Source organism: Streptomyces afghaniensis (assembly GCF_044327915.1).
GTDB lineage: Bacteria > Actinomycetota > Actinomycetes > Streptomycetales > Streptomycetaceae > Streptomyces > Streptomyces afghaniensis.
The window spans coordinates 689,424-747,094 of record NZ_JBIRGJ010000001.1 but is presented as its reverse complement, the minus strand read 5'-3'; the positions used below and the strand labels follow the sequence as shown (position 1 = coordinate 747,094).

Here is a 57,671-nt window from a genome sequence, read left to right as displayed (position 1 = left end):
CCATGGCGACCCGTTGGGCACCCTGGCCGGTGAAGAGGAAACCCAGCTTTCCGCCCTTGCCGGGCGCAGCGGTACGGGCGCCGTCCTCGGTCAGCGCACGCAGAGCCGCGAGCAACGACTCGGTGTCCGAGCCGACCGCCACGGCCCGGTGCGGCAGGGCCGCCCGTGTCGTTGCCAGGGAGTAGGCCAGGTCCACCGGGGACAGACCCGGGTTCTCCTCGACGTACGACATCAGCTCGCGCGCCCGAGCGGACAGGGCCGGCCGGCTCTTGGCGGCCAGCGGCAGGGGGAGGAACGCGGGTGCGGGTGCCGGGTTCCCGACGACGACCGGCTCCTCCTCCGGGGCCTGTTCGAGGATCAGGTGGGCGTTCGTGCCGCTGACACCGAACGAGGAGACCGCCGCCCGGCGCGGCCTGCCCGTCTGCGGCCAGGCGCGGTGCTCGGTGAGCAGCTCGACCGCTCCCGCGGACCAGTCGACCAGCGGTGTCGGCGCGTCGACGTGCAGCGTCCGCGGCAGTTCGGCGTGCCGCAGCGCCTGGACCATCTTGATCACTCCGCCGACGCCGGCGGCCGCCACCGAGTGTCCGATGTTGGACTTCAACGAGCCCAGGAACAGGGGGCGTTCCGGGCTGTGCGCGGCTCCGTAGGTGGCCAGCAGCGCCTGGGCCTCGATGGGGTCACCGAGCCGGGTGCCGGTGCCGTGCGCCTCGACGACGTCCACGTCGGAGGCGTCCAGCCGTGCCCCCGTGAGCGCGGTCCGGATCACCCGTTCCTGCGACGGGCCGCTGGGGGCGGTGAGTCCGTTGGAGGCGCCGTCGGCGTTGACCGCCGAGGAACGCAGCACGGCCAGCACCCGGTGCCCGTTGCTCACGGCGTCGCTGAGCCGTTCGAGCAGGATCAGCCCGACGCCTTCCGCCCAGCTGGTGCCGTCGGCGGAGGCGGCGAAGGACTTGCACCGGCCGTCGGGCGCCAGGCCGCGCTGCCGGGAGAAGTCGACGAACCCGCCGGGGGTTGCCGCGATCGTCACGCCGCCGGCGAGGGCGAGGCTCGATTCCCCGGTGCGCAGCGACTGCGCCGCGAGGTGCATGGCGACCAGGGAGGACGAACACGCCGTGTCCACGGTCATGGAGGGGCCCTCGAAGCCGAGGGAGTAGGAGATCCGGCCCGACACCACGCTGCCGAGCTTGCTCGTCAGCAGGTAGCCCTCGAACTCCTCGGGGCCGGCCAGCCCCAGATAGGACTGTTCCACCGCGCCGACGAAGACACCGACGTCGGCGCCTTTCAGGGCCGTCGGGTCGATCCTCGCGTGCTCGAAGGTCTCCCAGGCGGTCTCCAGCAGCACCCGCTGCTGGGGGTCCATCGAGAGCGCCTCCCGTGGCGAGATGCCGAAGAACGCAGCATCGAACTCGGTGGCTCCGTCCAGGAATCCGCCTTCGCGGGTGTACGTGGTGCCGGGTACGTCCGGGTCGGGGTCGTAGAGCGCGTCGACATCCCATCCGCGGTCGGCCGGGAACTCGGTGATGGCGTCCCGGCCGTCCGCGACGAGGCGCCACAGATCCTCCGCCGAGCGCACGCCTCCCGGATAGCGGCAGGCCATGCCCACGATCGCGACCGGTTCCGCCCGGCCGGACTCCAGTTCCGCGATGCGCTGCCGGGCCTTCTGCAGGTCGGCGGTGACCCATTTCAGATATTCCGCGAGCTTCTTCTCATCCACCATGGGGAGATTTACCTGTTCCGGAAGTCGGGCGGGAATCAGTACTTGGCGCGGCCGAGCTCGTTGTCGATGAAGTCGAGCAGTTCGGCGGTCGATGCCGATTCGAGCAGGTCGGCCTGGCTCGCCTCGGGTCCGTCCTCCGGCTTGGCACCGGTCTCCAGCCACCGGGACAGCAGAGTCTGCAGCCGGACGGTGATCTCCTCGCGGTCGCCGTCGACGTCGCCGCCGTCCCCTGCCGTGAGCATCTCCTCCAGTTCGTCCAGCGCGGCGATCGCGGCCGGGCGCGGCTGCGCCGCGTCGTCGGACGCGATGTGGCTGAGGAGGAACGCGGCCAGCTTCGACGGCGTCGGGTGATCGAACACCGCCGTCGCCGGCAGCTTGGCATCGGTGACCGTGTTCAGCCTGTTGCGCATCTGTACGGCGGTGAGCGAGTCGAAGCCCAGCTCGCGGAACGGCCGCTCGGGGTCGACGTCGGCCGGATCCGCGAGTCCGAGCACCGCGGCCACCTCACCGCGGACCAGCTCCAGGGCGAACTCCTCGCGCTCGGGCCCGGTCAGTTCGGACAGCCGGTGCGACACCGGCACCTCGGTGGTCTTGGCCGAGGCGCGGCCCGACGAGGGGACCAGCGCCCGCAACAGCGGTGGAACCCGGTCGAGTTCCCGCAGCGCGTCCAGGTCGAACGGCGTGGCCACCACCGCCGGACGGGCCGCCGGTACGGCGGCGTCGAACAGCGCCATCCCTTCCTCGGCGCCGATCGTGCCGAAGCCGTCCCTGGCGAGCCGGGTGCGGTCGATGTCACCGAGTCCCGCGTTGATGCCGCCGTCGACGTCCCACACGCCCCAGGCCAGGGACGTCGCGGGCAGGCCGTGCGCGCGCCGGTGTGCGGCGAGTCCGTCGAGGAACGCGCCGGCGGCGGCGTGATTGGCCTGACCGGGCCCGCCGAACAGCCCGACGGTCGAGGAGAACAGCACGAAGGCCGACAGGTTCGCGTCGCGCGTCAGGTCGTGCAGATGCCAGGCGGCGTCGGCCTTGGGCCGCAGGACGGAGTCCAGTTGCTGCGGCGTCATGGCCGTGAGCAGACTGTTGTCGAGGATCCCCGCCGCGTGCACGATTCCGCGCAGCGGCCGGTCGGCGGGTATGCCGGCGAGCAGCGCGGCGAGGGCTTCCCGGTCCGCGACGTCGCAGGCGGCGATGTTGACCGTCGCGCCGAGTGCGATCAGTTCGGTCCGCAGGTTCTCGGCCCCCGTCGCCTCCGCGCCCGAGCGGCTCGCCAGGAGCAGATGCCTGATGCCGTGCCCGGTGACGAGGTGGCGGGCGGCGACGGCGCCGAGCGCGCCGGTGCCACCGGTGATGAGGACGGTCCCTTCGGGGTCCCACACCGGGCTGTCCGGCCCGGTGGGCACCGCGGAGGAGCGGACCCGGTTCAGCCTGGGGACCCGGGCCTGTCCGGCCCGGATCGCGACCTCGGGCTCGTCGGCGGACAGCAAGGTGGAGAGCAGGGCCGCGGGGATCGGCTCGGCGTCCGGGCCGGCGTCGGTGTCGACCAGCACGATGCGGTCGGGTGCCTCCGACTGCGCGGACCGCAGCAGCCCCCATACCGCCGCGGCGGCCGGGTCGGGTGCCTCGTCGTCCGTCGTGGCGACGGCGCCCCTGGTGACGACGACCAGGCGGATGCCGGCGAAACGGTCGTCGGTCAGCCATTGCCGGACGAGGGTCATCGCCCGCCGGGTCAGCAGGTGCGCGGTGTCGGCGGGCTGCGGGACCCGGCCCGTTGCCGCATCGGTTTCCTGGCCGGCCTCCAGCGGGACGAGGAGGGCCTGGACCGAGGCCCCGGATTCGAGTGCGTCGCCGAAGGCCGTCAGGTCGTCGTAGGAGGGGATCGCGGTCCGTTCGCCGCCGGACCGCCCGAGCCTCGCCCAGGCCGTGGCCCGGGCGGACGGCCCGATGACGTCCGGGATCCAGCCGATGTCGTGGAGCCCGCCGAGCGGACCGGGCCCGTCGGTCTCCGGGCCCTGACCGGCCGCCGGCGGCGCCGAGGGCTCCAGCCAGTACCGTTCGCGTTGGAAGGGGTAGGTCGGCAGGTCGATCCGCCGCGCACCGGTCCCGGAGAAGAAGGCGGGCCAGTCGACCGGCACGCCCCGGGAGTGCAGCACGCCGAGGGCGTTGACCAGCGTCCGCGCTTCCGGCTGGCCCTTGCGCAGGGCGGGAACCGCGACCGCGTTCTCGACGCCGGCGGCCGCCATCGCCGAGAGCACTCCGTCCGGGCCCAGCTCCAGCAGCGTGGACACGCCTTCCGACTCCAGAGTGCGCACCGCGTCGAGGAAGCGCACCGGCCTGCGGATCTGCTCCACCCAGTACTCGGGCGAGGTCCACCCGTCCCCCGGCTCCACCTGGCCGGTCACCGTGGACACGATGCCGAACTTCGGCTGGTGGAAGGTCAGTCCCTCCGCGATGAGACGGAACTCGTCGAGCATGGGGTCCATCCGGTGCGAGTGGGATGCCCGCAGGATCGGCAGCACCTTGATGGAGCGGCCCCGTTCCTTCCAGACCGCGGCGACGGCGTGGACGGCGTCCTCGTCGCCCGAGAGCACCACCGCGCGGGGGCCGTTGATCGTGCCGATCACCGCGCGCCCGTCCTCGTCGAGGGTCTCGCGGACCTCTTCCTCGGTCGCCTCGACGGCGATCATGGCGCCGCCTTCCGGCAGGGACCGCATCAGGCGTCCGCGGGCGGTCACCAGGATCGCCGCGTCGGACAGCGACAGCACACCCGCGAGGTGTGCGGCGATCAGTTCACCCGTCGAGTGGCCCACGAGGTAGTCCGGGTGCACGCCCCACTCCTCGAGGAGGCGGAACAGCGCCACTCCGACCGCGAAGAGGGCCGCGAGGGTGTAGTCGATCTGGTCCAGTTCGTCGCCCGACTCGATCACCGAGCGCAGCGGACGGGGCAGGTGCTCGTCCAGCGCCGCGCAGACCTCGTCGAAAGCCGCCGCGAACACCGGGAACGTCTCGGCCAGTTCGCGTGCCATGCCGATGCGCTGAGCGCCGCCTCCGGTGAACATGAACGCGATCCGGCCCTCGTCCTTGGCGCCGAGGATCGTGCCGGTGCTCTCGTCCGCCAGTGCGGCGAGACCGTCGAGCAGTTCGTCCCGGCCGGCCGCGAGTGCCACGGCACGGTGCCGCAGCGCCGATCGGGTGGCGGCCAGCGAATAGGACAGGTCGAGCAGGTCGAGGTCGGCGCGTTCGGCGAGGAACCCGCCGATGCGCTCGGCCTGGGCGCGCAGGGCCTGGGGGGATCCGGCCGACAGCACGTACGGCAGCACCGGTGCCGGCGACGCGGCGGGAGAGTCCGCCGGCGCGGCAGGCGCCTCCTTCGGATCCGGTTGCGGTGCCTGCTCGACGATGACGTGCGCGTTGGTCCCGCTGAACCCGAACGCGGAGACGGCGGCTCGGCGCGGCCTGTCCAGCACCGGCCAGTCCTGGGGCTCGGTGAGCAGGGTCAGGGCGCCGGTGCTCCAGTCGACGTGCGGTGTCGGATCGTCCGCGTGCAGCGTCTTGGGCATGACGCCGTGGCGGATGGCCTGCACCATCTTGATGACGCCGCCGACACCGGCGGCGGCCTGGGTGTGCCCGATGTTGGACTTGAGGGATCCCAGCCGGAGCGGCCGGTCCGCCGGCCGGCCACGACCGTAGGTGGCGAGCAGGGCGTTGGCTTCGATCGGGTCGCCGAGGGGCGTTCCGGTGCCGTGCGCCTCGACGACGTCGACGTCGGCGGCCGACAGTCCCGCGTCGGCGAGCGCCTGGCGGATCACCCGTTCCTGGGCGGGACCGTTGGGCGCGCTGAGACCGTTGCTGGCGCCGTCCTGGTTCGTCGCCGATCCGGTGATCACGGCCAGCACCTGGTGGCCGTTGCGCCGGGCGTCGGAGAGCCGTTCCACCAGCAGGAGTCCGGCGCCTTCGGCCCAGCCGGTGCCGTCGGCGGAGGCCGCGAAGGACTTGCACCGGCCGTCGGCCGACAGCCCGCGCAGCCGGGAGAACTCGACGAACGCCTGTGGTGTGGACATCACCGTCACGCCACCGGCCAGGGCCAGCTCGCACTCGCCCCGGCGCAGTGCCGCCGCCGCGAGGTGCAGGGCGACCAAGGACGAGGAACAGGCCGTGTCGACGGTGACCGCCGGTCCCTCCAGGCCGAAGACGTAGGCCAGCCTGCCCGATGCGACGCTGCCCGCGCTTCCGCTGTAGAGGTAGCCCTCGAACTCCTCCGGCGGCAGGTACGGGCGTGACCCGTAGTCGTGGTACATGGACCCGACGAACACGCCCGTTCGGCTGCCGCGCACCGACTCCGCGGGGATTCCCGCGCGTTCGAGGCTCTCCCACGCCGTTTCCAGCAGCAGCCGCTGCTGCGGATCGGTGGCCAGGGCCTCCCGCGGCGACATGCCGAAGAACTCCGGGTCGAACCGGTCCGCGTCGTGCAGGAATCCGCCCTGGTCGGTGTAGGACCTGCCGACGGTCTCGGGGTCGGGGTGGTAGAGCCGGTCCAGGGGCCAGCCCCGGTGCTCGGGAAACGAGGTCACCGCGTCCACACCCTCGGTGACCAACTGCCACAGCCGTTCCGGCGAGTTCACACCGCCGGGGTACCGGCACGCCATCCCGATGATCGCGATGGGTTCCCGGTTCTTCTCCTCGATCTCGCGCAGCCGCCTGCGACTGGCCTGGGCGTCGGCCACAGCTCGCTTCAGGTACTGCCGGAGTTGGTTCTCGTCAGTGCTCACGCGCCCTCGACTCCCAGGATCGTCTCAGGAGAGGCACCAGCCGGCTCCTCAGTACCGTGCACGACTTTCTTCCTTTCCCCCGGAGAAATTCTCCTCGACTCACAGCCTCTGCATTGTCGCCCGAGCGATGTCGCGATTCAGTAATTCCGCACTCCGGCCCGTGGAGTGACGCCCGGTGACCGGGGGCTGATGGGCCAGTTAGCGCGTAATGAGAGGCCCGCCGCGAGCGGGCGGTAGAGTCCCGGACAAAGGAGACCCTCGAAGGTTGGGAACCGGATTGAAAATGCACCCGGAGATTGAAGAACGCGAACTCGCGGAACCCTATCTCGGGGGTCTGCTCGCCTCGCTCGGATTGGGCGTCCACTATTCCAGGGCGGAAAAGGACACGCTCTTCTACCGTGACGACACGGGTCGAGAGGTCCCGGTGCTCGACCTCGTCGGCGGCTACGGTTCGACGATCATCGGGCACAACAACCCCGACATCGTCGCCTACGCGAAGGAACTGCTGGACCAGGGAGTGCCGGTCCACGCCCAGTTCTCGAAGCACCCGTACGCCAACGAGCTGGCGCAGAAGGTCAATTCCATCATCCGGCGCGAGCTCAAAACGCCGGAGGCGTACTCCGCGATCTTCGCCAACAGTGGCGCCGAAGCGGTCGAGATCGCGATGAAGCACGCCGAGTTCGACCGGGTCGCGAAGCTGGCCGGACGGGCCGAGGACATCGAGCGGAACATCGAGAAGGCGCGCGCGGCTGTCGCCGGCGGTGCCGAGGTCGTGGGCGGCGAGTCCTGGGACCAGCGGGGCGCGGACGCGGAGGGAAACCGCGGAACCGCTGAGGGGCTCCCCGGTTCCGCACTGGACGACGTGATCGCCGGGATCAGAAGGGTCAACGGCGAGCGCATGACGGCCGCGCCCGTGTTCCTGGCCCCTGAGGGCTCGTTCCACGGAAAGCTCGTCGGCAGTGTGCAGCTCACCCACAACGCGGGTTTCCGGACCCCGTTCGCCTCACTGGCGGCGCAGTGCCGGTTCGTGCCGATGCACGAACCGGACGCGCTGGCCAAGACCATCGAGTCGGAGCGGAGGACGCTGCTCGACCTCGCGGTCGAGGGCGACACCGTGCGTGTCGTCGAGCGCGACCTGCCGGTCATCGCCGCGTTCGTCCTCGAGCCGGTCCAGGGCGAGGCGGGGATCAGGCCGTTCGACCGGGAGACCGCGGAGCGCGTGCAGCAGGTGTGCGCGGCGGCCGACTGCCCGATCATCGTCGACGAGGTGCAGAGCGGCATGGGCCGCACCGGCGCCTTCTTCGCCAGCTCGCACATCGGGCTCCAGGGCGACTACTACACACTGGCCAAGAGCCTGGGCGGCGGGATCGCCAAGGCGGCGATGACGCTGGTGCGCGACTCCCGCTACCGCCAGGAGTTCGAGCTCGTGCACAGTTCCACCTTCGCGAAGGACGCCTTCTCCACGTTGATCGCCGGCCGCACGGTGGATCTGCTGGAAGCGGAGGACGGCAGGGTCTACCGCATGGCCGCGGAGCGCGGAGACCGGCTGATCCGGATGCTGCGGAAGCTGCAGGACGAGTTCGAGACCGTCATCAAGGACGTCCGCGGCAGGGGCCTGATGATCGGCCTCGAACTCCACGACCAGTCGGGTTCCGCCTCGCAGGTCATCGCCGAGCAGTCACGCGCGGGACTGCTCGGCTATGTGCTGGCCGGCTACCTGCTGCGCGTGCACGCCCTGCGGATCCTCCCGACCGCCAGCGCCACGAACACGCTGCGGCTGGAGCCGTCCGTCCACATCACGGACGCCGAGATGACCCGGCTGGAGTCGGGGTTGCGCGCTCTGCTGGTCGCGCTCCGGGACCAGAACGGCGCCGTCCTCCTGCCCACGGATCCGGCCGGGGAGTCCGGCGCGTAAGCATTTCGGAGACCGGGTTGACGGTTCCCGGTGCGCGGGCGCACCGGGAACCGAATTGCGACTGTCTGAATCATGAAGGAAAGAGCTGTTCACATGACGACACGGCAAGACGGTTACGGGGAGAGTCAGGAACAGCCGGTTGCGATCGTCGGAGTTTCCTGCCGACTTCCCGGGGCGACCGGAACAGCAGATTTCTGGGATCTGTTGAGTGACAGCCGCAATTCGATAACCGAAATACCCGGTGACCGTCGGGACGGGATCTCACGTTCGGTTCGGTTGGACGGTGGCACCCGCTTCGGGGCGTTCCTGGACGCGGTCGGAGACTTCGACGCCGCCTTCTTCGGTATCTCCGCCCGGGAAGCCGCGGCGATGGACCCGCAGCAGCGGCTGGTACTGGAGCTGGCCTGGACGGCGTTGGAGGACGCCGGAATCGTCCCCGCCGACCTGGCGGGCACGGCCGCTTCGGTGTTCGTCGGATCGCTGCGCGACGACTACGCCGGCCTGGTGCTGAGCAGCGGCGACGGCGCGATCACGCAGCACACGAACACCGGTACGCACCGGGCGATCATCGCCAACCGTGTCTCCTACGCCCTGGACCTGCGCGGGCCGAGTGTCGTGGTGGACACGGCGCAGTCGTCGTCGCTGGTCGCGGTCCATCTGGCGGCCCAGAGCGTGCGATCGGGCGAATCACCCGTCGCCCTCGCGGCGGGGGTGAACCTCAACCTCCTCGCGGAGGGAGCGCTGGGGGCACAGCGGTTCGGTGGCCTCTCGCCGGACGGGCGCAGCTACGTCTTTGACGCCCGGGCCAACGGGTACGTGCGGGGCGAGGGTGCCGTGGTCATGGTGCTCAAGCCGCTGGCAGCGGCCCTGGCGGACGGGGACGACGTCTACGCGGTGATTCGCGGCAGCGCGGTGAACAACGACGGAGCCACCCCCGGCCTGACCGTGCCCGGCCCCGAGGCACAGGAGCGCGTGATCCGCGCCGCGTTCCGACGGGCGGACATCTCCCCGGAACAGGTGCAGTACGTCGAACTGCACGGCACCGGCACACCGGTGGGCGACCCGATCGAGGCGGCCGCCCTGGGTGCGGTCTTCTCGGCGCGGCGGGTGGACGGCAACGCCGAGGGCGACGACCCGCTGCTGGTGGGATCGGTCAAGACCAACGTCGGGCACCTCGAAGGTGCCGCCGGTATCACCGGGCTCCTCAAGACGGTGCTGGGCATCAGGCACCGCCGGCTGCCCGCGAGCCTGAACTTCGAGACCCCCAACCCGGACATCCCGCTCGACGACCTCGGTCTGCGGGTCAACACGGACCTCTCCGACTGGCCGCGCGCGGACCGGCCGCTGGTCGCCGGAGTCTCGTCGTTCGGTATGGGCGGCACGAACGCGCACGTGGTGGTGAGCGAACCGCCGGCGACCGGGCCTGCGGTTCCCGGGCGCCCGGCCGGCGAGCCGGACACCCGGCTGGTCCCGGTCCCCGTCTCGGGCAGGACACCGGCCGCTCTGCGGGCGCACGCCGCCCTGCTGCGGGACACCGGTATCCCACCGCACGACCTCGGGTACTCACTGGCGACGACCAGGACGGCGTTCCGGCACCGGGCCGTCGTCCTCGCCTCGAACGCCGAGGACCTGCGCACCGGCCTGGACGCGGTCGCGAACGGCGCACCCGCTCCGAACGTGATCTCGCAGCCGCCTGCCGAGCCCCGGCAGGACAGCGTGCCCGAGGCGCTCGTCGACCGGGACGACGACGGGGCGACCACGGAACTGACCGCTCTCGCCGCCGAGTTCGTCCGAGGCGCGGACGTCGACTGGGCGGCGGCGTTCGCGGGCGCCGGGGCCGGGCGCGTCCGGCTGCCCGGCTACCCGTTCCAGCGGGAACGGTTCTGGACCGGCGAGCACCGGACCACGGACCCGGCGGCCGGGCTTCCCGGCGGCTCCCGCCCGGCCGGCACGGACCCGGCTGCCCTGGTCAAGGCGCAGGTGGCGGCAGCGCTCGGCGCGGGCGACCCCGACGGCATCGAGCTGGACACGAACTTCCGGGATCTCGGGTTCTCGTCGCTGATGACGGTGGAACTGATCGAGAACCTGTCCGTCGCCACCGGGCGCACGCTGCCCAGCGGTCTGCTGTTCGACTACCCGACCCCCCAGGAGCTGATCGCCCACTTCACCGAGACCGGGATCGGGCCGGGGGACACCGGGCGGAGCGCGCACGCGCTCGCACCGGCCGGACGTGCGGGCTCCTCCGGCCGGGACGACGACGCGATCGCGATCGTCGGGATGGCCTGCCGGTTCCCGGGCGGGATCGAGTCCCCCGAGGACCTGTGGCGGGTCGTGTCCGAGGAACGGGACGTGATCGGTTCGTTCCCGACCGACCGGGGCTGGCAGCCCGGCGACGGTTATGCGCGGGTCGGCGGTTTCCTGGACACCGCTGCCGAGTTCGACGCGGCGTTCTTCGGCATCTCCCCCAGGGAGGCGCTGGCCATGGACCCGCAGCAGCGGCTCCTGCTGCAGACCGGCTGGGAAGCCCTGGAACGGGCCGGCATCGACCCCAAGTCCCTGCGGGGCAGCCGTACCGGCGTGTTCGTCGGCGGTACCGCCTCCGACTACGGCCCCCGCATGCACGAGGCGGGAGACGACGTCAAGGGCTATGTGCTGACCGGGACCACGACGAGTGTCCTGTCGGGCCGGATCGCCTACCAGTTCGGGTTCGTCGGGCCGACCCTCACCGTGGACACGGCTTGCTCGTCGTCGCTGGTCGCACTGCACCTGGCGGTCCGGGCGCTGCGCGACGGTGACGCGTCGGCGGCGCTCGCCGGCGGCGTGACCGTGATGGCCACGCCGGGTATGTTCGAGGAGTTCTCCCGGCAGCACGGGCTGGCCGCCGACGGGCGGTGCAAGCCGTTCTCGGCCGACGCCGACGGCACCGGCTGGGCCGAAGGCGTGGGCATGCTGGTGCTGGAGCGGTTGTCGGACGCCCGGCGCAGCGGTCACCCGGTGCTCGCCGTGATCCGGGGCAGCGCGATCAACTCCGACGGTTCCTCCAACGGGCTGACCGCGCCCAGTGGTCTGTCCCAGCAGCGGCTGATCAACGCCGCGTTGGCCGACGCCGACCTGAGCGGCGCCGAGGTGGACCTGCTGGAGGCACACGGGACCGGCACCTCGCTCGGCGACCCGATCGAGGCGGACGCGATCCTCGCCGCCTACGGGCAGGACCGGGACGCACCGCTGTACCTGGGGTCGCTGAAGTCGAACCTCGGCCACACCCAGGCCGCCGCCGGAGTCGCCGGCGTGATCAAAGTCGTGCAGGCCATGCGGCACGAGGTCCTGCCGCGCACCCTGCACGCCGAAGTCCCGACCTCCCGGGTGGACTGGGCGTCCGGCCAGGTCGAGTTGCTGACGCGCGCCAGGCAATGGCAGCGGACCGGCCGGCCGCTGCGCGCCGCGGTGTCCGCGTTCGGGATCAGCGGCACGAACGCCCACATCGTCCTCGAGCAGGGGGAGAAGACCCCGACCGCGGTGGTGTTCACCGGTCAGGGGGCGCAGCGCCCCGGGATGGGGCGGGAACTGTACGCGGAGTTCCCGGTGTTCGCACGCACCCTCGACGAGGTGTGCGCCGCGTTCGACCCCTATCTGGACCAGCCGCTGAAGGAGCTGATGTTCCGTGCCGGATCCGGCACGGACGCGGAGCTGAACCAGACCCGCTACACCCAGCCGGCCCTGTTCGCCTTCGAGGTGGCGCTGGCCGCGCTGGCCGCCGAGCACGGACTGGTCGCCGACCTGCTCGCCGGGCACTCCATCGGGGAGCTGGCCGCCGCCTACGTGGCCGGGGTGTTCTCCTTGGCGGACGCGGCGAAACTGGTGGCCACCAGGGGCCGGCTGATGCAGCAGGCCCGCTCCGGCGGGGCGATGATCGCCGTGGAGGCCGCTGAGGCCGAGATCGCCGAGACCCTGGTCGACGGGGTCGTGGTGGCCGCGATCAACGGCCCGGTGTCGGTCGTGCTCGCCGGGGACGCCGAGGCCACCGAAGCCGTGGCGGCCGGCTGGCGGGAACGCGGGCGCAGGGTCACCCGGCTGACCGTCAGCCACGCCTTCCACTCCCCCCACATGGACGACGTGCTCGACGAGTTCCGGGCGGTGGCCGAGTCGATCGACTACCGGCCGCCCCGGATACCGGTGATCTCCACGGTGACCGGGCGGCCGCTGCCCGCCGATGTGACCGGGTACGCCGAGCACTGGGTCACCCAGATCCGCGGCACCGTACGGTTCCACGACGCCGTGTCGGCCCTGCGCGAAGCCGGTGCCGCCGTGTTCGTCGAGGCCGGACCGTCGGCCGCGCTGACCCCGCTGATCAGGTCTGCCGGGATCACCAGGGTCGTTCCGCTCGGCAGGTCCACCGGGCCCGAGACGGACGTCTTCGTCTCGGGTCTGGCCCGGGCCCACGGCGAGGAGCCCACCCACCCCTTCCGCCGGGACCGGTACTGGCTGCCGCCGCGGCGGGCGCACGGCACCTCGGGGCATCCGCTGCTCGACTCGGTGGTGGAGCTGGTCGACCGGGACGAAGTGGTGCTGGCGGGCTCCGTCTCGTCGGCCGAGCACCCCTGGCTCGCCGGGCACGTGGTCAACGGCTCGCCCCTGCTGCCCGGAACGGCGTTCCTGGATCTGGCGCTGTTCGCCGGGGAGCGCGTGGGACTGCCCGAGGTGGCGGACCTGACGCTGGAGAGTCCGCTCGAACTGCCCGGCTCCGGCTCCGCGCAGATCCAGGTCACCGTGCACGGCCGGCAACTGGCGATCCACTCCCGGCGGGACGGGGAGCAGGAGTGGACCCGGCACGCGTCCGGACTGCTCCTGGACTCCGGCCCGGACCTCGATGCGGCCGACCGGCTGGAGTGGCCCCCCGAGGGCGACCCGGTGCCGGTCGAGGACGCCTACGAACTCCTCGCCGACCGCGGGTACGACTACACCGGACAGTTCCGCGGACTGCGGTCGGCGTACCGGGACGGCGACACCGTGTACGCCGAGGTCCGGTTCCCCGACGAACACCTCGGTTCGGGACCGGGGTTCATGCTCCACCCGGCGCTGGTGGACGCGGTGCTGCACCCGATCGTGCTGGGTCTGGTCGACGGCGGGGAGGCGATGCGCCTGCCGTTCTCGTGGAGCGGGGTGCGCACGCACACCGGCGCCGTCGGTGGAACGGAACTGCGCGCCCGTATCACGCCGGCCGGTGGCGACACCTACGAACTGCTGCTCGCCGATGCGACGGGTGCTCCGGTGGCCACCGTCGACGGACTGGCCTTCCGGGCGGCCTCCCGCGACAGCTCCGGCACCTCCCCGATGTACGAGCTGATCTGGCGGCGCGAGGGCACCGCCCGGGCCGGGAGCACGACCGCCGGCGATGACGCCCTCCGGCCCACCGTCGTGGAGGTCGCCCCGGCCGATGGCCCGGCGAGCGCGGCCGCCCGGTCGCTCCGGGAGATCCAGGAATGGGTGGCCGCCGAACACGACCGGGGAGACCGGCTGGTTCTGGTCACCCGGAACGCGGTGGCCGTCGCACCGGGTGAAGCGGTCACCGATCCGGCCGCGGCCGCGGTGTGGGGCCTGGTGCGAACCGCCCAGAACGAGTACCCGGACCAGGTCGTCGTGGTGGACGTCCCGGGCACCGTCGCCGCGGAGGCGGCGGCAGCCGCGATCGACGCCGCGGTGCGGACCGGGGAGTCCCAGATCGCCGTGCGGGACGGCGAAGTCCTGGTCCCCCGGCTGGCGAAGGCCGCCGGTACCGACAAAGCCGGTGCCGGCGAGCCCGGATTCGGGTGGAATCCCGACGGCACTGTCCTGATCACCGGTGGCACGGGCGGACTGGGCGCGTTGTTCGCCAGGCACCTCTACCACCGCCACGGTCTGCGCAACCTGCTGCTGGTCAGCCGCCGCGGCCCGGACGCGCCCGGTGCCGCCGAGCTGACGGCGGAACTGGACGGCGCGCAGGTGGTCGCCGTGGACGTGACGGACCGGGCGGCCCTGGCCGGACTGATCGACGGCATTCCGGCCGACGCGCCGCTGACCGCGGTGATCCACGCGGCCGGAGTCCTCGACGACGCCACGGTCACGGCGTTGACCGAGGAGCGGATCGGCACGGTCATGGCGGTCAAGGCGGACGCCGCGCGGTACCTGCACGAACTGACCGCGGACCTGGACCTCGACGCCTTCGTCCTGTTCTCCTCGATCTCCGGTCTGCTCGGCACGGCGGGTCAGGCCAACTACGCCGCCGCCAACACCTACCTGGAGGCCCTGGCCGCGCAGCGCCGCGCCCTCGGCCTGCCCGGGACGTCACTGGCCTGGGGCCTGTGGCAGGAGGGCATGGGCCAGTCCCTCGGTGAATCCGACATCAACCGCTGGACCCGGTCCGGGGTGGCGCCGCTGACCGCCGAGCAGGGACTCGCCCTGTTCGACGAAGCGATGGCCGGGGACTCGGCGTTGCCGGTCCCCGCGATCCTGCAGCCGTCCGGCCTGTCCGGCACCGACCCCGTGCCGGCCGTGCTGGGCGGCCTGGTCAGGCGGCGCCGGAAGCCGGCCGGGACCGCACCGGCCGGGCAGGCGGGGCAGGTGCTGACCGAGAAGCAGGCCCGGGAACTCGTACGGGCCACCACGGCCGCGGTGCTCGGCCTGCCGAACCCGAACTCGCTCGATCTGAGCAAGGCGTTCCGGGAGCAGGGGTTCGACTCGCTGGCCGGCGTCGACCTCCGCAACCGGCTGATCGCGGCCACCGGGCGTCAGCTCCCGGCCACCCTGGTCTTCGACCACCCCACACCACAGGCGCTGGCCGCCCATCTGGCAGAGGACGCGAACACGGCTCCGGGCGAGGAGCGGGCCGGTGGCGCGAGGCGGCGGGGGAAGGCCAGGAGCCGGACCGACGAGCCGATCGCGATCGTCGGTATGGCCTGTCGCTACCCCGGTGGGGTCCGCTCGGCCGACGACCTGTGGCGGCTGGTGCTGGACGGGCGGGACGCGATCTCCGAGTTCCCGACCAACCGGGGATGGGATCTGGACGGGCTGTACCACCCCGATCCGGACCACCTCGGCACCAGCTACACCAGGCAGGGCGGGTTCCTGCACGACGCGGACCTGTTCGACGCGGCGTTCTTCGACATGTCGCCGCGTGAGGCACTGGCCACCGACCCGCAGCAGCGGTTGCTGCTGGAGACGGCGTGGGAGACGTTCGAGGACGCCGGAATCGACCCGGCGGCCCTGCGCGGGAGCCGGACCGGCGTGTTCACCGGCGTGATGTACGACGACTACGCCTCCCGGCTTCCGGCCACCCCGCGGGAGGTGGAGGGCTTCCTGCTGGCGGGCAACACCTCCAGCGTGGTCTCCGGGCGGCTGGCGTACAGCTACGGGCTGGAGGGACCGGCCATCACCGTGGACACCGCGTGCTCGTCGTCGCTCGTCGCGCTGCACCTGGCCGCGAACGCGCTGCGCTCGGGTGAGGTGGATCTGGCCCTGGCGGGCGGTGTCACCGTGATGGCCGGGCCGAGCACCTTCGTGGAGTTCTCCCGGCAGAAGGGGCTGTCCGCCGACGGCCGGTGCAAGTCGTTCTCGGCCGACGCCGACGGTACGGGCTGGTCGGAGGGCGTCGGCCTGCTGCTGGTGGAACGGCTCGAGGACGCCCGCCGCAACGGGCATCAGGTGCTGGCGGTGCTGAGGGGTTCCGCCGTGAACTCCGACGGTGCCTCCAACGGGCTGACCGCGCCCAACGGCCCTTCCCAGGAACGGGTGATCCGGTCCGCCCTCGCCGACGCCGGCCTGTCGAGCGGTGACATCGACCTGGTCGAGGCGCACGGCACCGGTACCCGGCTCGGTGACCCGATCGAGGCACAGGCCCTGCTGGCCACGTACGGGCAGGACCGCGACGAACCCGTGCGCCTGGGTTCGCTGAAGTCGAATCTCGGGCACGCCCAGGCCGCCGCCGGCGTCGGCGGGGTGATCAAGGTGGTACAGGCGATGCGGCACGGCATCCAGCCGCGCACCCTGCACCTCGGCGAGCCGTCGCCGCACGTGGACTGGTCCGCGGGTTCGGTCGAGCTGCTCGCCGAACGACAGGACTGGCCGGACCTCGGCCGGCCACGCCGGGCCGCGGTGTCCGCGTTCGGGATCAGCGGCACCAACGCCCACGTGATCCTGGAGCAGGGCGAAGGCGTCGCGAGTCCCACCGGCACGGCGACCGGGCCTTCCGGCCCGGGGGATCAGCTCTACGCCGGTCGCCCGATGGTGCCGCTGGTGCTGTCGGCACGGACCGAACAGGCCTTGCGCGTGCGGGCCGCGCAGCTGCGGACCCATCTGGAGGACCACCCCGGCCTCGACCTCGTCGACGTCGCCGGCACCCTGGCCGCCCGGCGCGCCCGGCTGGATCAGCGGGCCGTCGTGCTCGGTGCCGACCGGGAAACCCTGCTGCGCGGGCTCGACGCCCTCGCGGCGGGCACGTCCGGTGCGCCGGGAGTGGTGCGGGGGAACGGAACGGGCCGAGGCGCGACGGCGTTCCTGTTCACCGGGCAGGGGGCGCAACGGACCGGGATGGGACGCGAGTTGTACGAGCGGTCCGCGGTTTACCGCGCCGCGTTCGACGAGGTGTGCGCGCATCTCGATCCGGTACTCGACCGGCCGCTGCGCGTCGTCCTGTTCGCCGAGCCGGAGAGCGCGGATTCCGCCCTGCTCGACCAGACGGCGTACACCCAGGCGGCGTTGTTCGCCGTGGAGGTGGCGCTCCACCGGTTCGCCGAGCACTACGGCGTCACCCCCGACTACCTGCTCGGGCATTCGGTCGGCGAGGTGGTGGCGGCGCATGTCGCCGGGGTGTTCGACCTGCGCGACGCCTGCCGCCTGGTCGCCGCCAGGGGCGCCGCGATGCAGTCCGCCCGCGACGACGGGGCGATGGCGGCGCTGGAGGCCACGGAGGAGGAGGTGCTCGACTCCCTGGTGGCCGGGGCGGCGATCGCCGGGGTGAACGGTCCGCGGGCCGTGGTGGTGTCCGGCGACGACGACGCCGTGGCGGCGGTGATCGAGCACTGGTCGAGCCGGGGCAGGCGGACCCGACGGCTCTCGGTCAGCCACGCCTTCCACTCGCCGCACATGGACGAGGTGCTGGCCGGCTTCCGGGCCGAGCTGGACACCGTCACCTTCCACGAGCCGCGCATCCCGGTCGTGTCGAACGTGACCGGGCAGATCGCCACCACCGAGCAACTGACCTCACCGGACTACTGGGTGGCCCATGTCCGGCAGGCGGTCCGGTTCTTCGACGGCGTGCGAACCCTGCGGCAGAACGGTGTCACCGAATTCGTCGAACTGGGCCCGCACGCGGTACTGACCGCGATGGTCTCCCAGGCGGTCGCGGACGAGGAGGCCGAGGGCGGCATCGGCGTCACCGTGCCGATGCTGCGGTCCGGACGCAGTGACGCGGAGACCGCGTTCGCCGCGCTCGCCGCCCTGCACGTCCGGGGTGTGCCGCTCGACTGGTCGGCGGTGCTCCCGGCGACCGAGCTGGTCCCGCTGCCGCGGTATCCGTTCCAGCACCGCCGGTACTGGCTGGAGACACCCTCCGCCGCGTACCCCCTGCTGGGCACAGTGGTGGACCTCGTCGACGGCGGGACCCTGCTGACCGGCGAGATCGGAGCCACCGGATGGATCGGCGACCACCGGATCCGCGGTGAGGTCGTCGTGCCCGGCACCGCGTTGCTGGACATGGCGTTGCGCGCCGGGGCGTGGGTGGGCTGCCCGACGGTTGCCGAACTGACCCTCGCCACGCCACTGGTCCTGCCCGAGGACGGGACCGTCTCCGTACAGATCCAGGTCGACGCCCCCGACGCGAGTGGCGGACGGTCGGTGCTCATCCACTCCAGGCCCGCTCCGTCCGGGGCCGATGAGTGGACCGAGTGGACGCGGCACGCCCACGGGGTTCTCGTTCCCGGGCCGCAGTCGCCCCCGGCCGAGCCCGAACGGGCCGGAGCCGAGGTCGAACTGGCCGGGGTGTACCAGCGGCTGGCCGAGCACGGCTACGACTACGGCCCGGCGTTCCAGAACCTCCGGGCGGTGCGCCGGGACGGTGAGGACCGGTTCGTCGAGGTGGAACTTCCCCAGCGGTACCGGGCCGAGGCGAGCCGTTTCGGCGTGCACCCCGCACTGCTCGACGCGGTCCTGCACGTGCTGCTCCCCGGGGTGGCCGACTCCGGCGCCGAAGCGGTTCTGCCGTTCTCCTGGACCGGGGTGACGCGTCATACGACCGGTGCGACGGCGTTGCGGGCCCGGGTCTCGGTGCGTGGCAACACGGCGAGTCTGGTGGTCCACGACGAGCACGGCCACGCGGTGCTGACGGTGGACGAACTGGCACTGCTGCCCATCGGCGGGAGTCACGCGCCGGCGGGGATGCACACGGTGGTGTGGCGGGATTCCGCCGGCCCCGACGGCTCTGCCGAACCGGCCGTAGCGCACCGCGTACCGGCGGGGCCGCTCGCGAAGGAGGATCCCGGGCGGGACGTCCCGGCAGCGGCGAAGGCCGCGGTGCATTCCGTCCTCGGTGCGCTCCGCGAGATCCTCTCCGGGGAGGACGAGCGCAGGCACGCCTTCGTGATCACCCCGGATCTGTCGCACGCCGCGGTTCGCGGACTGGTCCGGAGTGCCCAGTCGGAGAATCCGGGCAGGTTCGTGCTGATCGAGGCCGGGGAGTCGGCCACCGAGGAGCAGCTCGACACCGCTCTTCGCACGTCCGAGCCGGAAATGGCGATCCGCGACCACAGGATCCTGGTGCCCCGGCTGGCCCGGCCGGCCGGTGGTCCGGCGAGTGTCCCGGACACCCGCGTGGACTGGAGCGCGGGCCCGGTGCTGATCACCGGGGCCACCGGAACCCTCGGTACCGTTCTGGCCAGGCACCTGGTCGTGAAGCACGGGGCGCGGAACCTCGTGCTGGTCAGCCGGCGCGGTGAAGCCGCGCCCGGCGCGAGCCGACTCCAGGCCGAGCTGGCCGGCCTCGGTGCCGCCGTGAGCCTGGTGGCCGCCGATGTGACCGACCGGCAAGCCCTCGAGCGGGTGTTCGCCGAGCACGAGCCGGCCGCGGTGGTGCACACGGCGGGAGTCGTCGCCGACGCCACCCTGACCGGGCTGACCGCCGAACAGATCGACACGGTGCTGCGCCCGAAGGTGGATGCGGCATGGCACCTGCACGACCTGGCCGGTGACAGGCCTCTGGTCCTGTACTCCTCGGTCGCCGGGCTGATCGGTACGGCGGGCCAGGCCAACTACGCGGCGGCCAACACGTTCCTGGACGCCCTCGCCGAGCACCGCCGTGGGCGTGGCCTGCCCACGCTCTCCCTCGCCTGGGGCCTGTGGGCGCAGTCCAGCGGCGTCTCCGAGCAGTTGACCGACGCCGACCTCCACCGCCTGGCCCGCACGGGTCTGCGGCCACTGGACACCGACGAGGCGCTCGGCCTGTTCGACGCCGCCCTCGAAACGGTCACCGGCACCGGTTCCCCGGTTCTGGCCCTGACTCGGTTCGACCGCTCCGCGCTGCGAGGCCGGACGGACCTCCCGGGGCTGCTGCGCGACCTGGCCGGACCGGCCGCGGCCACGACACCGACGGCTGCGCGGGGCGGCGAGCGGCGCGGAGCGGACACCACGTCGCCTGCCCCGGAGCTCGACCCCGCCGGACTCCGGGACATCGTTCGCGGCCAGATCGCCGCGGTCCTGGGCTACGGCGACCCGGCCGAGGTCGAGGAGAACCGCTCGTTCAGCGAACTCGGTTTCGACTCGCTCACCGCGGTCGAACTCCGCAACCAACTGAGCACCGCCATCGGCCGACGGCTGTCCGCGACCGTGGTGTTCGACCACCCCACCCCCGCCGCGCTGACCGAACACCTGCTGAGCCTGGTCGCGGCCGAGGAGCCGTCGCTCAGCCCGGACAGCACACGGGCGGGCAGGGCCGAGGAGGCCCACGACGAGCCGATCGCGATCGTCGGGATGGCCTGCCGGTACCCGGGCGGCGTCACCTCCCCCCAGGACCTCTGGCAGTTGGTCGCCGACGGCCGGGACGCCACCTCGGAGTTCCCGGTGAACCGGGGCTGGCCGAGCGATCTCCATCACCCCGATCCGGACCACCCCGGCACCTCCACCACCAACCGGGGCGGATTCCTGCACGACGCCGACCTGTTCGACGCGGAGTTCTTCGGCATGTCGCCGCGAGAGGCGCTGGCCGTGGACCCGCAGCAGCGACAACTGCTGGAAACCACCTGGGAGGCGGTCGAACAGGCCGGTCTGGACCCGCAGGACCTGCGCGGCAGCCGGACCGGTGTGTTCGTCGGCGTCATGTACAGCGACTACGGCTCCCGGCCGGACCTGCCACCGGACGGCGTCCAGGGATACCTGTACAGCGGCAGCGCGGGCAGCATCGCCTCCGGCAGGCTCGCCTACACCTTCGGGTTCGAGGGGCCGACCCTCACCGTGGACACCGCGTGTTCGTCCTCGCTGGTCGCGGTGCACCTGGCCGCGAGCGCGCTGCGGCGCGGGGAGTGCGAACTCGCCGTGGCGGGCGGCGCGACGGTGATGTCCACACCGACGGCGTTCGTCGAGTTCTCCCGCCTGCGCGGGCTGGCCGAGGACGGCCGGTGCAAGTCGTTCTCGGACGATGCCGACGGCACCGGATGGTCCGAGGGCGCCGGCATGCTGCTGCTGGAGAAGCTGTCGGACGCCCGGCGCAACGGGCACCGGGTGCTCGCCGTCCTGCGCGGCTCGGCGGTGAACTCCGATGGTGCCTCGAACGGGTTGACCGCGCCGAACGGCCCCGCCCAGGAGCGGGTCATCCGGGCCGCGCTCGACGCCGCCGAGGTGGACCCGGCGGATGTCGACCTGGTGGAGGCGCACGGCACCGGAACGAAGCTCGGTGACCCGATCGAGGCACAGGCCGTGATCGCCACCTACGGACGTGACCGGGAGAACCCGGTGCTGATGGGTTCGCTGAAGTCGAACATCGGGCACGCCCAGGCGGCCGCGGGAGTCGGCGGCATCATCAAGGTCGTCCAGTCCATGCGGCACGGGATCGCCCCGGCGACCCTGCACGTGGGTACACCGTCCCGGCACGTCGACTGGTCCGAGGGCCGGATCGAGCTGCTGACCGAGGCCCGTCCGTGGCCACGCGGGGAGCGTCCCCGCCGGGCCGGGGTGTCCTCCTTCGGGTTCGGCGGCACCAACGCCCACGTGATCATCGAGGAGGCCGAGGCCGAAGCGTCCCCGAGCCCGGCGGCTCCGGCCGCACCCGCGCTGCCGTGGGTACTGTCCGCCCGCAGCCGGCAGGCCCTCGTGGAACAGGCGGAGCGGGTCGCCTCCCTGTCCACCGTGGACGAGTCGTTCACCCTGGCCACCCGTTCCGCGATGCCGTACCGGATCGCGGCGACGAGCCCGCAGTCCCTCAGGGACGCGGTGCCGGTGCGGGTGGCAGGAGGCCGGCTGGCCTTCGCGTTCACCGGCCAGGGAGCGCAGCGCATCGGTATGGGCCTGGAACTGGCCGACGCCTACCCGGTGTTCGCGGCGGCGTTCGACGAGGTCTGCGGGCACTACGACGCTTCGCTGCGCGCGGTGGTGCAGGAGGCGATCGCGTCCGGGGCGGGCCTGGACGAGACCGGTACGGCACAGCCCGCGCTGTTCGCCGTCGAGGTCGCGTTGTTCCGCCTGGTGGAGTCCTGGGGGATCCGGCCGGACCTGGTACTCGGGCATTCCATCGGCGAGCTGGCCGCCGCGCACGTGGCCGGGGTGCTGTCGCTGCCGGACGCGGCCCGGCTGGTCGCCGCCCGTGGCAGCCTCATGCAGGCCCTGCCGAGCGGCGGGGCGATGGTCGCCGTCGAAGCGGGCATCGACGAACTGGAGGGGCTGGACCTGCCCGCCGGGGTGGCGATCGCCGCGGTCAACGGTCCCGGCTCGATCGTGTTGTCCGGTGCGGAGGCGGCGCTGCTGTCCTTCGTCGAGGAGGAGTTCACCGGCCGGGGGCGGCGCACCAAGCGGCTCTCGGTCAGCCACGCCTTCCACTCCCCGCTGATGGAGCCGATGCTGGAGGACTTCCGGGCGGTCGCCCGGGAACTCACCTACAGCGCCCCGGAGATCCCCGCGATCTCCACGGTCACCGGACGGCACGCCGAGGAGTGGACGGACCCCGAGTACTGGGTGAACCAGGTCCGGGCGACCGTCCGGTTCCACGAAGCGGTGTGGACCGCACGGGACGAGGGTGTGCGCACCGTGCTGGAGGTGGGGCCCGACGCGGTGCTCACCGGAATGATCGCGGCGGGCTTCCCCGCCGACGAGGCCGGCAACCCGGCCGCCGTACCGCTGCGGCGGGCGGGCAGGTCCGAGCCGGACACCGTCGCGGCGGCTCTCGGCACCCTGTTCACCAGGGGTGTGGAGGCCGACTGGCGCGCGGTGTTCCCCGGCGCCGAGCCCGTCGACGTGCCCACGTACGCGTTCCAGCGCAAGCGGTTCTGGCTCACCCCGGCCGGACGGGCCGACGTGACCGGCGCCGGTCTGCGCTCCGCGGAGCACCCGTTGCTGGGCGCGGCGGTCGACGTGGCCACGGCCGACCCCGCAGGGGGCACCACCGTGTCGACCGGCCGGCTGTCCCTGTCCACCCACCCGTGGCTGGCCGACCACCGGGTGGACGGTGTCGTGATCGTGCCCGGTACCGCGTTGGTCGAACTCGCCGCGTCGGCGGGCCCGATAGCGCAGTTCACCATCACCGAACCGGTGGTCGTACCGGACACCGGCGCGCTCAGCCTCCAGATGGTGGTGGACGGCACCGAGGTCACGCTCTTCTCCCGGAGCGAGGAGGCCGGCTCGGACGACCTGCCCTGGACCAGGCACGCCGCCGGGACCCTCGACACCGGGCAGCACCGGGCCGTCGCGCACGCCGAGCCCTGGCCGGACGACCTGACGGAGATCGACCTCACCGGTGTGTACGACCGGGTCGCGGAACACGGCTACCGGTACGGTCCCGCCTTCCAGGGGCTGCGGCTGCTGTGGCAGCGCGACGAGGAACTGTTCGCCGAGGTCGGGGCAGCTGAGGAACTGGCCGGATCCGCAGCGGAGTTCGCCATGCACCCGGCGTTGCTGGACGCGGTCCTGCATCCGCTGCTGCCCGACGTCGCCGGTGCCCGTCCTGCCGCACTGCCGTTCGCCTGGGCCGGGGTGCGTTTCCACGCCGCGCCCTCCATGACGGACCGGTCGGCCGTGCGGGCCCGGATCACTCCTACGGGCCCGGACGCGGTGCGCCTGCTGGTGACCGACACCGACGGCCACGTCCTGGTCGAGGTGGACGAGCTGGTACTGCGTCCGTTCACCGGGCTGCTGACCGGCGCCCCGGCCGGCGAGAACCTGCTCCACACCCCGGTCTGGCGCGAGTTGGACCTGTCCGGGGCAGCTGCCGACGCACCGGCGGACGGAGCCGAGTACGAGGTGGTGCAGGTCGATTCCGGTGCGGGTGACCTGCCGCGACGCGCCCGGCACGCCGTGCACCACACCCTCGGTGTGCTGCGTGACCGGCTGGCGGACGACACCACCGGAAACCTCGCCGTCGTGGTCGGCTCGGACCTCGCCCACGCGGGTGTCCGGGGCCTGGTCCTCAGTGCCGCGACGGAACACCCCGGCCGGTTCGTGCTGGTGGACCACCCGGACTGGGACGGTGCCGCCGATGTCCGGGACACCGTCAAGCAGCTCCTGTCCAGGGCCGCCAGCGGTGACGAGCCGCAGCTACGGGTGCGCGAAGAGCAGGTTCTCGTCCCGAGGCTGATCAGGTACAGGCGAGCGGCCGAGCCCCGGCCTGAAGATCCGCAGAGCCCGGCGGGCACCGCGATCCCCTGGGGCGAGGGCACCGTCATGATCACTGGTGCGAGTGGTGCCCTGGGCACGGCACTGGCCGGTCACCTGGTGGAGCGGCACGGCGTGCGATCGCTGTTGCTGGTCAGCCGGAGCGGGGCTGTTCCGGAGCTCGATGCCTCGGCGGGCGACGTCGAGATCATCGCGGCAGCCTGCGACGTCACCGACCGCGACGCACTGGCCGCACTCGTCGGCCGCCACCGGCCTGTCGCCTTCGTCCATGCCGCCGGGACGCTGGCGGACGGCACGGTGGACGGTCTCACTCCCGAGCAGGTCGACACCGTACTGCGGCCCAAGATCGATGCCGCCTGGCACTTGCACGAACTGGCCGGGGACAACCCCTTGGTGCTGTACTCCTCGATCGCCGGGCTGCTCGGCAACGCGGGCCAGGCCAACTACGCGGCCGGGAACACCTTCCTGGACGGCCTGGCCGAGTACCGCCGCTCACTCGGCCTCCCCACGGTCTCGCTGGCCTGGGGACTGTGGGAGACCGGGATGGGCGACGGGCTGTCCGAAGCGGACCTGAGGCGGATCCGGACACTGGGGCTGCGTCCCATCACGGTGGCGGACGCGCTGGCGGCCTTCGACGTCGCCACCGCGGACATCACCGGCTCGCAGGCCACCGACGCCGGGAACCCGGTGTTCGCCGTGACCGGAATCGACCGGGCGGCTCTCGGTGCCGCCGCGAACCAGCCCGCTGTGCTGCGGGATCTCGCGCCCCGTCGCCGGCAGGCCGCGGCATCCGGCGCCCACCGGCCCATGCCCGCCGAGCCCCGGGCCGGCCTCCAGTGGGATCAGCCGGGTGCCGTGCTCGACCTGGTCCGCCGCGAGGTCGCCACGGCGCTGGGACACGACAACGCGTCCGCGATCGCGTCCGACGTGCCGTTCACGGAATTGGGCTTCGACTCGCTGACGGCGGTCGAACTGCGTAACCGGCTCGCAGCGGTGACCGGTGAACGGCTGCCGACGACGCTGGTGTTCGACTATCCGACCCCGGCCACCTTGGCCGAAAACCTGCGCAGCATTCTGGCGGCCAGGCAAACCGCGCCTCTCCTCGACCAACTGGAGACGTTGATTCGCGACGGACGACTCGCCTCCGAGGAAGTGGAAAGGCTTCGGCAACTGCTCGGCGGCACGGCGACCGGCCCGATCTCGGACGAGCAGCTCGAAAAGGATCTGGACGATGTGGCCGACGAGGAGTTGTTCGCTTTGGTCGACGAACTCGACTGAGATTCGACTGATATTCCCCGCGACAAGAAGCAGCGCATTCAGTGATAGGATCCTGCGCCATGAACAGAAATTCCGTCACCCAACTCGTCGGAAAGTACATCGCCATCTGGAATGAATCGGACGATGGCGCCCGAAAGGCTTTAGTGGACGAGGTATTCGCCCCGAACGCCACGTACACCGATCCCAACATCACCGCCGAAGGCGCAGCGGCGATCGGCGAGTACATCGCCGCCGCGCAGAAGAACTTCACCGGAATGCTCTTCACTCATGGCGCGGTGCTGACCCATCACGATGCCGTCCACTTCGCCTGGGAGGTCGGCCCCACGGGCGGGGCGCCGGTGGTGAGCGGGTTCGACGTCGCGACGCTCGAGGGCGACCGGATCAGCCGGCTGTACGGTTTCTTCAACGGCTACTGACACCTTCGCGAGGCGGGACCGCGGGCCCTCGCTCCCCCGCCACGGGGTCGCTCACCGAGTGGTCGCCGGGAAAGGAGTTCGTCCCGACGACCAGCGGCAGCGCCCGGAGCAGGCGCGCCCGCCTCACCGAGACGGAGTCGGGGTGGCCGAAGATGCGGTGAAATATCTGCCAGGTCGATTCGGAGATGCAGTCGCCTATGGTCACGATCAGGTTGTCGAAAAGCCGGGCGACGGCCTCGACCGACAATGCCTCGAGCAGGATTCGAGTACTGTTCGGCTGAGCCAGACCCCAGTGCGGGAACCTGCGGTGGAAATTCTCGTTCGCGCACGCCACCACCAGCAGCATGCCGGACTCACCGTGCGACCCGAGTTTCTCGATGAATCCGAGTGTCGCCTCGTCGGCGAGATGCAGGTCGTCGACGGCGATGACAATCGGGTGTTTTCGGGCGAGCTCGTGCACGAAGGCCTCTGCCTCGTGGACGGCACTTCCCGACCCCGAAGGGTTCCGCTCAGGGAACTCGGGCAGACCCGCGGGGTCGACCTCGCGGTGCAGCGAGCGCAGTTGCCGGACGACCGCGAGCGGGTCGATGCTCACTGACCTGCTCACCCGGTACTTCACGATCAGAGGTGCCGGCGTGTTCTTCTGCGAGACCAGCCGGCAGAACTCCATCAGGAGTCGGCTCTTCCCCGTCCCGTGGTCGCCGAGGATGGTCACCAGATGCGGGATGCTGCGCTGCTCGACGCGCTCGAACATGCGCTGCAGTATTTCCATCTCGTGGTCCCGGTCCATGAACGGCTCGGTGTCGACCGGATAGTCCACGGAGCGCGCCTCAGCGACCCAGTACGGGAGCTGCTCAGCGGCCATCGCCAGGTAGGAGACCTGGTCGGCGGTCAGCGACCGCGTCCGATCGGACACCCAGATCATGCCGACCGGAACCCGGGGGAATATTTCCCAGCACTGGTCCATGAGTGTGCCGTTGACCGACACCCGGCTCTGCTGCGGGGACGAGTCGGAGTGCCGCTGGAGGTCGCCCGTCGCCACCATGGCCCTGATGGTGAGCCCGTGCTTGTTCTCGTCCGACACGTCGAGGCTGTCGCGCAGGAGAAGGGCGAGTTGCGTAGCGCACGCGGCGCCCTCCCTCGGGTCGTCGAGGTCGAAGAGGGCGATCGTCGCGGAGCCCACGGACGCCAGTACTTCTCCGCCGCAGCACTCCACCCCGGCCCGGACCAGCGTGTGGATCCCGTCGAGAAGTTCATCGACACCGACCGGGTGCGCCGCGCTCGCCCCGGCCCCGACATGCGCGCGGACGATCATGACGGTGGCCTCACGCCGGTGCGACGGCGTCCGGGGCGGCGCCGCGGTGTGCGGCCTGCTCTGCGCGTCCAGCAGGTCCCGCGCCACTTCGGCCTCATCGGGACGTGCGTGCGGAGCGGGCCGGGAAACCGGGTCGGCCGTACGTCCTGCCCGGTCGGGGTCATCACCCGTGGCCGCGGGCTGGAAGAACTCGGTGAGCGTCGGATCGTGCGACAGGATCCGTTGCTGAAGGTCCCGCAACCACGGCCCGGGCTCCAGACCGAACTGGTCCACGAGTTCGGAATGCGTCCGGTTGTAGACGTCCAGCGCTTCGGTCTGGCGACCGGAGCGGTACAAGGCCAGCATGAGCAGTCCGCGGGCCCGCTCACGCAGGGGTTCGGTCTCCACCATCTTCTCGATGCCACCGATCAGCTCCCGATGGTGACCGCATTCCAGCATGGCTTCGAAATACAGCTCCTGGGCATCGATGCGCGAGTTCTCGACGATGTTCGATTCGGGCCAGACGATTCCCACTTCCGCCAGGTCGGCGAGAACGTCCCCACGCCACAGGTCCAGCGCGTCCCGCAGGATCGCGGCCGCCTCCGCCGGAAGGCCGTTGACCATCTTCTTGCGACCGAGTTCCAATTGGCGGTAGAACACATGGACATCGACCATGTCCTCGTCGATGCTCAACATATATCCGGGAGGCTGTGTGATAAGAGCGGGGAAAGGACCCCCCGCGCGCAGCGTTTCCAGAATCGACCTCAGCGACCAGACTGAATTGTGCAGGATTTTCCTGGCGGTGACGGGTGGCTTGTCATCCGGCCACAGCGAGTCCACTAACCGGCTGGCCGCGACCACCTGATTCGGCTCGAGCAGCAGGCGACCCAGCAGCGCGCGCTGTTTCACTCCGCCGAGAACGGCCCGTTCACCGCCTCGAACAACCTCGAGCGGACCGAGAACGCGAAACTGCACCATGATTTCTCCCCCAGTTTCCCTGGTCACAAAATCGCCCGCGCCAAGGAGCGCATACATTAGCTTCGGATCGCGAAACTGAAATGTTCATCGGCTCGTCATCATGCCGAGTCGACTCCACAGGCCGACTGCGGCGGCGACCGCACTGGACGACGTTGTCCATACGGGAGATGTCGTACATCAGGAGGCGAGCACCGGCAACAAACAATCTCTTAACGAGACGCCAACACCGCGCTCAACGTGAGGGCGCTACAGGAAACAGCGCGCATGAAATCGCACACCGAATGCGGGAAAGGCCCGGTGTGGTGCGTACAGCATTGGCCCCATTTAATCTACCCCCGTACCCTTGCAACACTTTCAACCACCGGCTACTATCCAGCGGTTCGACGCTGCGACAAAAGAATCGCCTGACGCCGGCGTTAATGTCAACCCCCTATTGACTCACAGGTCTCGACCGGGGATCATAGCAGGCTGCATTCGCCGCACACCACCGCTTATTCGGCCAGAATTGCACCGAAGACATCGCGGGATCGGCCGCCCGCAAGCCCTTTCATCTGACTTTTATAACGGTCATCCGCGTCCGAAATGGGCGTATGCGATCGCGCCCGGCATCCCCCGATTCCCGCGACCGTCAACCGGACCGAGAGGCCGGGGGCACACCCCGGCGCGAACCCCGGCCGGTCACCGGACGCCGAGCCCACGCGAGGCACTTGCATGATTATGCGTGGTGATACATACTCTTTCTATGTCCAAGGTCCTCACCTCCCTGCCCGCCGGCGAGCGCGTCGGCATCGCCTTCTCGGGCGGTCTCGACACCTCCGTCGCGGTCGCGTGGATGCGCGACAAGGGCGCCGTCCCGTGCACCTACACCGCCGACATCGGCCAGTACGACGAGCCCGACATCGCGTCGGTGCCCGGCCGTGCGAAGACCTACGGTGCCGAGATCGCGCGCCTGGTCGACTGCCGTGCCGCGCTGGTGGAGGAGGGCCTGGCCGCGCTGACCTGCGGCGCGTTCCACATCCGCTCCGGCGGGCGGGCGTACTTCAACACCACGCCGCTCGGCCGCGCCGTCACGGGCACGCTGCTCGTCCGGGCGATGCTCGAGGACGACGTCCAGATCTGGGGCGACGGCTCGACCTTCAAGGGCAACGACATCGAGCGGTTCTACCGCTACGGCCTGCTCGCCAACCCGCACCTGAGGATCTACAAGCCCTGGCTGGACGCGGCCTTCGTCACCGAGCTCGGCGGCCGCAAGGAGATGTCGGAGTGGCTGCTCGCCCACGGGCTGCCCTACCGCGACAGCACCGAGAAGGCGTACTCCACCGACGCCAACATCTGGGGCGCCACGCACGAGGCCAAGACCCTGGAGCACCTGGACACCGGCGTCGAGACCGTCGAGCCGATCATGGGCGTCCGGTTCTGGGACCCCGAGGTGGAGATCGCCACCGAGGACGTGACGATCGGCTTCGACCAGGGCCGCCCCGTGACGATCAACGGCAAGGAGTTCTCCTCCCCCGTCGACCTGGTCATGGAGGCCAACGCCATCGGCGGCCGGCACGGCCTGGGCATGTCGGACCAGATCGAGAACCGGATCATCGAGGCCAAGAGCCGCGGCATCTACGAGGCCCCGGGCATGGCCCTGCTGCACGCCGCGTACGAGCGTCTGGTCAACGCGATCCACAACGAGGACACCCTCGCCCAATACCACACCGAGGGCCGGCGGCTCGGGCGGCTGATGTACGAGGGCCGCTGGCTGGACCCGCAGGCGCTGATGATCCGCGAGTCGCTCCAGCGCTGGGTCGGCGCCGCCGTCACCGGCGAGGTGACGCTGCGGCTGCGGCGCGGTGAGGACTACTCGATCCTCGACACGACCGGCCCGGCGTTCAGCTACCACCCGGACAAGCTGTCCATGGAGCGCACGGAGGACTCCGCGTTCGGCCCGGTGGACCGGATCGGCCAGCTCACCATGCGCAACCTGGACATCGCCGACTCCCGCGCCAAGCTGGAGCAGTACGCCGGCATCGGTCTGATCGGCACCGGCAGCCCCACCATCGGCGCCTCGCAGGCGGCCGCGACCGGTCTGATCGGCACCATGCCGGAGCTGCCGCAGGGCGGCGCCGAGGCCATCGCCTCCCGGGGCGAGGTCTCCGACGAGGACGCGTGGCTGGACCGCGCGGCGATGGAGTCCGGCACGGACTGACCAGCGCCCTGGTCTGACGAAAAGGCCGGCTCGGCACCCTCGGTGCCGAGCCGGCCTTTTCGTCGTACGGCCGTCGTCAGCTCAGACGGACCGCCCTTCAGCGCGTGGTGCCGGCCATCTCCCGGACAGGCGCGTCGAGGGCGTCCAGGCTGCGCAGGATGTCCTCCACGCGCTGCTTGGCGTCGCCGAAGAGCATCTGGCTGTTCTCCCGGAAGAACAGCGGATTCTGCACACCGGCGTACCCGGCGGCCATCGACCGCTTGAAGACGACCACGTTGGCCGCCTCCCACACGTGCAGCACCGGCATCCCGGCGATGGGGCTGGCCGGGTTGTCGGTGGCGGCCGGGTTGACGGTGTCGTTGGCGCCGATGACCAGGACGACCGAGGTGGCGGCGAAGTCGTCGTTGATCTCGTCCATTTCCAGGACGATGTCGTACGGCACGTTCGCCTCCGCGAGCAGCACGTTCATGTGCCCGGGCAGCCGGCCGGCGACGGGGTGGATGCCGAAGCGCACCTCGACGCCCCGTTCGCGCAGCTTGCGCGCCAGCTCCGCGACCGGGTACTGGGCCTGGGCGACCGCCATGCCGTAGCCCGGTGTGATGATCACCGAGGAGGCGTCGCGCAGGAGTTCCGCGGTCTCCTCCGCGCTGATCTCCCGGTGCTCCCCGTGCTCCCCGTCGTCGGCCACTGCCGCCGGGGTGCCGAAGCCGCCCGCGATCACCGAGATGAAGGACCGGTTCATCGCCTTGCACATGATGTACGACAGGTAGGCACCGGAGGAGCCGACCAGCGCGCCCGTGACGATCAGCAGGTTGTTGGCGAGCAGGAAGCCCGACGCGGCGGCGGCCCAGCCGGAGTAGCTGTTGAGCATGGAGACGACCACCGGCATGTCACCGCCGCCGATGGAGGCGACCAGGTGCGCGCCCAGGGCGAGGGCGATGACGGTGACCGCGATGAGCAGGCCCATGTTCGGGCGGACCACGAACGCGACGGTGAGCGCGACGAAGGCGACCAGGGCACCGATGTTCAGGACGTGCTTGCCGGGCAGCGTGAGCGGGCGCGAGTTGATGCGCGCCGAGAGCTTCAGGTAGGCGACGACGGAACCCGTGAAGGTGACGGCGCCGATGAACACCCCGATGAACACCTCGGCGTGGTGGATGCCGAGCAGCGAACCGGTGAGCTCGGCGTCGACGTCGAGGTAGCCGTTCCAGCCGACGAACGCGGCGGCGAGCCCGACGAGGCTGTGCATGATCGCGATCAGCTCGGGCATGCCGGTCATCTCGACCACCCGGGCCCGCCACAGTCCGATGCCCGCGCCGATGGCGGTGGCGAGCGCGATCAGGACGAGACCCGTCGCGGTGATGCTCTTCGACGCGAGGCCGACGGTGGCGGCCAGGGCGACGACCATGCCGGCGATGCCCCAGACGACTCCCGAGCGGGAGGTCCGGTGCTGCGAGAGCCCGGCGAGGCTGAGGATGAACAGCAACGCGGCGACGACGTAGGCGGCTTCTGAGGCCGTGACTGTGGTCATCCGTGATCAGCCCTTCGAGAACATGCCGAGCATCCGGCGGGTGACGGCGAATCCGCCGAAGATGTTGATGCTCGCCAGCAGGATCGCGGCGAACGACAGCACGGTGACGGCGGTGTTCCCGTGCCCGATCTGGAGCAGTGCACCGACCACGACGATCCCGGAGATGGCGTTGGTGACCGACATCAGCGGGGTGTGCAGCGCGTGGTGCACGTTGCCGATGACGTAGAAGCCGATGACGATCGCCAGCACGAACACCGTGAAGTGGCCGATGAGTTCGCTCGGCGAGAAGGCCGTCACCAGGAACAGCGCGAGCGCCCCGGCCCCGACGAGGGCGTACGAGGACCACGCGGGGCGGGCGGGCTTCGCCGGTGCCGTGGCGGGCGCGGCCGGTTCCGTACCGCCGGCCGGGGCGGGTGCGGGTGCGGCGGACACCTGGACCGGGGGCGGCGGCCAGGTCTTCTCGCCGTCGCGGACCACGGTCATCGACCGCTGCACCACGTCGTCGAAGTCCAGCACGAGCCGGCCGTCCTTGCCCGGGGTGAGCAGCTTCATCAGGTTGACGACGTTGGTGCCGTACAGCTGCGAGGCCTGGGCGGGGAGCCTGCCGGGCAGGTCGGTGTAGCCGATGATCGTCACGTCGTTGTCGGTGACGACGGCCTTTCCGGCGACCGTGCCCTCGACGTTGCCGCCCTGGGCCGCCGCCATGTCGACGATCACGCTGCCGGGCTTCATCCGCGCGACGTCCTCGGCGGTGACCAGCCTCGGCGCCGGGCGGCCCGGGATGAGCGCGGTGGTGATGATGATGTCGACGTCGGCGGCCTGCTCGGCGTACAGCTGCGCGGCGAGCCGGTCGTAGTCCTCGGAGGTGGCCCGCGCGTAGCCGTCGGTGCTCACCTCCTGCTCGACGCCCACCGTCAGGAACTCCCCGCCCAGCGAGCGCACCTGCTCGGCGACCTCGGGCCGGGGGTCGGTGGCGCGGACCACGGCGCCGAGGCTGCGGGCGGCGCCGATCGCGGCGAGTCCGGCCACGCCGGCACCGGCGACCAGCACCTTGGCGGGCGGCACCTTGCCGGCGGCGGTCACCTGGCCGGTGAAGAACCGGCCGAAGGCGTGCGCGGCCTCGACCACGGCCCGGTATCCGGCGATGTTCGCCATCGAGCTGAGCACGTCCAGCGACTGGGCGCGCGAGATACGCGGCACGGCGTCCATGGCGAGGACGGTGATGGGCCGCCGCGCCAGCTCGTCGACCAGTTCCGGGTGCAGCGCGGGGCCGATCAGCGCGATCAGCGTCGCCCCGTCCCGCAGCCGGCCGATCTCCTCGCTGGAGGGGCCGTTCACCTTGAGCACGATCTCCGCCTGCCACGGGTCGCCGAGCCGGGCTCCCGCCTCCTCGTAGGCCGCGTCGGAGAAGCGGGACGAGGCCCCCGCCCCCGGTTCGACCACCACCTCGTAGCCGAGTGCTGCGAGTCTTCCCACGGTGGCCGGCGTCGCCGCCACCCTGGTCTCGCCCGCAGTGGACTCGGCGGGTATGCCGATCCTCTGGGGTTCCGGTTCCGCTGGGACCATCGTCTGCCTCTCCGTCTGTTGGGGTGCCTGTCCTCCTTGGTGCCCGCATCCTGCACGCTCGACGCCGTGTCCGTGGCGGACCGTGGTCACATGGCCGACGAGGTCGTCCTCACACTGCCGAGGGGTTGCCGTGGGACGCTTTCGGGGGTATCGCTGCGACTGCCGGGACGCAAGAGTCCTCTGATGCGTCAGGGCCGAGCCGGGCGCAGACTGAGAGCGTGAGCAGCACGCGCCCGGGGCGCGGCGGACCCGCGTCCCCCTCCCGAACGGTGCCGCAGCAGACTGTGGCGCTGGCAGCGATGATGTTCGCCGTCGCCATGACCTTCATCGACCAGACCATCGTGTCCATCGCGGCACCGGACATCGTCCGCGAACTGGGTCTGTCGTCGTCCGGCATGCAGTGGGTGGTGAACGCCTACCTGCTGTCCCTCGCGGCGTTCTTCGCCCTGGGCGGGCGCCTCGCGGACCTCTACGGGCCGCGCCGGATCGTCGTGATCGGCACACTGGTGTTCGTCGTGTCGTCGGTGCTGTGCGGCTGCGTCCCGGCGGGCGGCGCCGCGCAGGCCTGGCTGATCGTGTTCCGCGCCACCCAGGGGCTCGGCGCGGCACTGCTCTTCCCCGCGGCGCTCGCCGTGGTGGTGGCGGTGTTCCCGGTCGAGCGACGCGGACGTGCCCTCGCCCTGTTCTTCGGTGTCTCCGGCGCCCTGACGGCCCTCGGCCCGCTGCTGGGCGGCTGGCTCACCGCCTGGACCTGGCGGGCGGTCTTCTGGGTCAACGTGCCCGTGGCGATCGTGGCGCTGGTCCTCACGGCCCTGGCGCATATCTCCGACCGGCGGCGGTCCGGGACCCTGGACGTGCCCGGCGCCGCCCTGATCGCGGTCGGCATGGGCCTGAGCGTCCTCGGCTTTCAGCAGGCCTGGTCCTGGGGCTGGGACAGCTGGGCCACCTGGGTGTGCATCGCGGGCGGGCTCGCGGTGCTCCACGGTTTCGTCCGGTTCGAGCACCGGGTGCGGCATCCGCTGATCGACCTGCGGGTCTTCCGGGACAAGGCGTTCACCGTGGACGCGGCGGTGCTGTTCTTCGCGATGCTCGCCTTCGTCCCGGTGTTCTTCTTCAGCTCGGTCTACGCCCAGGTGTCCCTGAGCGCCTCGCCGAACCAGGCGGCCCTGTTCCTGCTGTACTTCTTCGCGGGCTTCGCGATCGCCTCGCAGTGGGGCGGCCGGATCCTCGACAAGCAGGGCGCCCGCCCGGCCCTGAAGCTGGGCACCGCGGTGGGCTGCGCCGGGTTCGCCCTGTGGGCGAGCAAGCTCACCGACCTGTCCATGCACGACCAGTGGCCTTACGCGGCCCTGGCCGGGGCGGGTATCGGCTTCGTTCTCGCGCCCGCCTCGACGGACGCCGTCAACCGAGCCATCGGCGCCTCGTACGGCGAGGTCACCGGCATCACCCAGACCGTGCGCAACTACGCGGCGAGCGTGGGCCTGGCCGTCTACGGCACCGTCCTGACGCACGTCACGACCGACAAGGTCGTGCAGACCCTGCGAGCCCGCGGCATGCCCGCCGGCGACGCGGACGCCGTGGCCCGGGACATCACCGAGTCGGTCACCGGCAACGGCGACTCCCGGCCGCCCACCGGCACCGGCCCCGCAGCCGAGGCGGCACGGGACACGATGAGCGCCGTCCGCATGGACTTCGCCGAGGCCAACCAGTGGGTGTTCTACGGCATGGCCATCGCCCTGGGCATCGGGTTCCTGTGCGCCCTGCGCCACCCGGGCGGCCGGGCGGCCACGACCGCGACGGCGAAGGAGCCGGTCGCACAGGCGCACTGACGAACCGCCCGGCGACCGTACGGCGAAGTCGTCAGGCCCGTTGGGCGAACTCGTCAGGTGAACAGCTCGGTCGTGCGCTGCTGGATCTCCTCCGGGGTCAGCTCCTCGATCGTCTGGGAGATCATCCAGAGATGGCCGAACGGGTCGGCGAGACGGCCGCCGCGCTGCCCGTAGTGCTGGTCGGCGACGGGGTACACCACGCTCGCCCCGCCCCGCAGCATGGCCTCGGCCACGGCGTCGGCATCGGACACGTCCGGGGCCATGATCACCGGGCTGCCGCCGAGCGAGTCCGGCGCCGGATCGCTCTCGTCGGCGTCCTTGACCGCGATCACCGCCTCGCCGAGCCGCAGCATGGCGTGCACGATCTTCCCGTCGGGGCCGGTGTACCGCTCGGTCTCCTCGGCGCCGAGCGTGGTCCGGTAGAAGTCGATCGCCCGGGGCCCGTCGGAGACCACGAGCCGGGCGTAGAGCCGGGTGAGGGTCGGATTGCCGGTTGCGTTCGTCATGCCTTCACGATCGCCGGTCGGGGCGGCCGTGGATTGTAGAAAAAGGCCGGCCGGGCAGGACCCGTCACCCGCCGAGCGGAACGTGGTTGCGTTCCCCGGGCGAGCGCGGCCTGTACGCGGTCGGGGTGATGCCCGCGAGCGCGCGGAACTCGTGGATCAGGTGCGCCTGGTCGTGGTAGCCGCACTCCGCGGCCAGGAGCGCCCAGTCCGGTCGGCCGGACCCGGCGTTCACCCGGCCGAGCAGCCGCTGGAAGCGCCGTACCCGCGCATAGCGTTTCGGCGGGAGTCCCAGCTGTTCGGCGCAGCTGCGGGCCAACCGCCTGGAGGTCCAGCCGAGCCGGTCGGCGACCTCGCCCACGGGCGTTCCGCGGTCGAGCAGCGCCGCGGCGAGGCGGACCGCCGGGTCGGGCTCCAGGGGACGTCCCGCCCGCCGCAGCAGGACCGCCTCCACCTCCCGCAGAGCCGCCTGCGGGCCACCGGCGGCCATGGCCTCCAGCATTCGCTCGCGCAGCACCGCGCCGTCCGTGCCCCACAGCTCGTCGAGCCCGGCGAGCCGGCCCTGGACCGCACTGACCGGGGCGGTGAGGAACGGATACGCCCCCGCGGGACGGAACGCCACCCACACGACGGCACGCTGCTGCGCCGGGTCGATCACCGCCGGCTCCGTGTACGGCCCCTGCAACGCCGCACCCCGGGTCCGCCGGTCCGACGAGGACAGGGTGTCCCCGTCGAGGTTCACCAGCAGCTGCGCCCCGCCCGTCGGCAGGGCCAGCTCGGCGGAGTGCGCGAACCGTCCCTCGACGTAGCCGAGCGCACCGATCAGCGGCGCGAGCGCCGGCGCCGACGGCCGGACCGTGAGCGAGACGGGAATCTCCTCCGCCGTGCGAGCCATGCACCCAGCCTAGGATCTCCGCTACAGCGCCAGCCACACCGCCTGATCGGGCCCCAGCCGGCCGTCGTCGAGCGGGCCGCTCGCCAGGAGGAGCTCGGAGTGTGCGGGCAGTTCGTACGGCTCGCCGGAGAGGTTGACCACGCACAGGAAGCCGGGCTCGCGGCTGAAGGACAGCACTCCCTCGGGAGCTTCCAGCCACGTCATCGTGCCGTCGCCGAGGGCGGGGTGCTCGCGGCGGATGCGCAGGGCGGTGCGGTAGAGCTCCAGCATGGAGGCCGGGTCGCCGGTCTGGGCCTCGGCGCTCCATACGGCCCAGTCGGCGGGCTGTGGCAGCCAGGGTCCGGCGGTCGCACCGGCCGGGCTGAAGCCGTAAGGGGCCACCTGGCCCGACCAGGGGATCGGGACGCGGCAGCCGTCACGGCCGCGGTCGGTGTGGCCCGAGCGCTCCCAGATCGGGTCCTGGAGGGCGGACTCGGGCAGGTCCTCGACTTCGGGGAGGCCGAGTTCCTCGCCCTGGTAGACGTAGGCGCCGCCGGGCAGGGCGAGCATCAGCAGGGCGGCGGCCCGGGCGCGCCGGGTGCCCAGGGCCAGGTCGAGGGGACCGCCGGGCTCGAACCGGGCGTTGACGATCCAGCTCCGCGAGGCGGTACGGCCGTAGCGGCTGGGGTGGCGCATGACGTCGTGGTTGGAGAGCACCCAGGTGGCGGGTGCGCCCACCGCGCCGAGCATGGCGAGGGAGTCGTCGATGACGGCGCGCAGGTCCTTGGCGTCCCAACCGCACATCAGGAAGTCGAAGTTGAAGGCGGTGTGCAGGCCGTCCCGGCGGACGTAGGCGGCGAGACGTTCGGGGGTGTCGGCCCAGGCCTCGGCGACGAAGGAGCGGTCGCCGGGGAACTCGTCGGCGACCTTGCGCCAGGCCCGGTATATCTCGTGCACCTCGTCCCGGTCCCAGTGCGGATGGTCGAGATGCCGGCGGATCTCCTCCCGGCGGGTGAGCGGGCCCGTCACCGCGGGTTCCGCGCGGGGTGGCAGGTCGGGCAGCTCCGGGTGCTTGATCAGGCCGTGGGCGACGTCGATGCGGAAGCCGTCGACGCCCCGGCTGAACCAGAACCGCAGGATCGACTCGAACTCCGCCTTCACCTCGGGGTGCTGCCAGTTCAGGTCGGGCTGCTGGGGAGCGAACAGGTGCAGGTACCAGTCACCGTCGGGCAGCCGGGTCCAGGCCGGACCGCCGAAGCAGGACACCCAGTCGTTGGGCGGCTCGGTGCCGTCGGGGCCGCGCCCGGGCCGGAAGACGTAGCGCTCGCGTTCCGCACTGCCGGGACCTGCCGCCAACGCCGCCTGGAACCAGACGTGCTGGTCGGAGGTGTGGTTGGGCACGATGTCGGGGATGACGCGGATCCCGTGCTCGTGGGCTTCGGTGATGAGCTGTTCGGCGTCGGCGAGGGTGCCGAAGCGGGGGTCGATCGCCCGGAAGTCGGCGACGTCGTAACCGTGGTCGGCCATCGGCGACTTGTACCACGGGTTGATCCAGATGGCGTCCACGCCGAGGGACTTCAGATACGGCAGCCGGGAGCGGATGCCGGCGATGTCGCCGACGCCGTCGCCGTCGCCGTCGGCGAAGCTGCGGATGTAGACCTGGTAGATGACGGCACTGCGCCACCAGGGTGCGGTGGGGGACACGTGGCTCCTTGTGGAAGACGGGTGGGTTACTTCGCCGCGCCGGCCGTGAGCCCGGCGACGATACGGCGCTGGAACAGCAGCACCATCACGACCAGCGGAATGGTCACCACGACGCCCGCGGCCATCTGGCTGCCGAACGGCGTCTGGTACGTGGTCGCCCCCGAGAACTTGGAGATGGCGACGGTCGCGGTCTGCATGCTCGGCTTGTTGGTCATCGACAGGGCGATGAGGAACTCGTTCCAGGCGGCGATGAAGGTGATGATCGCGGTGGTGAAGATGCCCGGTGCCGCGAGGGGGACGATGACCTTGCGGAAGGCCTGGCCGCGGGTGCAGCCGTCGACCATGGCGGCGTGTTCCAGTTCGTCGGGCATCTGCCGGAAGAACGTGGTCAGGTTCCACACCGCCAGCGGCAGCGTGAAGGACATGCTCGGCACGATCATGGACTGGTAGGTGTTGATCCAGCCGATGTCGGTGAACAGCTTCAGCAGCGGCACGACGATCGACACCACCGGGAACATCGAGGTGGCGATGATCAGCGTGAGGATCAGCCGCTTGAAACGGAACTCCAGCCGGGCCATCGCGTACGCGGTGAAGGTGGCCAGCAGGAGCGACATCACGGTCGTGATGCCGGCGACGATCAGGCTGTTGAGCAGGGCCCTGGTGAAGCCCTGGCCCGGGCTGAACACCGACCGGTAGTTCTCGAACGACACCCGCGAGGGGAACAGCGAGGTGCTGAAGATGTCGCCGGTGCTGCGGAGGCTGGAGACCAGCATCCAGTAGAACGGGGCCAGGCAGTAGGCCACCACCACGGCGATGCCCAGATAGGGCAGCCACTGCCGCCACTTGGCCGTGAGGGTCATGCCGTCACCTCCCGGACACGGCGGCGCGGCGTCCTGACCGCGCGGCTCCTGTGCTTCTTCGTCCCGCCCGCGCCCCCGATGAGGTCGGCGCCGAGCAGCCGGACGAAGGCGAGCGCGATGAGGAACACGTAGAGGAAGAGGAGGACCGCGTACGCGGAGGCAGGGCCGAAGCGCACGTTGGACGCCTCGTTCTGCGCGAGCATCGACAGCGTCTCGACGGAGCCCTTCTGGGCGCCGATGAGGATGTAGGGCAGGTCGAACATCCGCAGCGCGTCCAGGCAGCGGAAGAGCACCGCCACCATCAGCGCGGGCTTCACCAGCGGCAGCGTGATGCGCCGGAACTGCTGGAGGGCGCTCGCCCCGTCGAGCCGGGCCGCCTCGTAGACCTCCCTCGGGATCACCTGGAGGCCGGCCAGGACCAGCAGCCCGATGAAGGGGGCGGTCTTCCACACGTCGGCGATGACGACCGCGATCTTGGCGGAGAAGCCGTCGGCGGTCCACAGGACCTGGTGGCCGAGGAGGACGTTGGCGATCCCGTCGGCGTTGAAGATCCACTTCCAGAGCAGTCCGGAGATGGCCGTGGGGATGGCCCAGGGCACGAGGATGCTGGCCCGTACCAGGGCCCGGCCCTTGAAGGCCCGGTGCATGATGAGTGCCATGGCGACACCGATCACGGTCTCCAGCGACACCGTGACGACGGTGAAGAAGGTGGTGTTCCAGAAGGCGTTCCAGAAGCGGTCGCCGGCCTGGGTGAAGATGTCGGTGTAGTTCTTCAGCCCGACGAACGGCTCGGTGTCGCTGATGAACCCGGTCTTCGGGTCCAGGCCCTTCGGCCCGTACAGGGACTCGTCGAGTGCCATGAGCGTCGGGTAGAGCACGACGACCGTCAGCACCAGCAGCGTCGGGGAGACCAGGAGCGCGGCCAGGCGGCCGGTGCCCGCGGTGGCCCGGGAGCGTGGACGCCGCCGGGGGCGTTCGGGGGCCGGGGGCCGCCCGGGGCGGCGGGGGGCCGCCGTCCCGGGCTCGTGCGGGGCGGTGTCGGACGGGATCGCGGTGTCGGACATGACCCGCGGCCTCACTGTGCCGTCAGCTTCTGAAGGTCCCCCTGGAGGTCCTTCAGCGCCTGTGCGCTGCTCTTCTTACCGGTGAGCGCGGCGTAGACCTCGTTCTGGATCGCGGCGGTCACGTCGCCGTACTGCACGACGCGCGGGCGCGGCACGGCCTTCGTGATCGACTGCTTGAGGTCGGGCAGGTACGGATACTGCTTGTCCAGGGACGCGTTGTCGTAGAGGTCGGCGTAGGGCGGGGCGAGGGAGGCGTTCTTGAGGAAGTAGGTCGCGCTCTCCTCGCTGGTGAAGAACTTCATGAAGTCCAGTGCCGTGGCCTTGTTCTTGGCGAAGGACGACAGGGCCAGGTTGGCGCCGCCGAGGCTGGAGGCGCCGGGGCCGTTCAGGCCGGGCAGGGGCGCGACGGCGAACTTGCCCTTGACGGCGCTCTTCTGGGCCAGGGAGTACACGTACGGCCAGTTGTTCAGGAAGATCAGCTTGCCTGCCTGGAAGGCCTGGCGGCCGTCCTCCTCCTGGTAGGTGATGGCCTCCTTGGGGATGGTCTTGTCCTTGAAGGAGTCGACGAGGAAGTCGAGGCCCTTCTTGGCCTGCGGGGTGTCGACGTCGGGCTTGCCGTCGGCATCGACGATCTTGCCGCCGGCGGAGTTCACGGCCTCGGCGAAGTTCACCGTGAGGCCCTCGTACTTCTGGAACTGCCCGGCGTAGCAGGACATGTTCTTCGCCTCGGGGAGCTTCTTCACCTTGGCGCAGTCGGCCGTCATCTGGGCCCAGGTGGTGGGGGGCCCGGTGACGCCGGCCTTCTTCAGCAGGTCGGTGCGGTAGAACAGCAGGCCGCCGTTGGAGCTGGCGGGGACGGCGTAGAGCTTGCCCCGGTACTGGCCGGTCTGCACGACCGGCTGGAGCATCTTGCCGAGCGGGAACTGGTTCGCGGGCAGTGGCTCGATCCACTGGTGGGCGGCGAACTCCGACGTCCACACGACGTCGGTGGCGAGCACCGTGTAGGCGTCGGACTTCGTCTCCGCGTTCTGGATCATCTGCTGGCGCTGCGAGTCGGCGTCCGTGGGCAGCTGGATGAAGGTGACCTTCTCCTTGGGGTGCGCCTTGTTCCAGCGGTCGATGATCGTCTGAACGGTGCCGGTGGTGTCCTTGCCTGCGACGTAGCTGATGGGGCCGCGCCCCTTGAAGGTCGCCGGGGCGGCCTGCGCGGACGGTCCGGAGCCACTGCCCCCGGACGAGCCGCAGGCGGTGAGGAGGAGCCCGGCGGCGGCGAGCGCTGCGGAACACTGAATCGCTCTGGCGGTGCTGGTCTTCACTGTCTCTCCTGGTCGTGATGGACCGAAGTCGTGTCTCTTCCCCCGGGATGGCTTTGGTCATGAGATTGCGTTGCCACGGCATTCCGCTGATAAAAACCGCAGTTCACAGCGGATGAGAGGCGTCCCTCCGGGGCGACTTCGAACCTGTCGAGACAACGTTTGCACGCTAGGAGCGCCCGACCGGGAAGTCAATGCGTCGCGACGTGGTAAGAAGGCAAGAATCAGGTGAGACAGCGCTGCCACCAAGTGCCGTGGTGCGCAGGGTTCCTGTGCTAGCGTCCGGCGCATGCCACCAGGTCAGCGGCACCCCACGATGGCTGACGTCGCCGAACGGGCCGGGGTCTCCACCTCCACGGTCTCGCGCACTCTGCGCGGCCTGTCCACCGTCTCGCCGGAGGTCCGCGCCCGCGTCGAACAGGCCGCCCGGGAGCTGAACTTCGCGGTCTCGCGCCATGCCGCCAGCCTGGTGACGGGCAGGACGTGGACCATCGCGGTGCTGGTGCCCACGCTCAGTTCGTGGTTCGTGGGCACGGCCCTGTCGGGTCTCGCTCTCGTCCTGCGGGCGGCCGGCATGGAACTGACGGTCTATGTGATCCCCGGCATGGCCGAGCGCACGGCGTTCTTCGAGCACCTTCCCGCGCGGCGCAACGCGGACGCGCTGCTGGTGTTCTCCTTCGACCTCACCGAGGAGGAGACCGCCCGGCTGGACGGTCTGGGCATGCCGGTCGTGTACGTCAGCCAACACGTCGACGGACGCCCGAGCGTCTACGTCGACGACGTGGCCGGCGCCCTGCGCGGCACCCGGCATCTGCTCAACCTCGGCCACCGCCGGATCGCCTACGTACGGACGGTGGGCACGGGCGGCTTCTCCTTCAGTTCGCAGGAGCGGCTGGTCGGTTACCGGCAGGCGCTGACCGAGGCGGGCCTGCCCCTGGACGACGAGCTGGTGGTCGCCACCCCGGCGGGCGACAAGCGGGGCGCCGCCGAGGCGGTCGGCAGGCTGCTGGGGCTGCGGGAGCCGCCCACCGCGGTCTTCGCCGAGCAGGACGAGGTGGCCGTCGCCGTGATCTGGACGCTGCGCGCGACGCGTGTCGAGGTGCCCGGACAGGTGTCCGTGGCCGGCTTCGACGACCAGCCGGTGGCCCAGTGGTTCGATCTGACGACCGTGGCCCAGTCGCCCTCGGCCATCGGCCGGGAGGCCGGCGCGCTCGCCCTGTCACTCGTCAACGACCCCGACGGGGACCGCGAACGGCACGTCGTGCTGCCCACCCATGTGATCCCTCGGACCACCACTGCCCCGCCCCCCGCGTCCTGGAAGGCGCCTGAAGAACTGCCCCAACTGCCCTCGGGCTGACGGAAATCGCCGTGTGATCACGGACGCGCCCACCCTAGACTCGGCCGAAAACGAGGGGGCGGATGCGCATGACCACCGGCCAGAACACCGTGGGGGACGTCTTCAGCGCGGGAGCGGAGGACTTCCACAGCTGGTCCCGGGCACTGTGGGACCCGGTCGGCGAGGCGACGGCGGACGTGGCCGCCCCGGCCGGCGGCGAGTCGGTGCTGGACGCCTGCTGCGGGGCCGGGGCGTCGGCGCTGCCGGCCGCACGTGCCGTGGGGGCGGCGGGCCGGGTGGACGCCGTGGATCTCGCGGACGGGCTGCTGGCGATCGGGGAGCGCCGGGCGCGTGAGGAGGGCCTGGCGAACATCCGCTTCCACCGCCACGAGGTCACGTCGTGGCCCGTGCCCGGCCCGGGTTACGACGTCGTGCAGTGCGGGCTCGGGGTGTTCTTCTTCCCGGACATGGACCGGGACTCCGCCGCGCTGACGCGGATGCTGCGTCCCGGGGGCCGGTTCGTCGTGACGGTGTGGGAGAAGGGCGCGCTCGGCGGCTGGCAGGCGGCGCTGCGGGGCGCGGTCCTGACGGAGCGCGATCTGCCCCGCCCGCCGCAGCTGGAGCAACTGGCCCGGATCGACACCGCCGGCACCCTCGCCGCCTGGCTGACCGACCTGGGCGGGAGTGAACCCCGGGTCTTCCAGCGGCACTTCGAGGCTCCGCTGTCCCCGGAGACGGGCTGGGAGCTGGCCATCGGCAGCGGGGCGCGCCGGATGCTGGACGGGCTGTCACCGGCCGCCGTCGAGCGGGTGCGTGCCGAGTTCACCGCCCGGCTCACCGCGGACTCGGTCACCGACCTCGACGTACGCGTCCTGACGGGCACGGCCCGCTTCTCCGGCTGACCGGCCGGCCGGGCGGGGCGGCGGGCAGGACGCCGTGACCGACCCGGGTCCGCAGGGGCCGCAGACGCCGCTCAGTTCGAGGGTGTGCTCCAGCTCCGTGTAGCCCGTGGTCTCGGCGAGCCGGGCGGCCCACTCCTCGACGGCCTCCGCGTCCACGGGCCGGCTGCGGCCGCAGCGGCGGCAGATGAGGTAGTGGCGGTGCTCGCCGGCCGGCCGCCCCAGGTAGAGCCGCTCGCCGCCCTCGTCGCGTACGACGTCCACCAACCCGGCGCGGTCCAGTTCGCGCAGGGTGCGGTAGACGGTGGTGAGCCCGACGGTGCTGCCGGAGCCGGCCAGCAGCGCGTGCAGTTCCTGCGCGGAGACGAACTCGCGGCGGCGGGCGAGGACATCGAGCACGGCCCGGCGCTGCCACGTACTGCGCAGCCCCGGCGTGTGGAGGCGCTCCACGGCCGGACTCTCCTCCGCTTCGCCCATCACTGGACTCCTTGCTCGGCCGGCGCGGTCATCGGCCCCCATGCTAGATGAACATGGTTTTCACCGCGATGACCGACTCGAGTCCGCCCACATGTCACGCCTGCGCAAACCGTTGACGGAGGTAAGAGCCCCACTTATCTTCTGATCGAATTCACGAACCGTGTTCGAAATAACGGACACGGTGGCCCCTTTTGGAGAACTCCCTTGAGACGCAGAGCCGTCCGGCTGCTCCTGGCCGCCCTCGTCGCCCTCGCGACCTGCCTGGCGGGCGCGCCCGCACAGGCCGCCGTGCCCGACTCCCCCGCCGCCACCTACACCAACCCGATCGCGGAGAAGCGGGCCGACCCGCACATCTTCAAGCACACCGACGGCTACTACTACTTCACCGCGACCGTCCCCGAGTACGACCGCATCGTGCTGCGCCGGGCGACGACCATCCAGGGGCTGAAGTCGGCCCCCGAGACGACCATCTGGACCAAGCACGCCAGTGGCGTGATGGGGGCCCACATCTGGGCGCCGGAGATCCACTTCATCGACGGCAAGTGGTACGTGTACTTCGCGGCGGGCGCCACGAACGACATCTGGGCGATCCGGATGTACGTCCTGGAAGGCACCGGCGCCAACCCGCTCACCGCCACCTGGACCGAGAAGGGGCAGATCAGGACCCAGTGGGAGAGCTTCTCCCTGGACGCCACCACCTTCGTCGTGAACGGCGTGCGCTACCTGGCCTGGGCGCAGCGCGACCCGTCCGTGAACAACAACACCGACATCTACCTGGCGAAGATGGCCAACCCCTGGACGATCACCGGCACTCCGGTGATGCTCTCGCGGCCCACCTACTCCTGGGAGACCGTCGGCTACAAGGTCAACGAGGGCCCGGCGGTGATCCAGCGCGGCGGCAAGGTCTTCATGACGTACTCCGCCAGCGCCACCGACAGCAACTACTGCCTGGGCATGCTCACCGCCTCCGCGAGCGCGGACCTGCTCAGCCAGGCGTCCTGGAGCAAGAGCCCCACCCCGGTGTTCGCGAGCAGCGCCGCGACCAGCCAGTACGGTCCGGGCCACAACTCCTTCACCGTCTCCGAGGACGGAAAGAGCGACATCCTCGTCTACCACGACCGCAGCTACAAGGACATCAGCGGCGACCCGCTGAACGACCCCAACCGCCGCACCCGCGTGCAGAAGGTCTACTGGAACGCCGACGGCACCCCGAACTTCGGCATCCCCGTGGCCGACGGCGTCACCCCGCAGCGCTTCTCCTCGTACAACTTCCCGGACCGGTTCATACGCCACTACGACTACCGGGCCCGGATCGAGGCGAACGTCACCAAGCTCGCCGACTCCCAGTTCCGGGTCGTGCCCGGGCTGGCCGGCAGCGGCACGGTCTCGCTGGAGTCGGCGAACTTCCCCGGCTACTACCTGCGGCACAAGAACTTCGAGGTGTGGCTGGAGAAGAACGACGGCAGCGCGCAGTTCGCGTCCGACGCCACCTTCCACCGGCGCGCCGGGCTGGCCGACTCCGCGGGCGTCTCGTACGAGTCGTACAACTACCCGGGGCGATACGTCCGCCACTGGGAGTACCTGCTGAACGTGCAGGCGGTGAGCACGGCGACCGACCGGGCGGACGCCACGTTCTACGCCCAGTGACCAAGGGTCGGTTGCCCGTAATGCCCTGATTGCCCTCCCGCTGGGCGGGCACTCAGGGCGTGTGCACACACAAGACGGCATGCGACCGCGCAAGGTTCTGCTGACCGGGTGGTTCAGCTTCCGGGACGGGGAGGCGACCGCCGGGGACGTGCTGGCCCTGCGCCGGGTGGAAGACGTACTGCTGGGCACGGGCATCCCCTACGACGTCGCCTGGAGTCCCGGCTTCCGTCCGGAGGCACTGCACCTGGACCGGCTGTGGCCGGAGGACTACTCCCACCTGGTGTTCGTGTGCGGCCCGCTGCACGGGCCGCAGATCGAGGAGCTGCACCGGCGGTTCGCCCACTGTGTGCGGATCGCCGTCGGCACCTCGGTGATCGACCCCGCCAGCGCGGCCGTGACCGGCTTCCACCGGGTGCTGCCCCGGGACGCGCCGGACAGCGAGCCGGTGGAGGACCTCGCGGCCCGCGCCCCGGACGCGCCCGCCCGGCCGGTCGTCGGGGTGATCCTCACGCACGGGCAGCAGGAGTACGGGGAACTGCGGCGGCACGGGCAGGTCGCCGAGGAGGTGACACGCTGGCTGGCCGGGAAGGACTGCGGCCGGCTGGAGCTGGAGACGCGGCTCGACACCCACGACTGGCACCTCAGTGCCACGCCCGCGCAGCTCCAGTCCGTGCTGGCCCGGCTGGACCTCGTCGTCACCGACCGGCTGCACGGGCTGGTCATCGCGCTGCGGGTCGGCACCCCGGTGCTGGCCGTCGACCCGGTCGAAGGCGGCGCGAAGATGACCGCGCAGGCCCGGGCCTGCGGCTGGCCCGCGCTGGTGCCCGCCGAGCGGCTGGACGCGCGGCAGTTGGACCGCTGGTGGGACTGGTGCCTGACCGGCGGCCGGGTGACCGCGCGGCAGATCCGGGACGGCTTCCGCGAGGGCACCGTGCCGGACAGCGCGGACCGGCTCGTGGAGGCGCTGGCGCGGCCGGTCCCCGGTTAGTTCCCGGGTTTCAGGGGGCACCCGCTTGTACGTCCGCCGCTGTACGTCCCCCGTCACACGTCCCCCGCCAGTACGTCCGCTTGGTACGTCCCCTTGGGAGGAAAGACGGTCCGGCCGCCCGGAAGGAGAAAGCGCGTGTCCATCGGCCGACTTCCCGAGAACGAGCAGCGCATCCTCGACGAGATGGAACGCGCGCTGCGCCGCGACCGCCGCCTCGACCGCCGGCTGCGCACCCTGCGACTGAGCCGCCGCCCCGACCCCGCCCGGCTGCTGGCCCGCCTCGGCTCCTACCGGCCCCGTGTCTGGACCGTGGCAGTGCTGCTCGCGGTGTCGGTCGGGCTGATGGTGGCCGGGATGGTCACCTCCGAGCCGGGGGTGATCTGGGCGTTCGCCGTCATCTGGCCGCCGGCGCTGTTCGCCCTGTTCCGGCTGATGTGCCGGTGGTGCGGGAGCTGAGCGTCCGCCGCTGACCCGCGAGCGAACCCGCGCCCCGTGAGGGTGCGGACGTGAGGGTGCGGATTCAGCCCGTGTAGCGGCGGGCCTTCGAAGCGCGCTGGGCCGGTTCCAGCAGGCGCAGTCGGGACTCGACCTCGTGCGGGAGGACGCGGCGTTCGCGCAGCACCCACGGGAGAGCGGCGGCGGCCTCGGCGAAGGCGCGCAGGGACGCGGTGTCGCGCGGCACCGTGCGCGCCAGGTCCACGGTCCGGCGCAGGGCCGGACCGGCCGGGCGGCGCAGCCAGGTGAACCACAGGGTGTTGCGGATGCCGTGGGACCGGCGCAGGGTGGCGTCCCGGGCGACGGACGGGTGGTGGTGCACCACCAGGTGGTCGGCGTACGTCAGCCACCAGCCGTCAGCCGCCAGGTCCGCGGCGAGCAGTTCCTCCTCGCCTCCCAGCCACAGCCGCGGATGGAAACCGCCCGCCGCCCGGAAGGCGTCGGTGCGCAGCACGGTCGCGGCGGCCAGGAACGAGCCGAGGGCCGGCCCGGGCAGCCAACCGGGCCCGGGGACGGGCGAGTCGCGCAGTTCCTCGACGATCGGGTCGTCGGTGCCGTCCGGCTCGACGACGATCCGGGCCGTGACCGAGCCCAGCGCCGGATACCGGTCGAGCAGGTCGGCGGCCCCCGCCAGCGATCCCGGTGCCCACCAGGAGTCGTCGTCGCAGAAGGCGATGTAGGGCGTACGGACCTGCCGGATCGCCAGGTTGCGGCCCACGGCGCCGAGGTTGCGGCCGGGTCGCAGCAGCCGGACCCACGGGTGACGGCCGGCGACGGCGTCGGCCGTGCCGTCCGTGGAGCCGTTGTCGGTGACGATCACGGGTGGCTTCTCCGGCAGTTCGGCGAGCCGGTCGAGGGTGCGCAGCAGCTCCCGGCGCCGGTTGTGCGTGATGACGACGACGGTGGTACGGGGGTCGGTCATGCGGCGGCTCCCTCCAGCAGGCGCGCGGCCCGCTCGACGTGCGGCGGCAGTGGCCTGCGTGCGCGCAGGGCGGCGGGCAGCCGCGCGAGCGTCCCGCGCAGGGCCTGCCGGGCGTGGTCGTCGTGCCGGGCCTCGACGGCCAGGGCCCGGGTGCGGGCGAGTGCGTAGGGCACGGGGCGGCGCAGCCAGGCGGTGAGGAGTTCGTTGCGGCGCTGGACGACCGGCCGGCCGGTGCGGGCCGAGGGCGCGGGGTGGTGGTGGGCGGTGACGTCCGGGCAGTGGGTGACGCCCCAGCCGCGGGCCGCCATGTCGTAGGCCAGGAGGGTCTCCTCACCGCCGAAGAACAGCAGCCGGTGGAAGCCCCCCGCGTCGAGATAGGCGCTGCGGCGGACGACGGAGGCGCAGGCGAGGAAGCCCAGGACCTGGGTGCCGGGCAGGTCGGCGGCGTGTCCGAGGGGCGAGGCGGCGAGCACCTCGTTGAGCGGGTCGGGGGCCGCGGCGGGGCCGACGAGGGTGCGGGCGGCGATGAGGCCGAGCCGCGGATGCCGCTCGAACAGGCGGGCCGCCCTGCCCAGGGCGCCGGGTGCCCACCAGGAGTCGTCGTCACTGAACGCCACGTAGGGCGTGTCCAGGGCACGCGCGCCGTAGTTGCGCGCCAGGGCGCCGTGGTTGAACGGCAGCGCCAGGACGCCGACCTGGGGGAAGTAGCGGGCGAGCATGGCGCGCGTGTCGTCGGTGGAGGCGTTGTCCGCGACGAGGATCCGGGGTCGTTCGGGGAGGGCGACGAGGTGGCGCAGGGCCTCGGCGAGGGCGCCGGAGCGGTTGCGGGTGGCGATGACGATGCCGACGGGCGTGGCCTCCGGACGCGGGATGGTCATCGGTGCGGTCCCCCCTCACATGTGTCGGATGCCGGGCAGTTCGTCGACGGCGTGCAGGACGTCGTCGGGGGTGATGCGCAGCAGCGCGGGATCGGGGCGTCGGCCGTGCGGGTCGCCCTCCGGGCCGTACCACAGCGCGCGGTGGCGCGGGCCGGGCGGCGGGCCCCAGCGGCTCGGTGCGACGGGGCCGAAGAGGGTGACGGAGCGCGTGGCGTGGGCGACCGCGAGGTGGGCGATGCCGGTGTCGCCGCTGATCACGGCGTGCGCGTCGGCGACGAGGGCGGCCAGCCTGCCGAACGGGAGGCCACCGCCGAACACGTCGGTGTCGGGCAGGCCGGCCTGCTTGGCGAGCCGGGCCACGAGGTCGCTCTCGTCCGCGCCGCCGGTCACGACGACCCTGAGGCCTCGCGCGCGCAGCCCGTCCGCGACGGCCGCGTACCGCTCGACGGGCCAGCAGCGGGCGGGTGATCCCGCACCGGGATGCAGTACGACCGCGCCGGGTGCCGGGGAGGCGGTGTGCGGACGGGGCAGGCGCACGTCGCCCGGGTCGGCGTCGATGCCGTACGACTGGAGCAGCCGGCACCAGCGGTCGCGTTCGTGTTCCTCCGCGTACCAGGGCGGGCCGTCGATCTCGGGGGTGTCCGGGTGGGCGAAGGCGAGCAGCTTCAGCGGGCGCAGCCCCATGAGGAGCCGGTGGCTGGGCGGTCCGTTGCCGTGCAGGTCGACGGCGACGTCCGGGGGCGGACCGCTCCAGTCGAGCGAGCGCGGCACGCCCCGCCCCGGCGCGGAGGCGGGCAGCAGCCGGTCCACGGCCCCCGTCGCCTCGGCGACCGGCGTCAGCTCGGCGGGCGCGGCCAGGACGAGTTCGTGCCGGGGGTGGGCCCGTCGCAGGGCGCGCAGCGCGGGGACCCCGGCGAGGAGGTCGCCGAGGCCCAGGGCGCGCAGGACGAGAAGACGGGGTGACGTCGGTTCGGGTGCCGTGTCCGGTGTCATGCCAGCAGCCTGCCTCGTGACCTGCACACGTGCCCCCGCAGCCCCGCTCATCGAGTGCCGGCCCGTCATCGTGCTCCTTCCGCCGCCCGTTCCATCAGGGCCGTCGAGGAGCGGCCGTCGAGGTAGGGCAGGAGGACCGCCTGGCCGCCCCACTGCTGCAGGAGGGCGGCTTCCGGCAGGTCGGCGGCCGCGTAGTCGCCGCCCTTGACCCAGACGTCGGGGCGCAGACCGGCCAGGAGGCGTTCGGGGGTGTCCTCGTCGAAGACGGCGACCGCGTCGACGCAGGCCAGCGCGCGCAGGACCCGGACCCGGTCGGCGAGCGGGTTGACCGGGCGGCCACCGCCCTTGCGACGCCGTACCGAGTCGTCCGAGTTGACGCAGACCACGAGGCAGTCGCCGAGCCGCCGGGCGGCCTGGAGCAGGCCGACGTGCCCGGCGTGCAGCAGGTCGAAGCAGCCGCCCGCGGCGACGACCGTGCCGTGGGCGGCGCGGATCCGGGCGGCCAGGGCGTACGGGTCGTCTTCGTCGGGCGGCGGTGCCGGTGCGGCGTCCGCGCTCGGTACGGCGGCCGCTCCGCCCGCCGCGACGAAGCCGGTCGCGGCGGCGACGGCGCCCTCGACGGCCTCGGCGACCAGGACGCCGTCGGCGAGCAGCCCGGCGGCGGTGGCGGCGAACCGGTCCCCGGCCCCGCAGCTGTCGCCGTGGTGCGCGGCGGGCGCGGGGACGAGCAGCGGGTGCTCGCCGTAGGACAGCAGGGCGCCGCGGGCACCGAGCGTGACCGCGACGGCGGCGGCCCGCCAGTGCCGTACGAGGGCGGCGGCGCTGTGGGCGGCGGCGTGCAGGTCCCGGCGCGCGGCTCCGTCCTGCGGGGCGAGGCCGTGGGCCTCCTTCTCGGCCGGCGTCACCAGCCGGGTGCCGGGCACGGGGGCGCCGCCGCGCGGGTGCGGGTCCCAGACCAGCGGCGGGCGGGCGGCGAGGACGTCGCGCAGGGCGTCGGCGGTGCCGCGTCCGTAGTCGGAGACCAGGACGGCGGGCGCGGAGCGGACGGCTTCGCGGGCGGCGTCCGTGGCCTCGCGGGTGCGGCCCGCGCCGCGGTCCAGCCGGACCACCGGGCGGTCCTGCGCGAGGACGCGGGTCTTCTCGGACAGCGGACCGGTCAGGGGCAGCGGGACGAGGGTGAGCCAGGGCTCCAGGAGGCGGCGCAGTGCGCGGCTGGCCGGGTCGTCGCCCACTCCCGCCACCAGTGTGACGTCGCGGCCGTCGCGGGCCGCGAGGTAGGCGGCGAGTGCCGCGCCGCCGGGCCGGGTCCGCTCCCCGCAGTCGTCGACGACCGGCACGGGCGCGTCGGGCGCGAGCCGCTCGGCGCGCCCGGTCACGTCCCGGTCCAGCAGCGCGTCGCCGACCACGACGAGGGGTGCCTTGCCGTTCATGTCACCTCCTGCCGCTGCCGTCGCGCCGCGCGCCTCCGCCGTCACGCCACCGGCCGTCGCGGTCCCGCCGGCCGCCGTGCCCGTTCTGCCGGACGCCGCCGCCGTCAAGCCACCGGCCGTCACCGTCACGCAGGCCGCCGTGCCCGTCCTGCCGGCTGTCGCCGTCCCACCTGCCGCCGTGCCCGTCCCGCCGGCCGGCGTCGCGCCTGCGCCAGGTCCCGTTCTCCACCGCCGCGTCGAACGCCTCGCACACCATGTGCACCGCCACCAGGTGGAGTTCCTGCACGGTGGCCCCGGTCGGCGCCTCGACGCACAGGGACTCGTCGCTGCCCGCCATCAGCGGGTTGGGCGCCGGGCCGGTGAGGGCCCACACCCGCACACCGGCCGCGCGGGCGGCGTCCGCGGCGGACAGCAGGTTGGCGCTGGCGCCGCTGGTGGACAGCAGCATCAGGACGTCGCCGGGGCGGCCGTGGGCGCGCACCTGGCGGGCGAACACCTCGTCCACGCCGTAGTCGTTGGCGATGGCGGTGGTGCTGGAGGTGTCGGCGTGCAGGGCGATCGCCGAGAAGGCGGGCCGGTCGTCGCGGTAGCGGCCGACGAGTTCGGCGGTCAGGTGCTGGGCCTGGGCCGCGCTGCCGCCGTTGCCCGCGGCCAGCAGCCGGCCGCCGCCGGTGAGCACGGCCGCCAGGTGCTCGCCCCACCGCTGGGTGATGTGCGCCGAGGCGCGGAACGAGGCCAGGGCGTCCTGGAGTTCGTCGCAGTGCCCGGTGACGGGCGGGTGCACGCTCATCACGCCACCTCCTTCTGCTGTGCGTGTCCGGCGAGGACCTGGCGGTGGACCCGCTCCACGCCGTCGGCGACGCGCCGCCAGGTGTAGCGGTCGAGGACGCGTTCGCGGCCGGCGCTGCCGTAGCGGCGGCGCAGTGCGTCGTCGGCGAGGAGTTCGCGTACGGCGGCCGCGATCGACTCGGGGTCCCGGTGCGGGACGAGCCGGCCCGTGGTGCCCTCGGCGACGCTGTCGCGGTGGCCGCCGACGTCGGTGGCGACGACGGGCACAGCGCAGGCCATCGCCTCCAGCGGCACGATGCCGAACGGCTCGTAGAGCGGGGTGCACAGGACCAGGTCCGCGCTGCCGATCAGGGCCGGCATGCCGGCCGGGTCCACCGCGCCGAGCAGCCGCACCCGGTCGGCCACGCCGGTGCTCCGCGCGAGCCGCCGCAGCCGCCGCGCCTCGGGGTCGTCGGCGAGCCGGTCGGCGGCGGGTCCGCCCGCGATGAGGAGTTCGGCGTCCGGGATCCGGGCGAGGGCCCGTACGGCCTGGTCGTAGCCCTTGCGCGGGACGAGCCGGCCGCAGGCGAGCAGCCGGTGCCGTGCGCGGCGTGCCGGGACGCCGTCGGGCCGTACCCCGGGCCGGAACTGCTCGGCGTCCACCCCGCAGGGCACCACGGACACCTGGCGGCGCGGCACTCCCAGCTCGGCCAGTTCGTGCACCTCGTCGGTGCAGGTGGCCAGGACCTGGGCGCAGCCGCGGCCGATCTGCCGCTCGATGCCGACGCGTTCGGGCGGGCTGGTGTCGAGCCGGCCCTGGTGGCGGCGCTTGACGGTGCCGAGGGCGTGGAAGGTCTGCACGACGGGCACGCCGTGCGGCTGGGCGCCGATCCGGGAGGCCATGCCGGACATCCAGAAGTGGGCGTGCACCACGTCGGGCCGCTCGTGGGCCCAGGCGCGGGCCAGCCAGGCGCCGAAGCCGGGCATGTACGGGAACAGTTCGTCCTTGGGGACGGGCGCGGCCGGTCCGGCGGGCACGTGCTCGACGACGGCCCCGCCGGGCAGCGGCACCCGGTCGGGCAGGCCGGCCGCGTCGCGCCGGGTGTAGACCGTCACGTCGTGGCCGCGCCGGGCCAGTTCCTCGCTCAGGCGGGCCACGTACACGTTCTGGCCGCCTGCGTCGACGCCGCCGAGCGCGGCGAGGGGACTCGCGTGCTCGGACACCATGGCGATCCTCATCGGGCCACCTCCTTCAGTAGCCGCTCCCAGTCGTCCAGGAAGCGGGACAGCCCGTAGCGGGCGAGCGCCGCCGCCCGTGCTCCCTCGCCGACCATGCGCGCGTGCAGCGGGTCGACGACGAAGTCCCGTACGGCGCGGGTCAGTTCGTCGATCCGGTTGGAGACCACTCCGGCGCCGGGCGGTACGGCTTCGGTGACCTCGGTGGTGGCCAGCGCGACGACGGGCATGCCGAGGTGCATCGCCTCCAGCAGGGACAGGCCCAGGGAGGTCCAGCGGACGGGGTGGACGTAGACGCGTCGCCGCGCCATGGCCGAGTGCAGTTCGCTCTGGGTGAGTTCATGGGAGCGGCAGCGGTCGGCCGGGAGGCCGAGATGGCCGGCGAGGCCTTCGGTGCCCATGCCGAAGACGTCCAGCGGAGCCGCCCCGGCGAAGGCCGGCAGCAGGTCGGTGCCGGTGGTACGGCCGCGCCGCAGCGGCTCGTTGACGGCGACTGCGGCGCGTTCCAGCTCCCCGGTCCACAGCGGTCCGGGGTCGACGATGCCGTGCTCGATGACGGTGCTGGGCGTCGGACCCGCGTCCCACATCAGCCGGTTGAAGTGCGTGACGTGGACGAGGGTGACACCGGGGATGCTCGCTGCCGGGTGGCGGGTGTCGGGCACGTCGCCGTGCGGGGCGTTGTGCTCCAGGTACACCAGCGGCGGGCGGCGGCCCAGCCACCAGTCGACCAGGTCGAGTTCGTGCGGGCGTTGCAGCACGACGACGTCGATGTCCTCGTCCCGCAGCCGCTCCGGCGGCACTTCCACGACCGAGTCGGGCCAGTCCCAGGTGCGGGCCCGGCCCAGTCCGTCGGGGCCCCGGTCGGGGGTGACGGGGACGACGTAGGTGTGCGGGCCCTGCACGAACGCGGTGGTCCACGACCCGTGCACGTGCCAGAGCAGGATCCTCATGCCGCCTCCCCCATCAGCTTCTCCACGGCGGTCACCACGTCGTGCGCGGTGACCGTGTCCAGGCAGGGATGACCGGGCACGGGGCACTCCCGCGCCCTGCTGTCCGCGCACGGGGCGTCCTGGTCGCCGAGCAGCACGTACGGGACGCCGTAGGGCCGCCAGCGCTCGGCGGGGACGACCGGGGAGAACAGGGACACGACCGGGGTGCCGACGGCGGCGGCGAGGTGGGCGGGGCCGGTGTTGCCGGTGACGACGACGGTGGCGCCCGCGAGAACGCCGGCGAGTTCCGCGGCCCCGGTGCGGCCGCCGAGGTCGAGGGCGTGCGAGCCTGCGACGTACGCGGTCAGGTCGCTCTCCCCCGCGCCGCCGGTCACCACCACGCGGTGCCCGGCGGCGGCCAGTTCGCGCACCGCCTCGGCGCAGCGGCCGGGGCTCCAGGCGCGGGCGGGGACGCTGGCGCCGGGGTGCAGGACGACGTACGGCTCCGGGCCGGTGAGTCCGGCGGTGGCGGGCGGCGGGAGCACTCGGGGCCGGCCGTCGTCGGCCGGCGGGAACCCGGCGGCCTCGGCGAGGTCGAGCGCGGCCTCCACCTCGTGGGCGTGCGGTGCGCGGTGGTGGCGTACGTCGAGGAGGGAGCCGGGGTAGTCCTCGCTGTCGGCTGCGATGAAGTCCACACCGGCCAGGCGCAGCAGCAGAGCGGTGGGCAGCGGGGACTGGTGGAAGGACGTCAGGACCAGGGCCGTGTCGGCGTCGATGGTGTCGAGGAGCAGCTCGACCTCCCCGCGGCCGACGGGCGGGGGCGTGAAGCCCACCCAGGGCGCGTCCCACACCAGGATGTCGTCGACGCCCGGCAGCAGCCGGGCGGCGGGCGCGCCGCGCGGTCCGCACAGCAGGGTGACGGTGTCGGCGCGGGCGGCGACCGCGCGGACGGCGGGTCCGGCGAGCAGGACGTCGCCGAAGCTGTCGAGACGGGTGACGAGTGCCTTCACGCGTCCCTCCCCTGCCTCGGGTCGGCCGTGTAGGCCTCCTGGATAGGGCGTTCGTCGGCGAGGACGCGGCCCTTGGGCGGTCCGTCCAGTACGGCCCGGACGGCGGTCAGCAGGTCGGGGGCGACGTGGTCCGCGTCCGCGATCTCCTCGGGCCTGGTCTGCGCGGTGGGGACGAGGATGCCGTGGGCGCCGGCGCGGCGGGCGGCCTCCACGTCCGCCCCGATGTCGCCGATGACGACCAGGTCGGCGGGGTCGGTGCAGATCCGCCCGGCCGCCCACAGCACCATGCCGGGCTCGGGCTTGCGGCAGTGGCAGCCGTCGTCGGGGCCGTGCGGGCAGACGGCGAACACGTCGAAGGGGCCGAGGAGTTCGTCGACCCGGTGGTTGACGCGGCGGACGTCGGCGTCGGTGAGCAGGCCGCGTGCGACGCCGGACTGGTTGGTGACGACGCCGGTGCGGATGCCGCGTGCGCGCAAGCGGGCGAGGGCCTCGCGGGCGCCGTCGACGGGGCGTACGCGGTCGGGGTCTGCGTTGTAGGGGACGTCCTCGACGAGGGTGCCGTCGCGGTCGAACAGCACGGCCTTGACCTGGCTCACCGTGTCACCTCCTGCCAGGAGGGGGCATGGCGGTGGCGCAGGGCGCCGGTCAGCCGGTGCCAGGTCGCGGCCGGCGGGATGAGCACGCTGGTCGCCAGCATGGTCATCACTTCCTCGCGGGTGCGCGGGCCGGGCGCGATGCGGGCCCGGGCGAACTCCGCCGTGCCGGCTGCCCAGCCGAGCGCGCAGGCCGCCGCGGCCCGGCCGTGTCCGGTGGCGGCGAGGGCGCACGCGGCGACGCCCGCGGTGGTGATCGCCGCGTGCTTGCGGATCCGGCCGCGGGGCGCGACCGCCTTGTCCCACCAGTCGGGTCCGTGCAGCTGCCGCATGAGGGCGTCGTCGGCGTTGCCGCGCTGCTGGCGCACGGACACCCAGCGGGAGGCGGGGCGCACGGGGTGGCGGGTGGTGCGGCGGCCCTGCCGGATGCGCCAGCCCGCGTCGAGGAGGCGCAGCGCGAGGTCGGCGTCCTCGCGGAAGGCGCGCCGGAAGCGTTCGTCGAAGCCGCCGGCCTGCTTGAGGGCGTCGGTGCGGTAGGCCATGTCGGCGGTGATCCAGTGGGCGCGGGCGAGTCCGGCGGTGCCGCGTTCCCAGTCGGTGGGGCGGCGTTCGCCGGGCAGCGGGACGGTGATGTCGCCCTGGACGCCGGCGATGTCGGGCGTCGCCTCGGCGAGGTCCTCGGCCAGTTGGTCGGCCCAGTGGGGGCCGACCTGGACGTCGTCGTCGAGGAACACGGTCCACGGCGCGGTCACGGCCCGCAGTCCGGTGTTGCGGGCGGCGGCGGGCCCGCGTCCGCCGCCGGTGCGCACGGTGGTGCGTTCCCGCAGGTCGCCGAGGACGCTCAACGGGTGCTCCAGCTTTCCGGGTTCGGGGTCGGGCCGGTCGTCGACGAGGACGATCTGCTCGGGGCGCGGCCCGGTCGCGGCGGCGAGCGCGGCGAGACAGTCGGCGAGGGTGTCCCGTACGAGGGTGGGGATGACGACGGCGTACGAGGTCATGCCGCTGCCCTCCCCGCGTCGAACACCCGCCCCCGGCGGACCGCGTACGGGCCGATGGCCAGCAGGTCGACGGGTGCGGAGCCGAAGCACTCCAGGGCGTCGCGCGGGTCGTCGACCATGGGCCGTCCGGCGGTGTTGAGGCTGGTGTTGACGACCACGGGCAGTCCGGTGCGCCGCTCGAAGGCCCGCAGCATCCGCGCCACCAGGGGTTCGCGGCGTTCCTCGACGGTCTGGATGCGGGCGGTGCCGTCGACGTGCACGACGGCCGGGATGCGGTCGCGCCACGCCTGGGCGACGTCGTGCACGAAGAGCATGTACGGGCTGGGCAGCGGGCCGCCGGAGAACAGGTCGGCGGCGCGGTCGGCGAGCACCATCGGGGCGACGGGCCGGAACTCCTCGCGGCCCTTGACGTGGTTGAGGCGCTCCA

At 72.2% G+C, this 57,671-nt stretch carries 31 protein-coding genes and 2 pseudogenes (2 of these 33 cut by a window edge); 10 read left to right on the top strand and 23 right to left on the bottom strand.

The annotated features are described in order from the left end of the window. Nucleotides 1-1,714, bottom strand: partial view of a thioester reductase domain-containing protein gene (locus ACH4G3_RS03035; protein WP_397623368.1) — the beginning only. The gene continues 3,938 nt to the left of window position 1, outside the view; only the first 1,714 of its 5,652 coding nucleotides appear in the window; its start codon is at nucleotides 1,712-1,714; its stop codon lies beyond the left edge, outside the window. Nucleotides 1,715-1,752: 38 nt separating this feature from the next. Beyond that, nucleotides 1,753-6,441 (bottom strand): annotated as a pseudogene (locus ACH4G3_RS03030) (type I polyketide synthase); the annotation flags it as partial. A 325-nt stretch (nucleotides 6,442-6,766) separates the two neighbouring features. Here ACH4G3_RS03030 and ACH4G3_RS03025 point away from each other — a divergent pair. The 3 genes from ACH4G3_RS03025 (at nucleotide 6,767) to ACH4G3_RS03015 (ending at nucleotide 25,932) form a co-directional block, all read left to right on the top strand. After that, nucleotides 6,767-8,398, top strand: a complete 1,632-nt coding sequence (locus ACH4G3_RS03025) for an aspartate aminotransferase family protein (protein ID WP_397622789.1) — start codon at nucleotides 6,767-6,769, stop codon at nucleotides 8,396-8,398. A gap of 93 nt (nucleotides 8,399-8,491) precedes the next feature. Beyond that, on the top strand, nucleotides 8,492-25,516 hold the full coding sequence (locus tag ACH4G3_RS03020; RefSeq protein ID WP_397622788.1) for an SDR family NAD(P)-dependent oxidoreductase: 17,025 nt from the start codon (nucleotides 8,492-8,494) through the stop codon (nucleotides 25,514-25,516). A gap of 59 nt (nucleotides 25,517-25,575) precedes the next feature. After that, nucleotides 25,576-25,932, top strand: a complete 357-nt coding sequence (locus ACH4G3_RS03015; protein ID WP_397622787.1) for a nuclear transport factor 2 family protein — start codon at nucleotides 25,576-25,578, stop codon at nucleotides 25,930-25,932. On the opposite strand, the gene ACH4G3_RS03010 is transcribed toward ACH4G3_RS03015, so the two are convergent. After that, nucleotides 25,919-28,204, bottom strand: coding sequence for an ATP-binding protein (locus ACH4G3_RS03010; protein ID WP_397622786.1), 2,286 nt, complete (start codon nucleotides 28,202-28,204; stop codon nucleotides 25,919-25,921). The genes ACH4G3_RS03015 and ACH4G3_RS03010 overlap by 14 nt on opposite strands. Nucleotides 28,205-28,946: 742 nt before the next feature. Between ACH4G3_RS03010 and argG the strand changes: the two genes are divergently transcribed. Further along, nucleotides 28,947-30,401, top strand: coding sequence for an argininosuccinate synthase (gene argG / locus ACH4G3_RS03005; RefSeq protein WP_354749785.1), 1,455 nt, complete (start codon nucleotides 28,947-28,949; stop codon nucleotides 30,399-30,401). Between the two features lie 97 nt (nucleotides 30,402-30,498). Here the strand turns inward: argG and pntB are convergent, their stop codons facing one another. Continuing rightward, a complete protein-coding gene (gene pntB / locus ACH4G3_RS03000) occupies nucleotides 30,499-31,932 on the bottom strand; it encodes a Re/Si-specific NAD(P)(+) transhydrogenase subunit beta (RefSeq protein ID WP_397622785.1) in 1,434 nt (477 codons plus the stop codon). 6 nt (nucleotides 31,933-31,938) lie between these two features. After that, on the bottom strand, nucleotides 31,939-33,498 hold the full coding sequence (locus ACH4G3_RS02995; RefSeq protein WP_397622784.1) for a Re/Si-specific NAD(P)(+) transhydrogenase subunit alpha: 1,560 nt from the start codon (nucleotides 33,496-33,498) through the stop codon (nucleotides 31,939-31,941). A gap of 299 nt (nucleotides 33,499-33,797) precedes the next feature. Here ACH4G3_RS02995 and ACH4G3_RS02990 point away from each other — a divergent pair, with 299 nt between their 5' ends. Beyond that, complete coding sequence (locus ACH4G3_RS02990; RefSeq protein ID WP_397623367.1) at nucleotides 33,798-35,327, top strand: MFS transporter; 1,530 nt, start codon at nucleotides 33,798-33,800, stop codon at nucleotides 35,325-35,327. Between the two features lie 53 nt (nucleotides 35,328-35,380). Here ACH4G3_RS02990 and ACH4G3_RS02985 read toward each other — a convergent pair whose 3' ends face one another. The 6 genes from ACH4G3_RS02985 to ACH4G3_RS02960 all read right to left on the bottom strand — a co-directional run bounded on the left by ACH4G3_RS02985 (nucleotide 35,381) and on the right by ACH4G3_RS02960 (nucleotide 41,648). Then, nucleotides 35,381-35,833: a VOC family protein gene (locus ACH4G3_RS02985; protein WP_397622783.1), complete on the bottom strand. Its 453-nt coding sequence runs from the start codon at nucleotides 35,831-35,833 to the stop codon at nucleotides 35,381-35,383. 64 nt (nucleotides 35,834-35,897) lie between these two features. Then, nucleotides 35,898-36,725 carry a helix-turn-helix domain-containing protein gene (locus ACH4G3_RS02980; protein WP_397622782.1) on the bottom strand — a complete coding sequence of 276 codons (828 nt, stop codon included), beginning with the start codon at nucleotides 36,723-36,725 and terminating at the stop codon, nucleotides 35,898-35,900. Nucleotides 36,726-36,746: 21 nt separating this feature from the next. Then, complete coding sequence (locus tag ACH4G3_RS02975; RefSeq protein WP_397622781.1) at nucleotides 36,747-38,408, bottom strand: glycoside hydrolase family 13 protein; 1,662 nt, start codon at nucleotides 38,406-38,408, stop codon at nucleotides 36,747-36,749. Nucleotides 38,409-38,434: 26 nt separating this feature from the next. Then, the gene (locus ACH4G3_RS02970; protein WP_397622780.1) at nucleotides 38,435-39,268 is read right to left on the bottom strand and encodes a carbohydrate ABC transporter permease; all 834 of its coding nucleotides are present in this window, start codon (nucleotides 39,266-39,268) and stop codon (nucleotides 38,435-38,437) included. Next, entirely contained in the window at nucleotides 39,265-40,332 is a 1,068-nt protein-coding gene (locus tag ACH4G3_RS02965) for a carbohydrate ABC transporter permease (RefSeq protein WP_397622779.1), read from the bottom strand. The genes ACH4G3_RS02970 and ACH4G3_RS02965 overlap by 4 nt, the downstream gene beginning before the upstream one ends. 11 nt (nucleotides 40,333-40,343) lie before the next feature. Continuing rightward, complete coding sequence (locus ACH4G3_RS02960) at nucleotides 40,344-41,648, bottom strand: ABC transporter substrate-binding protein (protein ID WP_397622778.1); 1,305 nt, start codon at nucleotides 41,646-41,648, stop codon at nucleotides 40,344-40,346. A 313-nt stretch (nucleotides 41,649-41,961) separates the two neighbouring features. Between ACH4G3_RS02960 and ACH4G3_RS02955 the strand changes: the two genes are divergently transcribed. Together ACH4G3_RS02955 and ACH4G3_RS02950 are read left to right on the top strand one after the other, a co-directional pair. After that, the gene (locus tag ACH4G3_RS02955; RefSeq protein ID WP_397623366.1) at nucleotides 41,962-43,002 is read left to right on the top strand and encodes a LacI family DNA-binding transcriptional regulator; all 1,041 of its coding nucleotides are present in this window, start codon (nucleotides 41,962-41,964) and stop codon (nucleotides 43,000-43,002) included. Between the two features lie 68 nt (nucleotides 43,003-43,070). Further along, nucleotides 43,071-43,883 carry a class I SAM-dependent methyltransferase gene (locus ACH4G3_RS02950; protein ID WP_397622777.1) on the top strand — a complete coding sequence of 271 codons (813 nt, stop codon included), beginning with the start codon at nucleotides 43,071-43,073 and terminating at the stop codon, nucleotides 43,881-43,883. On the opposite strand, the gene ACH4G3_RS02945 is transcribed toward ACH4G3_RS02950, so the two are convergent. Next, nucleotides 43,770-44,357, bottom strand: a complete 588-nt coding sequence (locus tag ACH4G3_RS02945) for a Fur family transcriptional regulator (protein WP_397622776.1) — start codon at nucleotides 44,355-44,357, stop codon at nucleotides 43,770-43,772. The two genes, ACH4G3_RS02950 and ACH4G3_RS02945, sit on opposite strands and share 114 nt — an antisense overlap. A 204-nt stretch (nucleotides 44,358-44,561) precedes the next feature. On the opposite strand from ACH4G3_RS02945, the gene ACH4G3_RS02940 reads away from it, so the two are divergent. From ACH4G3_RS02940 to ACH4G3_RS02930, 3 genes are all read left to right on the top strand, one after another. Beyond that, entirely contained in the window at nucleotides 44,562-46,004 is a 1,443-nt protein-coding gene (locus ACH4G3_RS02940) for a family 43 glycosylhydrolase (RefSeq protein WP_397622775.1), read from the top strand. A 79-nt stretch (nucleotides 46,005-46,083) separates the two neighbouring features. Continuing rightward, nucleotides 46,084-46,992 carry a polysaccharide pyruvyl transferase family protein gene (locus ACH4G3_RS02935; RefSeq protein ID WP_397622774.1) on the top strand — a complete coding sequence of 303 codons (909 nt, stop codon included), beginning with the start codon at nucleotides 46,084-46,086 and terminating at the stop codon, nucleotides 46,990-46,992. Between the two features lie 135 nt (nucleotides 46,993-47,127). Further along, nucleotides 47,128-47,448 carry a hypothetical protein gene (locus ACH4G3_RS02930; protein ID WP_397622773.1) on the top strand — a complete coding sequence of 107 codons (321 nt, stop codon included), beginning with the start codon at nucleotides 47,128-47,130 and terminating at the stop codon, nucleotides 47,446-47,448. Nucleotides 47,449-47,512: 64 nt separating this feature from the next. On the opposite strand, the gene ACH4G3_RS02925 is transcribed toward ACH4G3_RS02930, so the two are convergent. The 11 genes and pseudogenes from ACH4G3_RS02925 to ACH4G3_RS02875 form a co-directional block, all read right to left on the bottom strand. Then, nucleotides 47,513-48,409 carry a glycosyltransferase family 2 protein gene (locus ACH4G3_RS02925; RefSeq protein ID WP_397622772.1) on the bottom strand — a complete coding sequence of 299 codons (897 nt, stop codon included), beginning with the start codon at nucleotides 48,407-48,409 and terminating at the stop codon, nucleotides 47,513-47,515. Next, nucleotides 48,406-49,287, bottom strand: a complete 882-nt coding sequence (locus ACH4G3_RS02920) for a glycosyltransferase family 2 protein (RefSeq protein ID WP_397622771.1) — start codon at nucleotides 49,285-49,287, stop codon at nucleotides 48,406-48,408. The genes ACH4G3_RS02925 and ACH4G3_RS02920 overlap by 4 nt, the downstream gene beginning before the upstream one ends. A 15-nt stretch (nucleotides 49,288-49,302) precedes the next feature. Next, nucleotides 49,303-50,280 (bottom strand): glycosyltransferase family 9 protein, encoded by a 978-nt coding sequence (locus ACH4G3_RS02915; RefSeq protein ID WP_397622770.1) that lies wholly within the window; start codon nucleotides 50,278-50,280, stop codon nucleotides 49,303-49,305. A gap of 65 nt (nucleotides 50,281-50,345) precedes the next feature. Continuing rightward, complete coding sequence (rfaE2, locus tag ACH4G3_RS02910; protein ID WP_397622769.1) at nucleotides 50,346-51,710, bottom strand: D-glycero-beta-D-manno-heptose 1-phosphate adenylyltransferase; 1,365 nt, start codon at nucleotides 51,708-51,710, stop codon at nucleotides 50,346-50,348. A gap of 223 nt (nucleotides 51,711-51,933) precedes the next feature. After that, a pseudogene (locus tag ACH4G3_RS02905) lies at nucleotides 51,934-52,500 on the bottom strand (D-sedoheptulose-7-phosphate isomerase); the annotation flags it as partial. Beyond that, entirely contained in the window at nucleotides 52,500-53,717 is a 1,218-nt protein-coding gene (locus tag ACH4G3_RS02900) for a glycosyltransferase (protein WP_397622768.1), read from the bottom strand. The pseudogene ACH4G3_RS02905 and the gene ACH4G3_RS02900, both read right to left, overlap by 1 nt. Next, nucleotides 53,714-54,664, bottom strand: coding sequence for a glycosyltransferase (locus ACH4G3_RS02895; RefSeq protein ID WP_397622767.1), 951 nt, complete (start codon nucleotides 54,662-54,664; stop codon nucleotides 53,714-53,716). The genes ACH4G3_RS02900 and ACH4G3_RS02895 overlap by 4 nt, the downstream gene beginning before the upstream one ends. Beyond that, entirely contained in the window at nucleotides 54,661-55,653 is a 993-nt protein-coding gene (locus ACH4G3_RS02890; protein WP_397622766.1) for a glycosyltransferase family 9 protein, read from the bottom strand. Before ACH4G3_RS02890 ends, ACH4G3_RS02895 begins: the two co-directional genes overlap by 4 nt. Continuing rightward, a complete protein-coding gene (locus ACH4G3_RS02885) occupies nucleotides 55,650-56,249 on the bottom strand; it encodes a D-glycero-alpha-D-manno-heptose-1,7-bisphosphate 7-phosphatase (protein ID WP_397622765.1) in 600 nt (199 codons plus the stop codon). Before ACH4G3_RS02885 ends, ACH4G3_RS02890 begins: the two co-directional genes overlap by 4 nt. Then, nucleotides 56,246-57,244 carry a glycosyltransferase family 2 protein gene (locus tag ACH4G3_RS02880; protein WP_397622764.1) on the bottom strand — a complete coding sequence of 333 codons (999 nt, stop codon included), beginning with the start codon at nucleotides 57,242-57,244 and terminating at the stop codon, nucleotides 56,246-56,248. The genes ACH4G3_RS02885 and ACH4G3_RS02880 overlap by 4 nt, the downstream gene beginning before the upstream one ends. Then, a protein-coding gene (locus tag ACH4G3_RS02875; RefSeq protein ID WP_397622763.1) for a carbamoyltransferase family protein crosses the window boundary here: on the bottom strand, nucleotides 57,241-57,671 show its end. It continues 1,228 nt past the right edge of the window; the window shows 431 of its 1,659 coding nt (coding positions 1,229-1,659); its start codon lies beyond the right edge, outside the window; the stop codon is at nucleotides 57,241-57,243. The genes ACH4G3_RS02880 and ACH4G3_RS02875 overlap by 4 nt, the downstream gene beginning before the upstream one ends.

What these genes read in the sequence shown, in the direction of transcription:
- ACH4G3_RS03025 (WP_397622789.1), top strand. Translation starts at nt 6,767, where the DNA reads ATGCACCCGGAGATTGAAGAACGCGAACTCGCGGAACCCTATCTCGGG.
- ACH4G3_RS03020 (WP_397622788.1), top strand. Translation starts at nt 8,492, where the DNA reads ATGACGACACGGCAAGACGGTTACGGGGAGAGTCAGGAACAGCCGGTT.
- ACH4G3_RS03015 (WP_397622787.1), top strand. Translation starts at nt 25,576, where the DNA reads ATGAACAGAAATTCCGTCACCCAACTCGTCGGAAAGTACATCGCCATC.
- ACH4G3_RS03010 (WP_397622786.1), bottom strand. Translation starts at nt 28,204, where the DNA reads ATGGTGCAGTTTCGCGTTCTCGGTCCGCTCGAGGTTGTTCGAGGCGGT.
- argG (WP_354749785.1), top strand. Translation starts at nt 28,947, where the DNA reads ATGTCCAAGGTCCTCACCTCCCTGCCCGCCGGCGAGCGCGTCGGCATC.
- pntB (WP_397622785.1), bottom strand. Translation starts at nt 31,932, where the DNA reads ATGACCACAGTCACGGCCTCAGAAGCCGCCTACGTCGTCGCCGCGTTG.
- ACH4G3_RS02995 (WP_397622784.1), bottom strand. Translation starts at nt 33,498, where the DNA reads ATGGTCCCAGCGGAACCGGAACCCCAGAGGATCGGCATACCCGCCGAG.
- ACH4G3_RS02990 (WP_397623367.1), top strand. Translation starts at nt 33,798, where the DNA reads ATGATGTTCGCCGTCGCCATGACCTTCATCGACCAGACCATCGTGTCC.
- ACH4G3_RS02985 (WP_397622783.1), bottom strand. Translation starts at nt 35,833, where the DNA reads ATGACGAACGCAACCGGCAATCCGACCCTCACCCGGCTCTACGCCCGG.
- ACH4G3_RS02980 (WP_397622782.1), bottom strand. Translation starts at nt 36,725, where the DNA reads ATGGCTCGCACGGCGGAGGAGATTCCCGTCTCGCTCACGGTCCGGCCG.
- ACH4G3_RS02970 (WP_397622780.1), bottom strand. Translation starts at nt 39,268, where the DNA reads ATGACCCTCACGGCCAAGTGGCGGCAGTGGCTGCCCTATCTGGGCATC.
- ACH4G3_RS02965 (WP_397622779.1), bottom strand. Translation starts at nt 40,332, where the DNA reads ATGTCCGACACCGCGATCCCGTCCGACACCGCCCCGCACGAGCCCGGG.
- ACH4G3_RS02955 (WP_397623366.1), top strand. Translation starts at nt 41,962, where the DNA reads ATGGCTGACGTCGCCGAACGGGCCGGGGTCTCCACCTCCACGGTCTCG.
- ACH4G3_RS02950 (WP_397622777.1), top strand. Translation starts at nt 43,071, where the DNA reads ATGACCACCGGCCAGAACACCGTGGGGGACGTCTTCAGCGCGGGAGCG.
- ACH4G3_RS02945 (WP_397622776.1), bottom strand. Translation starts at nt 44,357, where the DNA reads ATGGGCGAAGCGGAGGAGAGTCCGGCCGTGGAGCGCCTCCACACGCCG.
- ACH4G3_RS02935 (WP_397622774.1), top strand. Translation starts at nt 46,084, where the DNA reads ATGCGACCGCGCAAGGTTCTGCTGACCGGGTGGTTCAGCTTCCGGGAC.
- ACH4G3_RS02925 (WP_397622772.1), bottom strand. Translation starts at nt 48,409, where the DNA reads ATGACCGACCCCCGTACCACCGTCGTCGTCATCACGCACAACCGGCGC.
- ACH4G3_RS02920 (WP_397622771.1), bottom strand. Translation starts at nt 49,287, where the DNA reads ATGACCATCCCGCGTCCGGAGGCCACGCCCGTCGGCATCGTCATCGCC.
- ACH4G3_RS02915 (WP_397622770.1), bottom strand. Translation starts at nt 50,280, where the DNA reads ATGACACCGGACACGGCACCCGAACCGACGTCACCCCGTCTTCTCGTC.
- rfaE2 (WP_397622769.1), bottom strand. Translation starts at nt 51,710, where the DNA reads ATGAACGGCAAGGCACCCCTCGTCGTGGTCGGCGACGCGCTGCTGGAC.
- ACH4G3_RS02900 (WP_397622768.1), bottom strand. Translation starts at nt 53,717, where the DNA reads ATGAGGATCGCCATGGTGTCCGAGCACGCGAGTCCCCTCGCCGCGCTC.
- ACH4G3_RS02895 (WP_397622767.1), bottom strand. Translation starts at nt 54,664, where the DNA reads ATGAGGATCCTGCTCTGGCACGTGCACGGGTCGTGGACCACCGCGTTC.
- ACH4G3_RS02880 (WP_397622764.1), bottom strand. Translation starts at nt 57,244, where the DNA reads ATGACCTCGTACGCCGTCGTCATCCCCACCCTCGTACGGGACACCCTC.